Below are 55,556 nucleotides of genomic sequence, written 5' to 3'. Positions count from 1 at the left end.
GCGGCCACCGGCTCCGGCTCGCGGACCTGTACGGCGGCGACCGCGACCGGATCGCCCTCGCCCACAGCCTCCTCTTCTCGCTGCCGGGCTCCGTCGCGCTCCAGTCCGGCGACGAGATCGGGATGGGCGCGGACCTCTCCTTACCCGAGCGCGAGGCCGTCCGCACCCCGATGCAGTGGGACGACTCGCGGAACGCCGGCTTCTCGACGGCCGATCCGGAGGACTGCTACAACCCCGTGGTCGACGAGGGCGCGTCCGCCTACGACCGCGTGAACGTCGCCGCCCAGCGCGACGACCCCGACTCGCTGCTCTCGCGGGTCGAGGCGCTCGTGGCGGCCCGCGACGCCTGCCCGGAGATCGCTCGCGGCGGCTACCGCGCGCTCGACACCGACCACAAGGAGACGCGGGTCCATCGGTTCGACGGCGGCGGGGAGGGAGCCGACGGGAACGATACCGTCCTGCTCTGCGCGCACAACCTCGCAGACGGGTACCGCGAGGAGATCGTCGGCTTCGACGTCGACCCGGCCACCGTCGAGCACGTCGTCGGCGACGGCGAGCACTACGTGGCGAAGGGGGGCGTCACGTTCAAGCTCGACGCCTGCGACTACGCGTGGCTACGCGGCGAGAAGCGCTGAAAGCGGAGCACTCTGAGCGAGGGGCTCCTCGATCAGTCGTCCGCGAGCGATGCGGCGTCCGCGACCGACCCGTCCTCGGCGGCGGCCGAGAGCAGGCGGTCGAGCCCGTCGACCATCGCGACGACGCTGGCGCGGGTGATGTCCGCGTCGGTCGAGGAGACGGAGACCGACCGGTCGCCCCGCGAGAGGTCGACCTCGACGGTGACGACCGCGTCGGTGCCGCCCGTGATCGCGTCGACGTGGTAGGAGTCCAGGTCGAAGGAGACGCCGCCGGTGCCGTCGCTCTCGGCGCCGTCGCCGTCGCCCGCCAGCGCCGCCCGCACGGCCTCGAGCCCGGCGTCGACCGGGCCGGCGCCCGTGCCGGAGGCGACCCGCTCCTCGTCGCCGACGCGGAGTCGCACCGACGCGGTCGGGAGGTTCCCGCCGGAGGTGGCCGACAGGTCGACGAGCTCGACGCGGCGGTCGCGCTCGCGCCCCTGCACGTCCTCCGTGATCGCGAGCAGGTCGGCGTCGGTGACGCGCTTCCCCCGGTCGCCGAGCTCCTTCACGCGGCTCACGACCTCGCTCAGCTCGTCGGCGTCGACCGCGACGTCGTGCTCGGCGAGCGCGGCCTTGACGCCCGCGCGGCCGGCGTGTTTCCCGAGGACGAGCCGGCGCTCGCGGCCCACCGTCTCCGGCGGGTACGGCTCGTACATCGTCCCGTCCTTGAGCGTGCCGTCGGTGTGGATGCCGGACTCGTGGGCGAAGGCGTTGGCGCCGCAGACCGCCTTGTTCGGCGGGAGCGCGACGCCGGTCGCCTCCGAGACGGCCCGACAGAGCCGGTAGAGCCGCTCTAACTCGACGGTGTCGACGTCGTACGAGCGGGCGAGCGCGACGGCGACCTCCTCCAAGGCGACGTTGCCGGCGCGCTCGCCGACCCCCATCACGGTGCCGTGGACGGTGTCGGCGCCGGCCTTCAGCCCGGCGTGGACGTTCGCCACGCCGAGGCCGAGGTCGTCGTGGGTGTGGAGGCTCGTCGGGCCGAGCTCGGCGAGCCGGGAGACGACCTCGGCGGTGCGCTCCGGGTCGGCCGCGCCGACGGTGTCGCAGTAGCAGATCCGGTCGGCGCCCGCGTCGAGGCCCGCGCCGAGCAGGCGTTCGAGGTAGTCGAGGTCGGCGCGCGAGCCGTCCTCGCCGAGCACCTCGACCCAGAGGCCGTGGTCCGTGGCGTACTCGACGAGCTCGACGGTCGTCTCGACCACCTCCTCGCGGGTCGAGCCGACCTTCGTCTCGACGTGCTTGTCCGAGGCGGGGACGACGAGGTTGATCCCGTCGACGCCGCAGTCGAGCGCGTGGTCGACGTCGCGTTTCACGCCGCGGGCGAAGCTCGTCACGGTCGCGGAGAGCCCCTCTCCCGCGACCCGGCGGATGGCCTCGCGCTCGCCCTCGGAGGTGCACGCCGAGCCGGCCTCGATCAGGTGCATCCCCGCGGCGTCGAGCTCGCGGGCGACGTCGACCTTCTCGGCCGGCGTCAGCGAGACGCCGGGCATCTGCTCGCCGTCGCGCAGGGTGGTGTCTAACAGCTGTACCTCGTCGAGTTCGGTGAGTGGTGTTCGGGTCAAAAGGGGGTCCGTCGGCTCTGCGGTGGGTTCGGGGTCGGTGCCGCCGCGGGGCGGTCGTGCCCCGGAGTCGTTATCGCCGGAGAATTTCGCGGCCAGCCGCCGCGAGGCGACTTCCTCTATCCTCCGAACGACCACGATCGTCTCGTGTCATTCGTGTCCGTGCCGACGCGTCACACACGTATAAACGGACGGGTCGCGACAGGAATGACCGACGGATCGTCGGCGAGGGCGGCGGTTCGTCGAGGATCCGTCGATAGCGTGGTCACGCGTGCCAAAGACTCGGCGTGGTCACGCGTGCCAAGGGCGACAGGATTACACGCGCGGGCCGAGAGCGGCCCGCATGAAGCGAGTCGCGATCGACGACGTCGACGTCGTCACGAACCCGATGGAGGTCCACGACGTGCGCCGACCGGTCTCTCGGGCCCTCGGCACCGAACACGTCGCGATGAACTACTTCGAGCTCGCGCCCGGCGACGCCTTCTCCGGCGGGCTTCACACGCACGGCGACCAAGAGGAGGTGTTCTACGTGATGTCGGGGACCGCGACCTTCGAGGTCGGCCGGGAGCGCGAGCGCGTCGACGTCGGGGCGGGCGAGCTGATCCGGTTCGCGCCCGGCGAGTTCCAGTCCGGGTTCGTCCGCGAGGACGCCGACGAGGGGGTCGTCGCGTGGGCGTTCGGCGCGCCCGGCGCGCGCCACGACTGGGAGGCGATCGAGTCGCTGATCGAGTGCCGGACCTGCGGCGAGGAGCTCCCGCACGCGACGGAGCTGACCGACGAGGGCCGGTTCCGGTTCACCTGCACCGAGTGCGGAACGTCGTTCTCGCCGTAGCTCCCCGCCAGCGACCGAGTCCTCATCCCAGCAGCGACCGGAACGACCGGCGGCCGACGCCGCACTCCGCGCGGTAGTCGCAGGCGGAACACCGGTCGTCGTCGACGCGCGACGGCGGCCCGTCGATCGCGCGGGCGGCCCGCAGCGCCCGGCGGTAGGCGGCCTTCCTGCGGGTCGTGAGCCGGACCTCGCGCACGGCGCCGACGCTCGGGTACTCGACCAGCGCGCGCGGCACCTCGCGCTCGCGCTCCCACGCGACCGCCTTCGCGACGGCGACGGCCCTGACCGACTGCGGCGCCCACACACCGTTTTCGGGAGGCTCGCCCGGCGAGACGACAGTGGGGAGGGGCGGGTCGTCGTCGGTGGGGGCGGCGGTCTCGGCAGCGCCGGCGGTGTCGCGCGCGCCGGCCAGCACCTTGTGAACCGTTCCGTGACAGTCCTTCCCGGAGACGAAGGCGCTCTCGCGGGCGGGATCGGCGAGCCGATCGTAGTCGTCGCGGTCGCGGAGGCGATCGAGGTTCCGGCGGTACGCGGCGGGCGAGCGCCGGATCGGGAGCCGCCGGAGCGTCGCGTCCGGCGCGTCGACGAGCGTGGGGTAGCGATAGGCGAGGTCGATCCGGGCGCGGGCGTCCGGCGGGACCGCCCGGTCGTCCTCGCGGCGGGCGTAGTAGAGCTGTCGCGGGCAGTAGGCCGCGCGGGCCACGTCGCTGAAAGGGGTCACGAGGTGGATGGGCGCGGTTTCGCTGATAAGGGCACGGGCGGGACGCGAGCGGGGCGGCAGGCCGGCGTCGACGCGGGCGGCGCCTACAGCGAGACGTCCGTCTCGATGTCCTCGGTCGCCTCCCGCAGCCCGTCCTCGCGGGCGGTCTCGGCGTGGTTGCCCTCGATCTCGGCGTCGGTGAGGAGGTCGCGGAGCTCGTCGCGGAAGCGGTCGTTCGCCCGGGTGGAGGTGAGGTCGACGCGAGCGACGCGCGCGTACTTCGCGACGGCGTCGGGCTCGGCGCCGAGCGCCTCCGCGCAGTCGACGATGGACCGGCCCTCGGCGGTGAGCGACTTCAGGTCGGCGTAGTCGAACGGGGCGTCGTCGACCTCGCGGTCGGCGTCGCGCACGAGGTGGAGGTCGAAGCGGGCGTCGCGCACGGTGTCGGGGTCGACGTCGACCGGTTCGGGGGCGTCGCCGCCGTCTTCGTCCTCCTCGTCGCCGCCGAGGCCCGCGTCGCCCCTGGCGAGCGCGGCGGCGATCGCCGCGTCGTCCTCCAGCTCGAAGCGCCCGCGGGCGATCCGAGCGTAGGTCGCGTCGTCGAGGGCCCTCGAGAAGTCGTACCGCTCCCGCATCGCGGCGACCAGCTCGCGGACGCGCTCGGCGACGGCGGCCTCGTCGCGGTCGGTGAGGGTGCCGGGGGACTCCGCCTGCCGCTCGGTGACCGTGTCGGACCCGGTGGTCTCGACGAAGATGTCGCGGAGCTCGGCGGTCTTCTCGTCCATGGGCCCGCACGTACGCGCTCACGGTAGAAAAGCCTCGCGTCCGGTTTCGGACGTTTCGGGCGCGGTGTCACCGAATCGGCGGCGGGAGGCCGTCGGGCGCGACCCGCCACCGACGGCCGCGGGCTCGTCGTCAACCAGTATATTCAAGTCGGTTTACGAGCCTGTCGTTGACATGGCAACCAGCACGGAGTCGGTGGATCTCGTCGGCGACGAGACCGCGACGAACCTCGCCCGCGCGGCGCTGTTCGCGGCGCTCGTCGGCGCCTTCGCGTACGTCTCCTTCCCGTTCCCGGTGTCGCCCGCACCGGTCACGCTGCAGGTCCTCGGCGTCTTCCTCGCCGGGATCTTCCTCGGCCCGGTCTGGGGGGGCGCGGCGCTCGTCCTCTACCTCGCCGCGGGCGCGCTCGGCGCGCCGGTGTTCTCGGGCGGCTCCGCGGGCTTCGGAGAGCTCGTGGGGGGGACCGCCGGCTACCTCTGGTCGTACCCGATCGCGGCCGCGCTCGTCGGCGCGCTCGTCCACCGCGGCGGCGACCTCCGCGACCTCGACGCCGTCCCCGTTCCCGTCCTCGTGGCCGCGATGGCCGCCGGGACGACGGTCATCTACGCGATGGGCGTCGTCGGCCTCTACCTGGTCTTAGAGCTCACCCTCGCCGAGGCGTTCGTCCAGGGCGCGGCCGTGTTCCTCCCCGCGGAGGCCGCGAAGATCGCCGCCGCGGTCGGGATCGTGCGCTCGGACGCGATCGCGGCCGCGTGAGGTGACGGCGTGAGGAACCCGGAGGCGACGCCGTGATCGACGTCGACGGCGTCACCCGTCGGTACGGCGGGGCGCGATCCGGCGAGAGCGGTGGCGGCGACGGGGTGATCGCCGTCGACGACGTCTCCCTCTCGGTCCCCGACGGCGAGTTCCTGATCGTCGCGGGCGCGAACGGCTCCGGGAAGACGACGCTGGTCCGGACGTTCAACGGACTCGTGACGCCGGACTCCGGGACGGTGTCGGTCAACGGAACCCCGGTCGCCGACGACTTCGTCGCCGCCCGGACCGCGGTCGGCATGGTGTTCCAGGACCCCCGCGACCAGCTGGTCGCGGCGACCGTCGGTAGTGACGTCGCCTTCGGGCCGGAGAACCTCGGCCTGTCGCACGCCGAGATCGACCGCCGGGTCGCGGCCGCGCTGGACGCCGTCAACATGAGCGGGCGCGAGGAGGACCGGATCGCGTCGCTGTCGGGCGGCGAGCGCGAGCGCGTCGCGATCGCCGGTGCGCTGGCGATGGAGCCGGACCACCTCGTCCTCGACGAGCCGTTCACCGGGCTCGACGAGCCGGCACGGCGCTCGGTCGTTGACCGCCTCAGGGTCCTCCATCGCGAGGGGACGAGCGTGATCGTCGTCACCCACGACCTCCGCGACGTGCTCGGGCTCGCCGACCGCGTGATCGGGCTGGCGGACGGTCGGATCGCGGTCGACGCCGCCCCGGAGACGGCGATCGATGACCTGCCGGGACTGGACGTCCGGGTCCCCGAGAGCGCGCGCACCGACCCTCCGGCCGACGCCGCCGATCCGTGACCCTCTCGTACGTCCCCGACGACGCGCTCGCCCATCGCCTCGACCCGCGGTCGAAGCTCCTCGTGCAGGTCGGGTTCGCGGCCGCGGCGTACGCGTACACGACCCCGCGGGGGCTCGCGGCGCTGACGGTACTCGCCGTCGGCTGCCTGCGGCTGGCGGGCGGCGGCCCGCGCGACCTGTGGGCGTACCGGGTCGCGCTCCCGTTCCTCCTCGTCGCCCCGTTCGTGGCGGGCGCGACCCTCGGCGATCCCTGGTTCCGCGTCGACCGCGCGGCCGACACGGGGCTGGCGAGCTACCGGGTCCTCCTGGTGCTCGTCGTCGCCGCCGCCTACGTGCGGTCGACGCCCGTCCGCGACTCGCGGGCGGCGATCCAGCACGCGGTGCCCGGCAAGCCCGGCCAGTTCCTCGCGGCCGGCGTCGCGCTCGTGTTCCGGTTCCTCCCGCTGTTGAAACGCGACCTGCTGACCGCGCGCGGCGCGATGCGGGCGCGCCTGGGCGACGAGCTACCCGTGCGCGACCGGATGCGGATCGTCGCCGTCGCGGGGATCGACCGCGCGCTCGGCCGCGCCGACCGACTGGGGACCGCCCTCGCGGCCCGGTGTTTCGCGTGGAACCCGACGCTCCCGCGGCTCGCGTTCGGACGCGCGGACGCGGTCGCGCTGGCGGTCGGATGCGGCCTGCTCGCGGCCGCGCTGGCCGGAGCGGTCTGAGGCCGGGAGCGGCCTCGGACCGACCGCGGATCGACTCCGCGTGGCAAGTTTTAACCGGACCGTATCCGGCTGATCTACCATGACACCGCTGCAGGCGGCCACCCGGGAGACGTTCTGGACGATCGGCCCGGTGGGGAAGGCCGCGTTCTACTGGCTCGCCGCGGTCGCGATCCTCGTGTTCCTGTACGGCGTGTACGCCCGGTTCGCGGCGTACGCCCGCGGAAGCGCGGACCCCCGCGACCGGCTGTCGGACCTGCCGTCCCGAACCGTCTCCGCGACCCGGACCGTGCTCTCGAACGAGAACCAGTTCGACGGCGACGCGTACACCGGCGTGATGCACGCGTTCGTGCTGTGGGGGTTCCTCACCCTGCTCGTCGCGACGACGATCCTCGGGTTCGACATCGACGTCTACCGCCCGATCGCGGGCGAGTCGTTCTGGGTGGGCGACTTCTACCTGGCCTACCAGTTCACCGTCGACGCGTTCGGCCTGCTGTTCGTCGTCGGCGTCGGGATGGCCATGTACCGGCGGTACAGCGAGCGCGACGGGCGGCTGTGGGGGAAACACACCTCCCTCGAAGACGACGCGTTCGTCTGGACTCTCTTCCTGCTCGGCGTCGGCGGCTTCGTCGTGCAGGCGCTCGGCATCGTCGGCCAGCCGGCGCGCGCCGACGAGACGGTGAGCTTCATCGGGATGGCGATGGCCGCCGGGTTCCGGTGGGCCGGGCTGACGCCCGCGGGCGCCGAGGCGATATACGGCGTCGTCTGGTGGAGCCACTCGCTGCTCGCCTTCGCGTTCATCGCGTGGATCCCGTACGCGAAGCCGTTCCACATGATCTCCTCGTTCGCCAACGTCGTCGCTCGCGACGAGCAGGCCGGCGCGCGCCTCCCGAACGTCCCGGCCGACCTCGACCACACCAACGCCGAGTCGCTCGAGGACTTCACCTGGAAGGAGCTGATGGACGGCGACGCCTGTACGAAGTGCGGCCGCTGCACCGACGCCTGTCCGGCCGACACGGTCGGTCGGAACCTCGACCCCCGTGACGTGATCCTCGACCTGAAGGCGTACCGCGAGTCGGTGACGGACGACCCGGTTGCGGGGTCGGGCGGCAGCGGCGCGGTGGCGACCGACGGCGGAGTTGCGAGCGCGGACGGCGGCGTGGCGAACTCCGCCGCCGCCAGCGACGGAGGAACCGTCCCCATCGTCGCCGACGAGGGCGGCGTGATCGACAGCGAGTCGATGGAGTCCTGTATGTCCTGTATGGCCTGCATGGACGCCTGCCCGGTCGACATCGAGCACCTCACCTCGTTCACCAAGATGAACCGCCAGCTCGTCGACGAGGGCGCCGTGGACTCGAACCTCCAGGACGTGTTCCAGGACGTGATGCAGAAGGGGAACACCTTCGGCGAGTCGCAGTCGGCCCGCGGCGACTGGGCGGACGACCTCGAGGACGTCGAGGTCCCGGACGCCCGCGAGCGCGAGGTGGAGTACCTCTGGTACGTCGGCGACTACCCGAGCTTCGACGACCGGAACAAAGAGGTCGCTCGCGCGCTCGCACGCCTGTTCGACGAGGCGGGCGTCGAGTTCGGCATCCTGTTCGACGACGAGAAGAACGACGGCAACGACGTCCGCCGGATCGGCGAGGAGTTCCTCTACCTCGAGCTGGCGGGCCACCACGTCGAGACGTTCGCCGACTGCGAGTTCGAGAAGATCGTCTGCACGGACCCGCACTCGTACAACACCATCAAAAACGAGTACCCCGAGGTCGACTTCGCGGAGTTCGCCGACGACCCGATGATGCCGTTCGACCGCGAGGAGCCGTGGAACCCGGAGGGAGAGATCGACGTGTTCCACTGGACGCAGGTGGTCGAGGAGCTGGTCGAAGCGGGTCGGCTCGGACTCTCCGGAGACGAGCTCGACTACACCGTCACCTACCACGACCCCTGCCACCTCGGCCGGTACAACGACGAGTACGAGGCGCCACGCGAGCTAATCTCAGCGACCGGCGCCGACCTCCACGAGATGCCGCGCTCGCGCGACGACTCGTTCTGCTGCGGCGGCGGCGGCGGCGGCCTCTGGACCGAGCACGATGAGGAGGTCAAGCCGAGCGAGGAGCGCCTCCGAGAGGCGGTGGAAGACACCGACGCGGGCGGCGCGATAGAGAAGTTCGTCGTCGCCTGCCCGATGTGCACGACGATGTTCGAGGACGGGCGGAAGACGGGCGACTTCGAGGACGACGTGGAGATCGTCGACGTGGCGGAGCTGCTGATCGAGGCGGTAGAGGCGGAGTGACCGAGGCGGCGAAGCCGGAGTGACCGAGGCCGAGTCCCCCTCGCCGAGCGGGACCGCGCGGGCGACCCGCGGCTCCTCGCGGGAGAGCGGTCTCCTCCCGAATCTATATAGAGTACATATCTCACCCGAGCGGTACGACCCGAGCCGTACTACTCATAGCATACTACTTAACCGAAAGTCGATCATCTCCTGGTGATGGCACCAAGCCACGACGCGGAGACCGAGGGGATCACTCGTCGGCAATCGCTCGCGACTATCGCCGGGGCGGGGACGTTGGCGGTCGCCGGCTGTACCCAGAGCGCGGGCGGCGACGGGTCCGACGGCTCGGACGGGTCCGACGGCGGCGACGCCCTCTCCGGATCGATCAACATCGCCGGGTCGTCGACCGTCTTCCCGCTGATGAGCGCGATCGCGGAGGACTTCGCGGCCGAACACGACCAGGTCTCGGTCGACATCAGCTCGACCGGCTCCGGCGGCGGGTTCTCCAACTACTTCTGCGTCGGCGACACCGACTTCAACAACGCGAGCCGCGAGATCCAGCCCGCGGAGGAGGAGCTCTGCGAGGAGAACGGCGTCGAGTACGTCGAGCTCATCGCGGCGACGGACGCGCTCACGGTCGTCGTCAATCCCGAGGCCGACTGGATCGACCACCTCACCGTCGAGGAGCTCGCGCAGATCTGGGAGGAGGACCCCGCCCAGACGTGGGACGAGGTCCGCGACGAGTTCCCGAACGAGGAGATCGAGCGGTTCGGCGCCGCCGACACCTCCGGGACGTACGACTACTTCATCGAGACGATCTTAGAGGAGCGGGGCCACACCAGCGACTACCAGGCGACCGAGCAGGACAACTCGATCGCCCAGGGGGTCTCGGGGAGCGAGTACGCGATCGGCTACTTCGGCTTCGCGTACTACTTCCAGAACCCCGACCAGCTCAAGGCCCTCGGGATCGACTCCGGCGAGGGACCGGTCGAACCGAGCCTCGAGACGGCCGCCTCCGGCGAGTACAGCCCCCTCTCGCGGTCGCTGTACACGTACCCCTCGATCGAGTCGCTCGGCAAGGAGCACGTCGCCGAGTTCGCCCGGTACTTCGTCGGGCAGACGACGAACGAGGACCTCGTCGCCGGCGACGTCGGATACGTGCCCGCGACCGAGGAGACCCAGGAGGAGCAGATGGAGATCCTCGAAGACGCCATCGAGCAGGCGCAGGGCTGAGTCGGCGCCATGAACCGGTGTATTGATTTACGACAGCGTTCGATACCCGACCGGTTGTGACAGATAGTACCGAGAGCCCCGATCTCCAGCGTCGGAGCGGGCTCAGACGACTGAAGGAGGGAACCTACGGCGGCCTCTTCGCCGCGTGCGCGGCGGTCACCCTGCTCACGACGGTCGCGATCTTCGTGACGCTGCTGTCGGACGCAGTGGTGTTCTTCCAAGAGGTAGCGATCGCCGAGTTCCTGACCGGCACCAACTGGAGCCCGAACCCGGCCGGCGGCGGGCAGGCGTTCGGCATCATCCCCCTGCTGATCGGGACGATCGTCGTGACGGTCACGGCGGCGTTCATCGCGCTGCCCGTGGGGACGCTGACGGCGATCTACCTCAGCGAGTACGCGACGCCGAACGCGCGCTCGATACTGAAGCCGCTCCTCGAGATCCTCGCCGGCATCCCGACGGTCGTGTACGGCTACTTCGCGCTGGTGTACGTCACGCCGGCGCTGAAAGCGACGCTGTTCCCGGAGATAAGCACGTTCAACGCCCTCTCGGCGTCGATCATGGTCGGCATCATGACGATCCCGATGGTGTCGTCGATCTCGGAGGACGCGATGAGCGCGGTCCCCGACGACCTCCGGCAGGCCGGCTACGGTCTCGGCGCGACGAAGTTCGAGGTGTCGACCGGGATCGTGGTCCCCGCCTCCATCTCGGGGATCGCCTCCTCGTACATCCTCGCGGTGTCCCGCGCCATCGGCGAGACGATGATCGTCGTCGTCGCGATGGGCGCGCAGGCGCGGATGCCGGCGGTCCGGGAGGCCGCCTTCGGAATCCCGTTCATCAACCCCGCCGACGTCCTCCTGGACTCCGGGATGACGATCACCGTCGCGATGGTGCAGATCGCCGGCGGCGACCTGACGGGCGGATCGATCCCGTACGACTCGATGTTCGCGCTCGGACTCACGCTGTTCGTGGTGACGCTCGCAATGAACGTGATCAGTGACATCATCGCGCAACGCTACCGGGAGGAGTACTGATGGCGACGGACAACGCGACCTCGGGCGGGTTCGGCGAGGTGAGTCGGGTCCGAGGGGTCCTCTTCGAGTACCTCTCGCTCGGCGCGAGCGTGATCGGACTCGTCGCGCTCGGCGTGCTGCTCGTGTACGTCACGATCGACGCCTTCAACCTGGCGAACGCCAGCCCGGAGTGGCTGCTGACGTACTTCCTCACCCTCGTCGCTCCGTTCCTCGCGTTCTGCCTGTACAGCGCGAACGACTCGACGGTGACCCGGCGGTCCCTCGCCGCCCTCGGCGGGGGGCTCGTCGCCGTCGCGGTGCTTTTCACCGCGGTCGAAGCGCTCATTACACCGATCCCGCGACTCAGCTGGCAGCTCGCGTACCTCTTCGTCGTCGCCGTGCCGGTCACGGCGTACCTCGCGTACGTCGGGAGCCGCGGACGGGTCGGCGCGGTCGGCTTCGGGCTCCTCGGTCGGCTCGTCGGCGGGGTCGCGATCGGGCTCGCCGTGGGAACGCTGTTCTTAGTGTTCGACCCGCTGTTGTGGTTCCTCGCGTACACCCTCGGCGTCCTACCGGGCGTCGCGCTGTACGCGTACGGCCGGTGGCGGTCCGCGGACCGGGCGGCGGGCGCGGCGGTTCCGGTCGGGGCCCTCGGGCTCTTCGCCGCGGTGTTCCTCCGCGACGTGATCACCGTGTTCCCGTCGGACCTCATCATCTACCTCTGGACGATCGCGGTCCCGGTCGCGGCCGCCGGCGCGTACCTCGTCGCCGACCGGAGCGGCCGGACCGTCGGGGCCGTCGCCGCCGGCCTCCCGCTCGCCGTCGCCGCCGCCGGGGGCTTCCTGGCCGCCGGCGCCGGGCTTCCGGCGTCGATCGTCCTCCTCGTGCTCGCCCTGACCGGCGTGCCGACGGCGGTGTACGTCTCCCGCGTGGTCGAGGTCGGCGACGGGGTCGTCGGACTGGCCCTGCCGCTCCTCCTCGCCGCGGGCGTGGTCGCCGGGGCGCTGATCGTCGAGGCGTGGGGCGTTCCGGCCCCGGACCCGTGGCTCGACGCCAGCTACGTCACGGAGGCGCCCTCCCGAACGCCGGAGGACGCCGGGCTCTACCCGGCGATCGTCGGCTCCGTCATCATCATCGCGCTGGTCGCGGTGCTGTCGTTCGTGCTCGGCGTGGGGACCTCCGTCTTCCTGGAGGAGTACACGGCCGGGAGCGGCCTCGTCGGGTCGCTGACGCGGCTGCTTCAGGTGAACATCGCGAACCTCGCCGCCATCCCGTCGGTCGTGTACGGCCTGCTGGGGCTGGGGCTGTTCGCGAACCTGCTCGGGTTCGGGCTCGGGACCGCGGTGACCGCGTCGCTGACGCTGTCGCTGCTCATCCTCCCGATCACGATCATCTCGGCGCAGGAGGCGATCCGCTCGGTGCCGGACGACCTGCGCCGGGGGTCGGACGCGATGGGCGCGACCCGGTGGCAGACGACCAAGAACGTCGTGCTGCCGGAGGCCCTGCCCGGTATCCTGACCGGGACGATCCTCGCGCTCGGGCGGGCGATCGGCGAGACCGCGCCGCTCATCATGATCGGCGCGGCGACGACGGTGTTCAGCGCGCCGAGCAGCCTCTTCAGCCGGTTCAGCGCGATGCCGATGCAGATCTACGCGTGGGCGAACTTCCCGCAGGCGGAGTTCCGCTACGGCGTCGTCGCGGCCGGCGTGATCACCCTGCTGATCATCCTCATCGGCATGAACGGAACGGCGATACTGCTGCGGAACCGCGCGGAGCGGGGGACCTAACATGAGTAACACACGATCGAGCGACTCGCTCATCACGACGGACGTAGAGACCGAATCGAACGACCGGACGGCGGGCGCGGAGCGGACCGCGGTGGCCGCGCGCGACCTGAACGTCTTCTACGGGGACGAGCAGGCGATCGACGACGTGTCGATCGAGATCCCCGAGAAGCGCGTGACGGCGCTCATCGGCCCCTCGGGCTGCGGCAAGTCGACGTTCCTCCGGTGTATCAACCGGATGAACGACATGATCGAGGTCTGTCGCGTCGAGGGCAACGTGGAGTTCGGCGGGAAGAACGTGTACGACGACGACGTCGACCCCGTCGCGCTGCGTCGGAAGATCGGGATGGTGTTCCAGAAGCCGAACCCGTTCCCGAAGTCGATCCGCGACAACGTCGCGTACGGCCTGAAGATCCAGGGGTACGAGGGCGACGTCGACGAGCGCGTCGAGGAGTCGCTGAAGGCCGCCGCGCTGTGGGACGAGGTGAAAGACCAGCTCGACTCCTCGGGGCTCGACCTCTCCGGCGGGCAACAGCAGCGGCTCTGTATCGCCCGCGCCATCGCGCCCGACCCGGAGGTCGTCCTGATGGACGAGCCGACGTCGGCGCTCGACCCCGTCGCGGCGTCGAAGATCGAGGACCTCATCGACGACCTCGCGGAGGAGTACACCGTCATCATCGTCACCCACAACATGCAGCAGGCGGCGCGCATCTCCGACCGGACCGCCGTCTTCCTCACCGGCGGCCGCCTCGTCGAGTACGACGACACGACCAAGATCTTCGAGGACCCCGAAGAACAGCGCGTCGAGGACTACATCACGGGGAAGTTCGGGTAGATGCCCCGCGAGAACTACCAGGAGCGGCTCGAGGGGCTCCGGGCCGACGTGGTCGCGATGGGCGAGCTCGTCGGCGAGCGGTACGACGCCGCGATCGAGGCCGCCGCGACCGGCGACGACGCCCTCGCGCGGGAGGTGATCGAGGGCGACCACGAGGTGAACGAGACGTACCTCGGCTTGGAGGACGACTGCACGGAGCTGCTCGCGCTCCAGCAGCCCGTCGCCGGCGACCTCCGGCTCGTCGCGGCCTCGTTCAAGGTGATCACCGACCTCGAACGCGTGGCCGACCTCGCGACCAACCTCGCCGGCTACGGCGGCCCGGACGGGGGCGTCCACCCGGCCGTCGAGTTCCGCGAGCTCGGCTCGCGGGCGGGCGAGATGGTCGCCGACGCGGTCGCCGCCTACGAGGCGGGCGACGCCGAGGCGTGCCGGGAGATCGCGGCCCGGGACGACGAGTTCGACGAGCGGTGTCGCGAGGCGAGCGAGGCGGTCGTCCGAGAGCTGCTGGAGGCCGACCGCGCCCGCGCCGAGGCGGCCGCTGAGGACGGGAGCGACGGGACCAGCGACGCCGCCGACGCCGAGGCGCTGGAGGCCTCCCTCGACGAGGTGTCGCGCGCGCTGCTCGCGGTGCGCGACCTCGAGCGCGTCGCCGACCACGCGGTCAACGTGGCGGCGCGCACCCTGTACATGGTCGAGAACGACGACGAGCTGATCTACTGACGAGAGCGCGACCGTCGCGGCCTCGGCGGCGCGGTCGAACTCGCGCGCGAAGGCCGCCGGGCTCGACGTCGACGGTGGTTCACCCGTGAACCGGCGGGCGTTCGCCCCGCCGCCGCGGTGTCGCCGCACCGATCCTGCATTATCGATATCGAGGGTTAGAGGGGCTGAAAGCCAACATTTAACGGAGCAGAGCCCCTACCAGATCCCAGATGAACGAGACGTTAGAGCGTCGCATTCGACGCCACAACACGAGCTTCGATCGCGACACCGGACATATCATTCTGCCTAGTGAACGACTCGCCGCCCGCTGGTTCCACGGCGTCGCGGACGCCGCGGAACGGAACGACGACCTGAAACCGCTCGCCGAGCTCCGCATCGGGATCGATCCCGACAGGGACCGAGCCACCGTCATCAACGAGCGGGCGACCGACGGGGTCCGGGCCGCGCTCCCGCCGAGCGGCGAGGCGCTGCGAGCCGGAGAGGCCGAAACGCTCGAACGGTACGGGTTCGACGACGACGAGGCGACGCTGCGGGCGGACGTCGAGGCGCTGACCGACGTGCGGCTCGGGAGCGACCCGGAGCCGGCCCTCGCGTAACGGCGTCCCCTTCCGCGGGGTGCCGATCTTCGACGAAGTGACGACTCCGTTCGCGGGAGTCCGACCGCCGATCTTCTCCGCTCCGTTCGGACGCGGCCTCCAGAAGTCATAATCGCCTCCGAACCTACGGGGTACGCGTGACGATACTGCAGGAGCTCATCGGGGATCAGTCGCTCGCCGTCTGGGTCGCGCTCGGCGCGATCGGGTTCCTCCTGACCTGGAAGGGGGCCAACGTCATCGAGTCGACGACCTCGAAGATCAGCGACCACTTCGGGGTCTCGCAGGCGATCCAAGGCGGGCTCATCGTCGCGGCCGCGACGTCGTTCCCCGAGCTCGCGATCATCGTCATCTCCGTGCTCGTGCTCGGCGAGTTCGGCGTCGGCGCGGGGGCGCTCATCGGGACGGCCGTGTTCAACATCCTGGTCATTCCGAGCGCCGTCGCCATTACGAGCGGCGACACGTCGACGACGCAGGGGATCGTCTACCGCGACGCCATCTTCTACATGGTGGCCGTTCTCGCCCTCTTCGGCGTGATCGCGATCGGCGTCCTCGGGACGGACGGCCGGGAGCTCGCGCGGATCACCCCGCAGATGGGCGTCGGGCTTCTGGTGCTGTACGGCGTGTACGTCATCTTGCTCGTCGGCGAGAAGAGCGGCGCGTCGGATTTGAAGCGGACGGAGTCGACGAACGTCCCGAAGCAGGCCGGGCTGTTCGCGGCCGGGCTGGGCGTCGTGCTCGTCGGCGTCGAGTCGATGGTCGGCATGACGATGGAGCTCTCGGCCGCGCTCGGCGCGCCGCCGTTCCTCGTCTCCGTGACGGTGCTGTCGGCGATGAGCTCGTTCCCCGACCTGCTCGTCGGCGTGAAGATGGGCAAGGCGGGCGACAAGCGGGCGGCGGTCGCGAACGTCTTCGGGACGAACACGTTCAACCTCGTCGCGGCGCTGCCGATCGGCGTCGTCCTCGCCGGCGGCGTCTCGATCGGCTTCCTCACCTCCGTGCCGCTGATGATATTCCTGTTCTACACCACCCTCGTCGTCGTGGTGCTCGCCGCGACGGACTTCGAGATCACCACAGAAGAGGGATACGTCTTCCTCGCGATGTACGTCGCCTTCATCGGGTGGATGACGAGCGAGGCGCTCGGGGTCACCGCGCTGCTTACCGAGGAGACGCTCCGGACGATCGTCGGGTGACCGAACCCGACCGACGCGCCGGCGGACTCCGCGGCCGTCGGCGTCCGGCTACGGCGTCCGGACCCGAACCTCGATGCCGTCGGCGTCGGTGACGGCGATCCCGCGGTCGCGCTCGTCGACCGCGATCTCGGCGTCACTGGCGGCCGCGACCGCGTCGAGTCGGGTCCGCACCGCGTCCAGCGCGTCGGCGTCGGGAACGACCACCTCGAACCACGCGAGGCCGAGCCCCGACGCGGGCGTCGTCCGCCCGCGCCACGTGTTCGCGGCGAGGTGGTGGTGGTAGCCGCCCGCCGCGACGAACCTGACGTTCGGCCCCGTCATGCCGACCTCGAAGCCGATCCCGTCGACGTAGGTCGACTCGAACGCCGACAGCGACGTCGCCTCGAGGTGGACGTGGCCGACGTCGGTGCCGGGCGGGGCGCGGTCGACGGGCGAGGAGCCCGCGGAAGCGTCCGACTCGCCCGCCGCGGCGGCGACGCCTTCGACGTCGAGCGGGTCGGTCGCCATCCGCACCGTCCCGTCGCCGTCGGTGGGCCACTCCTCGCGGGGGCGGTCGCGGTAGATCTCCACCCCGTTCCCCTCCGGGTCGTCGAGGTACAGCGCCTCGCTGACGAGGTGGTCGGAAGCGCCGTCGAGCCGCCAGCGCTCGCGCACCCGGCCCAGCGCCTCGCCGAGCGCCGCCCGGGAGGGGACCCGGAACGCGGTGTGAAAGAGACCGGCCTCGGTGCGCCCGCGTTCGGGGCGGTCCGGGTCGCGCCGCAGGACGAGCAGGGGCTCGGCGTCGACGCCGAGGACGGCCTCGTCGCCGTCGCGGTCGAGGACCGCGAGGCCGACGACGTCGCGGTAGAAGGCGGTCGTCTCGTCGAGGTCGGCGACGCGGAGCGCGGCGCGGCCGATCCGCGTTCCGGCCGGGAGGCGGTCGTCGGAGTGAGCGTCGGTCATGTCGAGCGGTAGGGACGGCCGCGCGTTCAACGCGTCGATCGCGGACGTCGCGTCTGGAGCGGAGCGGGCGAAAGCCGCGACGAGAGCGGCACGACCGACCGCGACGGCCTCGGCGACACGGACTCTCCCGATCGTCCGTTAGAGTCAAGCGGGGGGCCGACGCAGTACCCGACATGAGCGTCGAACAGGAAGAGCGGGCCATCCGGTGTCTGGTCGCGAAGGTCGGCCTCGACGGCCACGACCGGGGCGCACACGTGATCGCGCGGGCGTTCCGCGACGCCGGCTTCGAGGTCGTCTACTCCGGGCTCCACCGCGCGCCGGAGGACATCGTGCAGGCGGCGGTCCAGGAGGACGTCGACGTGCTCGGGATCTCGATCCTCTCGGGCGCCCACAACACCCTCGTCCCGAAGGTGATCGAGGGGCTGAAGGAGTACGACGCGTTCGAGGACACCCTGATCCTCGTGGGCGGGATCATCCCCGACGACGACGAGGCGGAGCTCAAGGAGCTCGGCGTCGCCGAGGTGTTCGGTCCCGGCACGCCGATGGAGGAGACGATCGAGTTCATCCGGAACAACGTGCCGGAGCGGGCGTAGATGGACGGGCCGCAACGCGACGGGTCGGCGGCGGAGCGGACCCCGGAGCTGAGCGACCGTGACGCCGAGCTCGTCGAGGAGCTGCTCGCCGGGAGCCACCGGGCGCTCGCCCGCGTCATCACGCGGATCGAAGACCGGGCGGCGGGCCACCGGGCGATCGTCTCCGCGCTCCACGGGCACACCGGCGGCGCGGACGTGATCGGGATCACGGGCTCGCCGGGGGCCGGGAAGTCGACGCTCGTCGACAAGCTGGCGGCCGCCTACCGCGAGCGCGGGGACACCGTCGGCGTCGTCGCCGTCGACCCCTCCTCGCCGTACACCGGGGGCGCCGTGCTCGGCGACCGGATCCGGATGGGGTCGAACGTCGGCGACATGGACGTGTTCTTCCGGTCGATGAGCGCGCGGGGCCAGCTCGGCGGGCTCTCGATGGCGACCGCGGACGCCGTGAAGGCGCTCGACGCCTTCGGGAAGGACGTCGTGATCATCGAGACGGTCGGCGCGGGGCAGAACGAGGTCGACGTGGTGCGCACCGCCGACACGGTGGCGGTGCTCGTCCAGCCCGGCTCCGGCGACGACGTGCAGACCCTGAAGGCCGGTATCTTAGAGATCGGCGACGTATTCGTCGTCAACAAGGCCGACATGGACGGCGCGGAGCGCACCCTCGCCGAGTTAGAGGAGATGGTCCACCTGCGCGAGGGGCCGACGAAGGGGCTCGACACGGGCCACCACGGGTTCGACGCGCCCGAACACCCGGACGATCCGGAGCACCCGGACGACCCGGGGGGCTCCGAGGACGACGGCGACGACGCTCCCGAGTGGACCCCCGAGGTGCTCCGCACCGTCGCGAACACGGGCGAGGGCGTCGACGAGCTGATCGCGGCGTTCGACGCGCACGCCGCGCACCTCCGCGAGTCGGGCGAGATCGAGGCGACGAAGCGCCGACGCTACGCCGAGGAGATCCGGACGCTCGTGCGCTCGGACGTGGGCGCGCTCGCGGCCGACGAGATCGATCGCCGCGGCGGGATCGACCGGCTCGCCGAGGCGGTCCGGCGGCGCGAGACCGACCCCTACAGCGTCGCCGCCGAGGTCGTCGCCCCCATCGTCGACTGCGTGGAGACGGACCGGGAGTGACCGACCGCGGGGCGACGGACGGGCCGGCGGCGTGACCGCCTTGCCGGGCCACGAGGTATAAGTCGCCAGCGGACCAACAGGTTTCCATGAAGCTCAGGCACCTCGCAGGGACCGCCCTCCTCGGCGTCGGCGCGCTCGCCGCGGTCAACACCGGACTCCGGTACGAGGGCGAGCTGGAGGCCCCGCTCGACGGCGACGACGGCGTCTTCCGCTGGCGCGGGATGGACGTCGCGTTCACCGAGGCGGGCGACCCCGACGACCCGGACCTCGCGCTGCTCCACGGGATCAACGCCGCCGCCTCCTCCGGCGAGTGGCGCGCGGTGTTCGACGACCTGGCCGCCGACTACCACGTGATCGCGCCGGACTTCCCGGGGTACGGCCGCTCCGACCGGCCGCCGCTCCGGTACTCCGCCGCGCTGTACGAGGACTTCGTCCGCGACTTCCTCGCCGACCTCCACGAGCCGGCCGTCGTCGCCTCGTCGCTGTCGGCCGCGTACGCCGCCGGGGCGGCGACCGGGGACGGGTCGGGGAACGACGCGGTCGACGTGAGCGGCTTCGTCGGCGTCTGTCCGACGAGCACCGCGGGGCCGAGCCAGCCGAAGTCGTGGCTCCGCGAGCTGATCCGGTCGCCGCTGATCGGGGACGCGTTGTTCAACGTGATCGCCTCGAAGCCGTCGATCCGCTACTTCAACGCCGACCACGGCTACGACGACCCGACGAACCCGGGCGAGGAGTGGACCGACTACGAGTGGCGGACGACCCACGTCGAGAACGCTCGGTTCGCGCCGGCCTCCTTCGTCTCCGGCTACCTCAACAGCGACGTCGACCTGGCGGCCGCGCTCGCCGACCTCGACGTGCCGCCGACGGTCGTCTGGGGGCGCGAGGCCGAGGTGAGCCCCCTCTCCGACGGCCGCGAGCTCGCCGACGAGGCCGACGCGCGCCTCGTCGTCTTCGACCGCGCGCGACTGCTCCCGCACGTCGAACACCCGGAGCGGTTCGTCGAGACGGTCCGGGAGAGCCTCGTCGCGGGTGCGACCGCCTGAGACGGGAGCGACGCCGCCCCGGTTCGCCTCGGCGAATCCGAGTATCACGCCTGAACATCGGAGAGCAACCGGTTTAGGTGGGGGTCGCCGAGGCGGGGACATGAGCGACCCATCCCTTCGAGTGCTCTGCGTCGACGACGAGCCGGGGCTCGCGGCCCTCGTCGCGGCGTACCTCGAACGCGACGACGGGATCGACTGCGAGGCCGTCGCCGAGACGGACCCGGACGCGGCGCTGGAGCGCATCGAGCGTGAGGCGTTCGACTGCGTCGTGAGCGACTACGACATGCCCGGCCGCACCGGGGTCGAGCTCCTCTCGGCCGCGCGGGAGACCGAGCCGGACCTCCCGTTCCTCCTCTTCTCCGCGACGGAGCCGGACGCCATCGCGGCCGAGATGGTCCGCGCGGGCGTCAGCGACTACGTCGGGAAGCGCGGGGGCGCCGACGGCTACACCGCGCTCCTGCGCCGCGTCGAGCACGCGGTCGACGGCGGGGCCGGGAGCTTCGAGGCGGGCGGCGAGAGCGAGTCGGCCCCGGCCGTCGACCCCGCGGCCGACGTCGCGCTCGACGGAGTCTGCACGGTCGCGCCCGACGGGACCTTCGAGTTCGTCGGCGAGGAGTACGGGCGGCTGTACGGCTACGAGCCAGAGGAGCTCGTCGGCGAGCGCTGGCAGCGCCTCCACCCGGACGAGGAGGTCGAGCACATCCGGACCAACGTCATCCCGGCGGTGACGGCCGGCGAGCGGTGGACGGGGACGAGCGAGGGGCTCCGCGCCGACGGGACGACGTTCGCGGAGTCGAAGATGGTGAGCACGGCCAGCGACGACCGGCTCGTCATCTCGGTGTCGCCGGTCGAGGCGGTCGGCGGCGGGGCGGCCGCGAGCGACTGAGGCGGTCGCTCGCTCGGCGCTTTCCCCGGCTGCGAGGCGAGCGTCACCGGCGGACTACCGCTCGTCTCGCCGGACGTACAGCGTCTTCTCGCAGACCGCGTGGACGACTCCCTCGTCGTCGACGAGCGAGACGAGGTAGTCGCGGTCGGTCGACTCGCCGGTCGCGAGCGCGTCGCGGATCGCCGTTGTCTCGGCGGCGGGGAGCTCGCACTCGGCGTACAGCGTGTCGCGGCCGGGCTCGAGGAACTCGACCGCGGCCGACTTGTCCCAGACGGTGAAGCCGTCGCCGAGGATCCGGCGGAGCATCGTCATGTACACCGGGTCGATCGCGCCGTAGAGGCTCCCGCCGAAGATCGTTCCGACCGCGTTCCGGGTGCGCCAGTTGAACGGGACGCGAACCCGCACGTAGCGCCAGTCGGCACCGATGTGGTCGACGCGGGCGCCGGTCCCGCGGTAGGCCGGAAGGAGGTTGAAGCCGTGCCGCCAGAGGCGGGTCCGGAGGCTCTCCGCCGGCGGGTCCTCACGGAGGGGGCGGGGATCGGGGTCGCGGTCGACGCCGGTCGGCGAGTCGGTCACGTCCGAGAGGGACGCCGCCGGCGACAAACCCGTGTCGGAACCGGCGACAACGCGCGGGCGGTTGTCGGCGGCGGACGCTCATTTATATACACGGCGGCGGCACGCGCGAGGGAGTCAGGCGCCGGAGCGAAGCGGAGGCGACTGACGAGGCTGGGGAGGTGTGAGGTGCGGTGCTGTGCGTGGCGGGACTCAAAGGGGCAGTCGCCGGCGGCTTCGCCGCCGGCTGCCAGAGGCGCGAAGCGCCTCGCTGTCGCGAGGACTCGCGCTGCTCGCTGCGGTGCTTCCGTCGCCGTGCTTCGCCCTCGCGACTGGGGCTTTGGAGGTGTTCACCGTCGAGCCGCGCTCGACTGTTTATAAGTGATCGACTGGGACTTCGGAAGCGCCTCCGTTGGCTTCGCTTCCACCCGATCTCGCTTCCGCTCTCACGTAGGCGGCCCGAAACGGGTATCCGCGCGCGTCGGTAACCCGACACCGATGGAGTGCGACAAGTGCGGGGCCGACGCCGTCCACCACGCCGCCTACTCCGGGGCGCACCTCTGCGGCCAGCACCTCCGCCGGTCGGTCGAGAAGCGCGTGAAACGCCGGATCCGCGAGGATAATCTCCTCGACCCGGAGGCGACGCCCGAGGACCCCGACCGCTGGGTGATCGGCCTCTCCGGCGGGAAAGACAGCGTCGCGCTGACCCGAATTCTGGACGACGTGTTCGGCGAGGACCCTCGCGTCGAGATGCTCGCCTTAACGATCCACGAGGGGATCGAGGGGTACCGCGACGAGAGCCTCGACGCCTGCGTCGAGCTGGCCGAGGAGCTCTCGCTCCGCCACGAGGTCGTCTCCTACGAGGAGGAGTTCGACGTGCGGATGGACGACGTCGTCGAGAGCGACCCGGAGAACATGGCCGCCTGCGCGTACTGCGGCGTGTTCCGGCGCGACCTCCTCGAGGAGTACGCCGCCGAGTTCGACGCCGACAAGCTGCTCACCGGTCACAACCTCGACGACGAGGCGCAGACGGCGATGATGAACTTCCTCGAGGGCGACGTGCGACAGGTGGCGAAACACTTCGACGCCTCGCTCGGCCCCTTCGACGAGCGCGAGGAGACCGACGCGTTCGTCCCGCGCGCGAAGCCCCTCCGCGACGTGCCCGAGAAGGAGATCGCGCTCTACTGCCACGTGCGCGACCTCCCGACCCACATGGCCGAGTGCCCCCACTCCGCGGAGGCGTACCGCGGCGAGATCCAGTCGACGATCCACGAGTTAGAGGAGAACCACCCCGGCGCCCGCCACTCGATCATGGCCGGCTACGAGGAGCTCTCCGCGCTCGCGGCCGAGGCGTACCGCGAGGGGGGCGACGCCGCCGACGGCTCCCCCGACCTCGGCGAGTGCGAGCGCTGCGGCTCGAAGACGAGCCGCGACGTCTGCCGGAAGTGCCGGCTGCTCGACTCGATCGAGGCGGCGAGCTGATCGGTCTGTCGACGGCGCCGACCTGACCGCGCCGCCAGCCGAGGCGGCGAGCCGAGTCTTCCGTCGATCAGGCGTCGCCGTCGACCCCGCCGAGCAGGTCGAGCTGGTGGGTGAGGTAGACGAGGTCGCCGGCGTCCAGCTGTCGCCGCCGCTCGGCGAGCCACGCGTCGAGGTCGGCGGACGAGAGCGATCCGTCTCCCCCGTCGGCGGCGATCACCTCCCCGACCGCCTCCTCCACGGTGTAGAGGATGTGCCGGAGGAAGAACGCCTCGTCGTCCGGATAGCCGGCCCCGTCGCCCGAAGGGTCGCCCTCGCCGTCGACCGGGCGCACGATCCAGTCCGAGCCGGCGGCCCCGAGGAGCGACGCGCCATCGGTCCCTCGGAGCCGCGCGAGCGCGTCGCCGCCGGCGCGGCTGTTCCCGCCTGGCTTCTCGTCCATGTGTCGGTGGTAGAGCCGCTCGACCGCCCGATCGTCGGGGTACGCCGGGCGGAACCGGGTGCCGCCGTCGAAGGTGATCGGGAAGTAGTACGTTCCGCCGGACGCGAGCGCGCCGAGCAGGGTCTCAAGCCCGTCGAGGTCGAGCACGTCGAGCAGCGCCATCCCGATCAGGGCGTCCGACGCGCCGGCGTGCTCGCCCGCGTACGCGACCGCGTCGGCGGCGACGGGCTCGACCCTGACCGTGCGCGCGTCGGTTTCGACGACGAGCGCGTTCGCCTCGTCGCCCCCGGCGCGCTCGCCGGCGTCGGAGACGTAGACCGACCCCTCCCGCTCCGCCGCCCACTCGCGGAGGAACGGACCGAGCCCGGCGAGCGCCTCCGCGTCGCGGTCGACGGCGACGTACCGGGCCTCGCCGGGCGGGAGCACCTCCCAGTCGATCAGGCGCGCGACCATCGTCCCGATCCCGGCCCCGACCTCCAGCACGCGGAGCGGCCCCTCCCGCTCGGCGGCGCGGTCGGCGAGCCGTTCGCGGAGGAGTCCGACGAGCCGCCGGTCGAGCGCCCGGTCGTCGACGGACCGCTTCGCCCGGAGGTAGCGCCGGAACGCGGCGGTGTCCGCGGCGAGGGCGTCGGCGGCGTCGTCCCCCGTCGAGGGGCCGTCGCGATCGCCCGTCACGTCGCCACCTCCGGATCGGTGGCGTCGGGCGCGTCCGCGACGTCGGCCACGTCGGCGAGGAGCCGCCGGACGCGCGCCGTCGACTCCGCCCAACTCGGGTGGCGCTCGTACCGTCGCCTGGCGGCGCGGCCCATCTCGGCGAGCCGGTCGGGGTCTCCCGCGAACTCCGTTAGCGCGCGGGCGACGGCGGCCGGGTCGTCCGGGTCCACGAGGACGCCCGTCTCGCCGTCCGTGACCGTCTCGTTCGCGCCGCCCGCGAGAGAGGCGATCGCCGGCAGGCCGAAGCTCATCCCCTCCAGGTAGACGATCCCGAACCCCTCGTACCGGGAGGGGACCGCGAGGACGTGGCTCTCGCGGAGGACGTCGGCCAGTTCGGCGTCCGACAGCCGGCCGGCGAAGCTGACGCGGTCGCCGAGTCCGCGCTCGCCGACCAGTCGCCGGACGTCGGCGACGTGTCCCTCGTCGACAGCCCGGCCGACGACGGTGAGATCGACCGCGGCGTCGGCCCGCGCTATCCCCTCGACGAGCGTGTCCAGCCCCTTCCGCGGCTCGATGTTCCCGACGAAGGCGACCCGGAGAGGGACGGGGCCGGGGTCGTCGCCGGACCCGTCGGCAGCGCCGCCGAGGGAGGCGGCCCGCGACGCGATGTCGACGTCGTCGATCGCGGGGTCGAACCGGTCGCCGGCGGGCGGGGCGACGACGGTCGCCTCGGGGTCGACGCCGAGGGCGGCGACGGCGTCGCGGGTCGCCGCACTGTTGCAGACGACGCCGTCGACGGTCGCGAGGTAGCGGCGCTCGACGGCGCGGTACAGCGGTGAGAGCCGCCGGGGTTCGCTCGCGCGCAGGTGGTGGACGACGCTCACGACCGGGTACGGGAGGCCGCGGTTGGCGAGGACCAGCGAGGGGTGCGCGAGCTCGTCTTGGAGCATCACGTCGACGTCGACGCGGAGGCGATCGCGGAGTGACGGGCTGGCGTTGTCCAGCAGCCCGCGGGGGTACGCCCGCCACGGGAGCTCGACGACCTCGACGGCGTCGCCGGCGGCCCGGAGCCCCTCGACCAGCTTCCGGTCGTAGCGGAACCCCCCCGACCGCTCGTCGAGGCTCCCGTACAGCGTGAGCCCGACTCTCATACCTGAGCGTCGTACGTCGCGGCGGCCGCGTCGTCCTCCCAGACGGTCACGGCCAGTTCGGTCACGGTCTCGTCGGTCAACGCGTCGGTCACGCGCTCGAAGATCGCTCGGGCGAAGCGCTCGACGCTCGGATTGCGACCCTCGAACTCGGGGAGGTCGTTGAGCAGCTCGTCGCGGTAGCGGTCGGCGAGGTCGGCGAGCGCCGCCTCGGCGTCGTCGATGTCGACGAGGTAGTCGTGCTCGTTCAGCTCCGGCCCGCGGAACGTCAGCTCCACCTCGAAGCGGTGGGAGTGCGGGACCCCCTCGGGCCCGGGGTCGGGGACCGTGAGGTAGTGCTGAGCCACGAACTCCGTCAGCACCGTCGTCGCGTACATGGACCGATCCACGGACGCGACGCACCTAAATCCGGAGGGCGGCGGTAGGGAGGCGGGGGAATCGCCTCGCGGTTCGCGTCTCCCTCACAGGTAGCCGAGCGCCTCGAGCCGGGCGCGCTCGCCCGTCTCGCCGTGGACCCGGCTCACCGGCAGCGGCTCGGGCGGTTCGAGCGCGGGGTCGAGGGTCCCGCGGTCGACGCCCGTCGCCTCGGCCCACGGGACGGCGAGGAGCGCCGGAACGGGGGTGTGCATGGGGTGGCCGTACAATCCCCACTCGCCGAAGAGGTTGCCGTGGTCGGCGGTGACCGCGACCCGGCCGTCGACGTTGTCGACGAGCGTCGCCACCTCGGCGAGGACGTGCCGGAGGTTCGCCTCGTAGGCGTCCCACACGCGCTCGACCGAGACCTCGCCGCGCCGGAGGAGCACCCACGGGTTCCCCTCGTTGCTGTGGTTCCCGGTCCGAGCCAGCCCGTCGTCGCCGTCGAGGGGATCCGGGACGAACGGGTGGTGCGGCTGCATGTAGTGGACGACGAGCCGATCCGGGTCGCGCTCGCGGGCCAGCGCGACCGCCCGGTCGGTCACGGCCGCCGCCGGCACGGTGCCGAGGGCGTCGTCCCACGCGTACTTCCACACCTCGTCGAGCGCGGCGAACGCGTCGACGTCGAGGTAGCGGTCGGTCCACGTGTTGCCCGTGACCATGACCGTCCGCGCCGTTTCGGGACGGCCGACGAACGTGTTCTCCAACCACTCCGAGGAGGAGCTCCCGACCGACCGGACCGTCTCGACCTCGCCGAGGAAGCCGAAGTCGGGCGCGACCGAGCGGAACAGGTCGGCCCGGCAGGCGTCGAGGACGACGAGGACGTCCCACTCGCGGTCGAAGGCGTTCGTCCCGTAGTCGAGCCGCCGACCGATCGCCTGCAGCCCGCGCAGGTAGGCGGTCCCGAGGCGGCTCATGCCCGGCTCCGTCACGACCGCCAGTTGGCGCGAGGCGACTAAACCGCTCCGGCGGGACACCTATACGTCTCCCCGCCTCGGTACGACCGTGAACTGTCTGTTCGTGGGGGCCGGGTCGATCTCGCCGGAGTACGCCGCCGGGCTGTCCGGGAGTTCTCTGTCGCTCGCCGGCGTCGTCGACCTCGACGGGGACCGCGCCGCCGCCCTCGCCGAGGACCACGGCTGCCCGTCGTTCGCCGATTTAGAGACGGCGCTTTCGGCGGTCGACGCGCCGCTCGTCGTGAACCTGACGAGCCACGCCGCCCACGCGCCGGTGACGCGGACCGCGCTGAAGGCCGACCGCCACGTCTACTCGCAGAAGCCGCTCGCGCTCGACGCCGACGAGGCGCGTGAGCTGGTGGCGCTCGCCCGCGACCGCGGGCTCGCGCTCGGCTGCGCGCCCGGGACGCCGCGGGCGCCCTCGCAGCGACGCGCGGGCCGGCTCCTCGCCGACGGCAGGCTCGGCCCGGTGGGACTCGGATACGCCCACGCCCACGTCGGTCGCGTGACCGACTGGCACGACCGCCCCGAGTCGTTCCTGGAGATCGGCCCGCTGTACGACGGGGCCGTGTATCCCCTCGAGCTGCTGGTGTTGTGGTTCGGCCCGGTCGAGCGCGTCCGAGTCGCCGACGCCCTCGACGTGTGGCCCGACCGGGAGGCCCGCCGCCCCTCGACGCCGAGCCACGTGGAGGCGACGCTGGCGTTCGCGGCGGGCCCGACCGTCAGGCTCACGGCCAGCTTCTACGCGCCCCACCGGAGCCGGGAGTTCTACGGGTTAGAACTCCACGGCGACGACGGCTCGCTGTACCTGAAGGGGACCGGCGCGATGGACGACGACCGCGACGCCGTCCGGTTCGGCCGGGTCGGGCGGGAGTACGTGAGCGCGCCGCCGGCGGCTCCCGAGGAGCCATACGAGTACGTCGACGCGGTGGAGCGCTTCGCCGCGTCGGTCGAGACCGGGTCCCCCTCGCGGGCCGGAGGGCGCCGGGGCGCCCACGTCGTCGCCGTCTGCAACGCGATCGAGGCGGCCGCCGAGGGCGACGGCCCGGTCGCGGTCGACGACTGCGGCGCGACGGCCGACCCCCCGCCGGCGCCGATGGTGCGGCCGGCGGCGTCGGAGGGATGTAATACGAACGAGGAGGGCGAGGAGACGTCGGGGCCCGCAGCGGTCCGCCTCCCCGCGGTCGGCTTCGGCTGCTCGCGCTACCGCGACGGGGAGTACGTCGAGCGCACCGACTCGATCGCGACCGCGCTCGATTCCGGCTACCGCCTCCTCGACTCCGCGGAGCTGTACGGCAACGAACATCGGATCGGGGAGCTGCTCGCCGCGCCGGGCGCGCCGGACCGCGAGCGCGTGTTCCTCCTCGGGAAGGCGTGGCGCACCAACCACCGCCGCGAGCACCTGCTCGCCGCCTGCGCGGGCAGCCGCGAGGAGCTCGGGATCGACGCGTTCGACTGCTACGCGCTCCACTGGCCGTCGGCGCTCGAACACCGGGGAGAACTGCGACGGCTCGCAGAGAAGCCGGTCGAGCGACAGGAAACGCTCACCTTCCCCGAGGACGCGGACGGCGGGCTCGCGACCGCCGACGTGTCGCTCGCGACCGCGTGGGAGAACCTGGAGGCCGTGTACGACAGAGGTTGGGCACGGACGCTCGGGGTCTGCAACGTCTCGCGGACGCAGCTGGAGACGGTGCTGGAGGCGGGCGAGGTCGACCCGGCCTTGGTGCAGGTGGAGCGACACCCCTACCGTCCCCGTGACGAACTCGTCGCGTTCTGCCACGAACGCGGGATCCGGGTCGTCGCGCACTCGCCGCTGTCGGCGCCCGGGCTCCTCGACGAGCCCATACTCGGCGAGATCGCCGACGACCGAGGGCTCTCGCCCGCCGAGGTCGTCGTCGCGTGGAACGCCTCCCGGGGAGTCGTCCCCATCCCGTCCAGCACCGCCGAGTCGCACGTCGTCTCGAACCTGGCCGCCGGGGGCGAGCGACTGACCGACGGCGAGGTCGCTCGGATCGACGCCCTGCGCGACCCCGACTTCGAGCGGTAAGGGGATCGCCTCCGACCCGACTCCGCCGGTCGGGGCGGTATTCCTATGTGACAGAAGTCCGTGTGTGTGGTATGGCAACGACCGAATCACGACAGTCCGCGATCGACGTCGGCTCGCTCACCGGCCTCCACTGGGTAGGGATCGTCGCGGCGTTAGTCACCGCCGCCGTCCACCTCCGTCTCGGCGTCGGGGGGCTCGCGTTGCCGCTGCGGATCGGCTTCCTCCTCGCCGGACTCGGCTTCGTCGGCGCGGTCGTGCTGGTGCTGCTCGACTATCGCCGTCGCACGGTGTACGCCGTCGGGATCCCCTTCACGCTCGTCCAGATCGTCTTGTGGTACGGCATCAACTTCGCGGGCGGGACGAAGTCGTTCCCGGCCGACGTCGGGACGCTCGGCGCCGTCGACAAGGTCGCGCAGGTCGTGTTGATCGCCGTCCTCGTCGCCCTCCTGCGCCGGTAGCCGTGCCGGACCGGGAGCGCCGACGGCGACGCTGGCGCACCGCCCCGGCGGCCGGAGCGAGCGTAAACGCGCCTCGAACCGCCGTAAACGCCGCCGTTTCGGACGGGGCAGGAGGCCGCGGGTAGATGGCCGAGGCCCGCCGACGACGGCCCCTCCGCGTCGGGATCGGCGTCGGGCTCCCGCTCGTCGCCGCGGTCGCGCTCGCCGCGCTCCTGTTGCGGCTGTTCCCCGCGGACGCGACGGGGCGGTGGGGGCTCTCCCCCGCCGTCGTCGCCGGCGTCTGCTGGGCCGGACAGCTCTGGTATGTCGGCTACGGCCTCGATCCGGAGGGGATAACCGACGGGTTCTGGCGGCGGCTGCTCGGGCTGGCGAACGCGGTCACGCTCGTGCGGGGCGCGCTGTACGCCGTCGTCGCCGGATTCGTCGTCGCGCCGCCGGAGACGACGCTCGCGTGGGTCCCGGCGCTGTGTTACGGGACCGGCGTCGCCCTCGACAACCTCGACGGGACCGTCGCCCGGACGGTCGGTCGGGAGACGGAGATCGGCCGCCGGCTCGACATGGCGTTCGACACGTTCGGGTTCGTCGCCGCGCCGCTCGTCGCCGTGGCGTGGGGGCTGCTCCCGGTCTGGTACCTCTCGGTCTCCGCCGCGCGCTACGTCTTCCGCGGGGCCGTGTGGCTGCGGCGCGCCCGCGGGCTCCCCGTCGGCGACCTCCCCGACAGCGACCTCGGAAAGTACCTCGCGGGCGTTCAGATGGTCTTCGTGACGGTCGCGCTCGTCCCGCCGGCGCCGACGGATCTCGTGTGGGCCCTCGCGCCCGTCGTCCTCGCCCCGTCGCTCGCGGTGTTTACGCGGGATTACCTCGCCGTCAGCGGGCGGCTTCCGGGCCGCGAGTGACCGCGGCGGGCGCTCACGAGTACTCCAGGACCACCTGGACCGTCGCGTCGGGCTCCGAGTCGAGCAGCTCGTACGCCTCCGGCGCGCGCTCGAAGGGGATCCGGTGAGTGATCAGCTCGTCGGCGGGGATCCGATCGAGCCGGTCGAGGGCCGCGTCCATGCGTCGGTCGCGGTCCCAGCGCCCTCGGAGTTCGGGGCTGATCGTCGACACCTGACTGGAGACGATGTCGATGCGGTCCCGGTGGAACCGCCCGCCGAGGTCGATCGGTTCGCGCTTGGTCCCGTACCACGAGCCGACGACGATCCGCGCGTCGTAGCCGACGACCCCGATCGCGTCGTCGAGCGCGCTCGGCTGGCCGGACAGCTCGATCGCGAGGTCGGCGCCGTCGACGGCGGAGCCCTCGTCGGCGAGGCCCGAACCGGCGGCGGCGCCGAGCTCGGCCGGCGTCGTCGTTCGGTCGGCGCCGAACTCCGCGGCGAGCGCCCGGCGGCGCTCGATCGGGTCGACCACGACGAGCGACTCCAGCGGGAACGCGGCCAGCAGTCGGGTGACGCAGAGCCCGATCACGCCGGCGCCGAACACCACGACCCGCTCTCCGAGTCTGGGCGCGGCGTCGAGGACGATGTTCGTCGCGGTCTCGACGGAGGGAAGGAGCGAGCCGGCCGCCAGCGTCGTTCCCGGCGGAAGCGCGACCACCGAGTCGGGGGTCGCGCGGAAGCGCGTCCGGTGGGGCACGAACGCGAACACCGACCGGCCGACCCAGTCCGGGTCGACGTCGGCGCCGACCTCTCGGACGACGCCGCTCGCGGCGTAGCCGTACTGAAGCGGGTACGAGAGGTCGCCGTCGAGCGCGTCGAGCGTCTCGTCGGCCGGGAAGTCGGCCGGCGTCTGGTCCCGGTACACGAGAAGCTCCGTGCCGGCGCTTATCGCCGACGTTCGGGTCTCGACGAGCAGTTCGCCGGCGGCCGGCGGGCCGACGGCCGTCTCCCGCACCTCGACGGTCTCCGGGCCCGTGAAGTAGAGCGCGGCGTCGGTCATCGGGTCGGGAACCCGGTCCGGTCGCGGGCGTCGCCCGAGCGAGGCACCGGGCTTCGGCTCGGCTGGTGGCGTGACACGTGGATCCCCACGGACCGTGCGATGTTAAGTCCTCGCGCCGTCCGGCGGGCCGGAGCGGTGTCGGAAAAAACGGAAGCGACGGCGGGCGTCGTCGGTCGGCCGCGCGGCGCCTAGCGGATGACGTCGAGGCCGTTGTTCTTCTCGGTCGGCTCGGTGCCGCCGTCGGACTCCCAGCCGCGGTCGGCGCCGCCCGAGGCCGTCGCGCCGGCGGTGCCGTTCGCCTCGGCGGCGCGCGAGCGCGAGTCGCCGAGGTCCTCGCCGTCGACCGCGGCGCGGGACTTGTCGGCCTGCTTCTGCGTCGAGGGGCCGAGCACCTGCGCGCTCTGGACGCCCGTCATGATCGCCATGACGCGGACCTTCCCCTTGTACTCGTCCTGGATGCGGGCGCCCCAGATCACGTTGGCGCTCGCTTCCAGCCGCTCGGTGATGTTGTTCGCGATCCCCTCGGCCTCCTTCAGCGTGAGGTCCGGGCCGCCCGTGATGTGGACGAGCCCGCCGGAGGCGCCGCGGTAGTCGACGTCCAAGAGCGGGTGGTTCATCGCGTCGTTGACCACCTCCTGAGTCTTGTTCTTGTCCTGGGTCTCGCCGACCAGCATGACTGCCACGCCGCCCTGGTTCATGATCGTGGACATGTCGGCGTAGTCCAGGTTGATGAGGCTCGGCTGGGTGATCGTCTCGGAGATCCCCTTCACCGTCTCCGCGATGATCTGGTCCATCACGGAGAACGCCTTCCCGATCGGCAGATTCGGCACGTAGTCGAGCAGCCGGTTGTTGTCGAGGACGATGATCGAGTCGGCCTCGTTGCGGAGGTCCTCTAACCCCTCCTCGGCTTTCACGGTACGGGCGCGCTCGACGTTGAACGGCGTCGAGACCATCCCGACGACGATGGCGCCCTGATCTTTGGCGATCTTCGAGACGACCGGCGCCGCACCGGTGCCGGTGCCGCCGCCCATCCCGGCGGTGACGAAGACGAGGTCGGCGTCGCCGAGCACCTCCTTGATCGTCCCCTGGGCCATCTCGGTTGCGCGCTCGCCCATCTTGGGGTCGCCGCCGGCGCCGAGCCCCTGCGTGAGCGACTTGCCCACGAGGATCTTGGTGTCGGCCTCGACCATCTTGAGGTGCTGTTTGTCCGTGTTGATCGCGACGGTGTCGGCGCCGTCGACGCCGATGTTGTACAGCCGGTTGATCGTGTTGTTCCCGGCGCCGCCGGCACCGACGATGACGATCCGGGGGTCCCCGAACTCGTCGTCGTCCATGTCGACGGAGTCCATGTCGCGCTTCTCCGCTTCCGCGTTGTCGAGGGCGTCCTGAACGAGATCTTGCATCAGTTTACACCTTCGCCCAGTTGCGGTTGCGGCCGCGCTCGTCGCGCTCGCCGTCCTGTTCGTTCAACATGTCGCGGACGGCCGACCGGATCGCCTCGCTCCGGTTCGGGAACTCGCCCGTCTCGACCATCTGTTCGACCTCGTCGATCTGCTGTTTCGGGATTCGTAGTGTCACACGCTCCATTGGTATTCCCCCGGTAAGACGGCGAACACGCGACGCGTGTGTCTTACAGCGACGGATCGCCCGCCTGCGGGGTCATCCCCGCCGCGGACGGCCGCTGTAAGACGACCGTCTTACGCAACTCAAAACACCGAGGCTACCATTATAAAACTATCGGCGGTTGTAAGACAACCACCGGAGGCGCCGTATTCCTGTCCCTACGGGACCGAGACCGGATTATCTGTCGTTTAATACGTCTGCGGCGGGCGTCCGCCGGCCGCAGCCGGGGCAGAACGCCCAGTCGGTCCGAAGCTCGTCACCGCACTCGCAGAACGCCCGGTGAGACTGCTTTTCACCGCAGTTCGGGCAGTACACGTGGTCTTCCGGGACGTTCTCTCCGCAGCCGCCGCAGGCGTTTTCGCCCGCACTCACCTTCGGCGGCGTCTTACGCGACTCCGTCTCGGCGTCCGCCGACGTCTCACGCGTCACACGGGCGTCGGCGGCGTCGGCGTCAGGAGCGTCGAGAGAGACGTTCACGTTGATCTCGGCCGGGCCTCCGGACGCATACGCCGCGTCGGACGGGACGGACCGCCCCCCGAGGCGGTCGGCTAACGCGGCGTCGAGCCGATCCGCGATGAGGTCGTCGACGCGGTCGGCTAACGCGGCGTCGACCGTCTCGTCGGCGGTCGACCCCGCGTCGGGGGCTGTCGCCTCCTCGGCGTCGTCGAGGTGGGTGCGGAGGGCCTCCCGCATCACCTCGCTCTTGGAGGCGTCACACGCTTCCAGCCGCTCGACCAGATCGTCGTCGGCCCGGAAGGTGATCTTACTCATACGAACGCCATATCGACCGCACTACAAGTATCTTCCCCCCGATATCGGACGATCGCTCCGAGACGTTTCAGCCCCCGGAAACGAGCGCACCGAGCCGCCGCGGTCGGCGAAAATCATGCGACACGGTCACACGTGTGTCTGACGCAGATTTATACGGCCCGCGTGGGCATACGTTTGTATAATGAGTAACCGCGTCGAGGACCTCGAACGACAGGTCGCGGAGCTGCAGGCGGCGGTCAACGGGCTCACGGAGGAGCTGGTCGAAATGAAGGAGCGCGTCCGACAGGTCGAGGACGCCCAGGAGGTGTCCGTGCGGGCGGACGCCGCGGACGAGGAAGCGCGAGAGGCCGCCGACGCCGCGGCGGAGTCGACCGCGGACGAGCCGGCCGAGTCGTCCGACGGCGAGCGGCGGACGCACTCCGACGACCACGTCGAGGTCGTCGAGCGGACCGGCAGCGAGGACGCGGAGACGAACGCGAACGCTGACGCCGAAGCCGAGAGCGGCGACGACATGGTCGTCCCCGAGCAGGAGGCGACGACGCCGGACGCGGAGGCCGGCGGGTCGGAGGCGGAGAGCGACGACGAGGAGTCGGACAGCGACATCATCGTCGCGTAATTCGCCTCCACATCCCCGCGTCACATGCACATCACTGAAGTCGTTCTGGACGGGTTCAAGAGCTTCGGGCGGACGACGAGGATCCCCTTTTACGACGACTTCACGGTCGTCACGGGACCGAACGGCTCCGGCAAGTCGAACATCATCGACGGGGTCCTCTTCGCGCTCGGGCTGGCTCGCACCCGCGGGATCAGAGCGAAGAAGCTCACCGACCTGATCTACAACCCCGGCCACGACGACGGCGAGGGCTCCGGCGGCCCGAACGAAGCCTCGGTGACGGTGGTGCTCTCGAACGAGGACGGGACGCTCGACCGGTCGCAGGTCGTCTCCGCGGCCGGCACGGAGAACGTCGGCGACGTCTCCGAGATCACGATCAAGCGCCGCGTGAAGGAGACCGAGGACAACTACTACTCGTACTACTACCTCAACGGGCGCTCGGTGAACCTCTCGGACGTGCAGGACCTGCTCGCGGCCGCCGGCGTGACGCCGGAGGGGTACAACGTCGTGATGCAGGGCGACGTCACCGAGATCATCAACATGACCCCGTACCAGCGGCGGGGGATCATCGACGAGATCGCCGGCGTCGCCGAGTTCGACGAGAAGAAGGAGGCCGCCTACGAGGAGCTCGACACGGTCGAAGACCGGATCGGCGAGGCCGACCTCCGGATCGGCGAGAAGCGGGACCGGCTCGACCGGCTGTCCGACGAGCGGGAGACCGCCCTGCAGTACCAGGAGTACCGCGAGGAGTTAGAGGAGTACCGCGGCTTCCTCAAGGCCTCCGAGTTAGAGGAGAAGCGCGAGGCGCTCGACGGCGTCGAGGACGACATCGACGAGGCGGAGGCCGAGCTCGCGGAGCTCCGCGAGGAGCTCGACGCGAGACAGGGGAAGCTCACCCGCTTAGAGGAGGATCTGGCCGACCTCAACCACGAGATCGAGACGAAAGGCGAGGACGAGCAGATCCGGATCCGGTCGGAGATCGAGGAGGTGAAAGGCGAGATCTCGCGGCTGGAGGACAAGATCGAGGCGGCCGAGGAGCGCGCCGCGGAGGCGGAGACGGAGCGGCGCGACGCCTTCGTCCAGATCGACCGGAAGGAGGAGACGATCGAGGAGCTCGAATCGGAGATCCGCGAGGTGAAAGTCGAGAAGGCGTCCGTCAAGTCCGAGATCGCGACGAAGCGGTCGGAGCTGGCTGACGTCGAGGCCGAGATCGAGGGCGCCGACACCGAGTTCGACGAGCTGAAAGCCGAGCTCGCCGAGAAGAAGGAGGCGATCGAGTCGCTGCGCGAGACGAGAAACGAGAAGCAGCGCGAGAAGGACCGCCTGCTCGACGAGGCGCGCCGGCGCTCGAACGCGGTGAGCGAGGCCCGGACCGAGCTGGAGGAGGCCCGCGAGTCGCTGCCGGAGCACAAGGCGCGGATCTCGGAGCTCCACAGCGAGCTCGACAAGGCCGAGAAGAACGAGGAGACGATCGAGGAGGCGGTCGCGGACCTCTTCGCGGAGAAGGCGGAGAAGAGCGAGGACCTGGAGGCGGTCGAGGAGGAGCTCCGCGAGAAGCAGAACGAGTACGCCAAGCTGGAGGCGGCCGCCGACCAGCGCGGCGACACCTCCTGGCCGCGCGCGGTGACGGAGGTGAAGAACGGCGGCATCGACGGGGTCCACGGCGCGGTCGGCGAGCTGGGCTCGGTCGAGGCCGAGTACGCGGAGGCGTGTGAGACGGCCGCCGGCGGCCGGCTCGCGAACGTCGTCGTCGACGACGACGGCGTCGGCTCGACGTGTATCGACTACCTCAAGCGGCGGAACGCGGGGCGGGCCACGTTCCTCCCGATCACGGAGATGGACGACCGGAGCCTCCCGCGGAAGCCCTCGCTGCCGGGCGTCGTCGACTTCGCGCGGAACCTCGTCGACTACGACGCCGCGTACGCCTCGGTGTTCTCGTACGTGCTCGGCTCGACGCTCGTCGTCGAGGACATGGACACCGCCCGCGAGCTGATGGGGGACTACCGGATGGTCACCCTCGACGGCGACCTCGTCGAGAAGTCCGGCGCGATGACGGGGGGCTCCGGCGGCGGTTCGCGGTACGCGTTCACGAAGTCCGGCGGCGGGAAGCTCGAACGGCTCGCGACGGAGATATCGGGGCTGGAAGACGAGCGCCAGTCGCTGCAGGCGGAGATCGACGACCTCGCGGACGACATCGACGACGCGCGCGACCGGAAGGCCGACGCCGCCGAGCGCGTCCGGTCGCTGGAGGCCGACGTCGAGCGCGCCGAGGACGACCTGTCCGACGCCGAAGACCGCATCGACGAGCTGGAGACCGAGCTCGAAGAGCTGGAGGCCGAACGCGAGTCCGTCGACGAGGAGATGAGCGATCTGGACGGGGAGCTCGACGAGCTCGATTCGGAGATCGCGGAGTTAGAGGGCGAGATCGAGGAGATCGAGGCGGAGCTCGCCGACTCGAAGATCCCGGAGCTCTCCGAGCGCGCCGACGAGATCCGCGCCGAGATCGCGGACCTGGAAGACCGGATGAGCTCGCTCGACGGGCGACGGAACGAGCTGGAGTTGGAGAAGGGGTACGCCGAGGACGCCGTCGACGAGCTCCACGACGCCGTCGAGGAGGCGCAGAACCGGAAGGCCGAGGCGGAGGAGGCGGTCGCCGAGCACGAGGCCGCGATCGAGGAGCGGGAGGCCGACCTCGCGGAGAAGAAGGAGGCGATCGCCGACTTAGAGGAGGAGCTCACGGAGCTGAAGGCCGACCGCGAGGACCTCCGCGAGGAGATCAAGGCGGCGACCCGCGAGCGCGACGAGCAGCGCTCGCTCGTCGCCGAGGCGGAGTCCGACCTCGAGGACCTGACCGACCGCCGCGACCGACTGGACTGGGAGATCGACGAGCTGGAGTCGCAGGTCGGCGAGTACGACGCCGACGAGATCCCGGACCTCGACGAGGTCGAGTCCCGGATCGAGGAGCTGGAGGCCGAGATGGAGGCGTTAGAGCCCGTCAACATGCTCGCGATCGACGAGTACGACGAGGTGCAGGAGGCGCTCGATCAGCTCCAGGAGCGCCGGGACGTGCTCGTCGAGGAGCGCGACGCCATCGAGGAGCGCATCGAGGGGTACGAGGCGGCGAAGAAGGAGACGTTCATGGCGACGTTCGAGTCGATCAACGACCACTTCGAGGAGATCTTCGCGCGCCTCTCGGCCGGCAGCGGCGAGCTCCTCTTAGAGAACCCCGCGGACCCGTTCGAGGAGGGGTTGACGATGAAGGCGCAGCCCGCGGACAAGCCGGTCCAGCGGCTCGACGCGATGAGCGGCGGCGAGAAGTCGCTGACCGCCCTCTCCTTCATCTTCGCCATCCAGCGGCACAACCCGGCGCCGTTCTACGCGCTCGACGAGATCGACGCGTTCCTCGACGCGGTCAACGCCGAGCGCGTCGGCGAAATGATCGAGGAGCTGGCCGCGGACGCGCAGTTCGTCGTCGTCGGCCACCGCTCCGCGCTGTTGGAGCGCTCCGACCGCGCCATCGGCGTCACGATGCAGGGCGACAACCTCTCCGCGGTCACCGGGATGCAGTTCGGCGACGACGGCGACGAGGAGGTGACCGCGGATGACTGAGCCGCCGGAGTCGGCGGGAGGCGTCCCCGACCTCGACCTGACGAGCGAGCGCGACGGGGGGTCGCGGGGCGGAGCGATGCCGGAATCGCCCGGGAGCGGTGAGACGGCCGCGAGCGACTCGGAACGGGACGTTGGAGACGGTACCGATAGGACCGAGTCAGAGGGAGGGGAGTCCGAAGCGCCCGGCGAGGACGGCGAGGTCGAGCCCGTCGAGCTCCTCGTCCAGCTCGCCGAGGAGGGCGAGATCGAGCCGTGGGACATCGACATCGTGCAGGTGACGGACGCCTTCTTGGAGCGGCTCGACGAGACGGACCTCCGGACGACGGGGCGCGCGCTGTTCTACGCCAGCGTCCTGTTGCGGATGAAGAGCGACGGAATGTTAGCCGACGACGACGATGACGACGAGGAGCCCGAGCCGGAGCCGTGGGAGGTCGCCATGGAGGGCGGCGCGCCGGATCCCGCCGACGGCGACTTCGACCCGGTAAACGAATTGGAGGCGGAGATGGACCGACGGCTCGACCGGAAGAGCACCCGGGGGTCGCCGGAGACGCTCGACGAGCTGGTCCGGGAGCTCCGCGAGGCCGAGCGCGGATCGTGGTGGAAGGACTCGCGCGAGTACGACACCTCCGAGTCGCCGCACGGGTACGACCGCGGCACGCAGACGCTCGACTACCACACGGGCGACGAGTTCCGGCGCGACGGGGAGCCGACCGCGGGCGAGGCGACCGACCGCACCCACGACGAGGACATCGAGGAGGTGATAGTGGAGATCGACAACGCCCTCCGGACCCACTTCGACCGCGGGCGCACGGAGGTGCTGTTCGGGGAGATCGAGAGCGCGGGCGGGCGCCCCTTCATGACGTACCTCGCGCTGCTGTTCATGGCCCACCGCGGCTCGGTGCGGCTCCAGCAGGACGACCTGTTCGGCGATCTGTGGGTGAAAGACCCCGCGGCGATGACCGGAGAGTCGGAAGCGATAGCGGACTAGTACGTTTTCGAGGTCGTACCCTGTCGTTTAGAGATGAATACTGACAGACCGGCGGAGAACGCCTCCAAAGCCCCAGCCGCGCTCGGCTCCCACAGCTCGCTGCGGTCCTCAGTCGGTCGCTAACGCTCCCTCCTTGCGGTCCTTACGTCGCTGGGGTTCGCCGAGCGCGGCTGCCCCTTTGAATCCCACCCGACCGCGCCGCAACCGCAGCCTCACACCTCCCCAGCCTCGTCGCCGGACTACGTCCGGCTGCCAGAGGCGCGAAGCGCCTCGCTGCGGCTCCCTTCGGTCGCCGCGTCCCGCGCACGCGCTGTTCGCGCCCGATGGGCGCTCACAGGCGCGCGCCACCGCACCAGCGGAGTTGTTTATAAGTAGTCGCCCAGCAGCGGCTCGACGCGCTCGCGGGTGTCCTCCGGGATCGCCTCGGTCGGGGTGTTGACGGTGCCCGCCAGCGACGTGTGCGCGTCGCACTCCAGGTCGTCCGGGAGCGTTCGGACCGCCTCCTCGACGGCGGCCTTGATCGCCTTTTGATTCTTCTCGGCGTTCTCCAGCACCTCTTCGAGCGTCACCTCGCTGTCCTCCTTCCAGACGTCGTAGTCGGTGACGCCGGCGATCGTCGCGTAGGCGATCTCGGCCTCGCGGGCGAGCTTCGCCTCCGGGATCGCGGTCATGCCGACGAGGTCCCACCCCTGCGACTTGTAGAACTCCGACTCCGCGCGCGTCGAGTACTGCGGGCCCTCGATGCAGACGTACGTGCCGCCCTCCACGACGTCGGTGTCGGCGGGCGCGGCCGACTCGGCGGCCTCGGTGAGGTGGTCGACGAGTTCGGGGCTGTACGGGTCCGCGAACGGCTGGTGGACGACGACGCCGTCGCCGTAGAAGGAGAGGTCGCGGCGCTTGGTCCGGTCGTAGATCTGGTCGGGGACGACGAGCGTGCCGGGCGCTAACTCCTCTTTCAGGCTCCCCACCGCGTTCGACGCGAAGACGTGGGTGACGCCGGCCTTCTTCAGCGCGTACATGTTCGCGCGGTACGGGAGGTCGGTGGGCGAGACGCCGTGCTCGGAGCCGTGTCGCGGGAGGAAGGCGACCTCCTTGCCGGTGTCGGCGAACTCCCCGATCGTGATCGCGTCGCTCGGTTCGCCGTAAGGGGTGTCGTACGCCACCTCGCGCACGTCGTTCAGCGGGAGCGCCTCGTAGATGCCGCTGCCGCCGATGAAGCCGATGGTGCTCATACCCGGACTCCGACCGCTCGCTACTTATAAGAAGTGAACGCGGGCGGAGAAGGAGTGAACGCGGGCGGGGACCGTCGCGAAGAAGGAACCGAATCAGGCCGGGCTCGCCGTCTCCGCTTCGATCTCGGCCTCGATGAGGTCCCTCGTGTTCTCCAGATGGGTCCTGAGCTGGCGCTCGTTGTACCGCCTCGCGACCGGTTCGAGGAGGCGGTCGCGCAGCGAGTCGCCCATCTCGTACTCGGTCCGATGGAGGATCCGGGTCCCGTCGCCGCTCGCGACGTAGCGGTTGCGCGTTTCGCCGCGCATCCCGTCGCTGTCGATCGCGACCGCGATCTCCGCGTTCGGTTCGACGACGGTCAGCTCCATCTCCATCTCGGTCGCGATCCCGAGCAGCTTGTACGTCGCGCGCATCTCGGCCCCGGTCTCGGTCTCGCTCAGCACCTCGAAGTCGCGCAGACCGGCCATCGTTCGCGGCCAGTTCTCGGGGGTACTGTCGAACGCGAAGACGCGTTCGACGGGCGCTGCGATCTCGATCTCGTACTCGAATGTTGTCATATTACTCAACTCGGTCGTCGAACCGAACGGTGCGGTCGCTGCCGTCTCGAAGCGGTCGCCTCGGTCGACTCGCATATGTAGGATCTCTGAGGTATTAAACGGGCGCTCACCGCGTAGAGACGGTCTGCTCGCGGAGAACGTTCGAGACGGCGGTCACAGCAGCCACCGCACCGCCGCCAGCGCGAGCGCGCTCACGACGAGCAGGTGGACGAGGACCGCGCCGACGGCGGCCCCGCCGACCTCGCGCATCTCGCGGACCCGTATCGAGAGCCCGAGGCCGACGAACGCCAGCGTGAACAGCGCGTCCGACACGCGTCCGATCGACTCCAACACGGCCGGCGAGAGGAGCCCGCTGTTCGCGATCGCGGCGACCGCGAGGAAGCCGAGGAGGAACTTCGGGAACTCCGCCCACAGCCGGCGCACGCCCGGTTCGGTCGCCGACCGCGCCGTGTACGCCAGCGAGTAGGCGACGGCGACGCCGCCCAACAGGGAGTTGCGCGCGAGCTTCGTCACGGTCGCCCACTGGCCCGCTTCCGGCGAGTGGGCGAACCCCGCGGCCGCGACGGGACCGGTCGAGAACATGCTCACGCCGGCCCAGACGCCGAACTGGCGGCCGGTGAGTCCGAGCCACTCGCCGGCGATCGGGAACGCGACGAGCGTGACGGCGTCGAAGAGGAGCACGGTCGCCGCCGCGAACGTGATCGCCGACCCGCGCGCGTCGAGCACGCGCCCGATCGCGACGACCGCGGAGACCCCGCAGATGCTCGCGCCCGCCGCCAGCAGCGAGGGCGTGGTCCCGTCGAGCCGGAAGAGCGCGCGCGCGATCAGTTCGGCCAGCAGGAGCCCGCCGCCGACCGCGACGACGACCATGCCGAGCACGGTCGGTCCCGCGACGAGGAACTCCTCGACGACGACGGCGGCGCCGAGCAGGACGATCCCGGTCTCTAAGAACAGCTTGTCGACGCCGACGCCCGGTTTCGCGAGATCGGGCGTCCCGACCGCGTTGCCGACGAGCGCGCCGAGCGCGACCGCGACGACGAGCGGCTGGAGCCCGTCGACCGCGCCGGCGACGACGTGGGCGAGAAGCGCCCCGACGGCCAGCAGCGCGAGCCCGGGGACGTACGGTCGAGCGGCGGCGACGACGCGCATCAGAAGAGGCCCGCGGCCTGTCCCGCGAGGTGAGCGGCGACGATCCCCAGCCCGAGCGCGAGCGCCTGCCACCCTCGGTCGAGCGCGGTCCATCGGTCGACGATCGGCGATCCGGTGCCGCGAGCGTCGTCCGTGTCGGTGGTCCCACTCCCGGCGTCGCCCGCGCCCTCGCCGGCGGCGCGCGGTCCGTCGGCGGCGTCCCCTGTCATGCCAGCGGGTCGGCGCGCTCGGTATTTATAAGAACGGACTCGGGCAGCGCGGGCGCCCGGCCCGGGACCGAAAGAGGCAGGTTCCGGGCGGTCGTCTCACGGACGCGCGGATGCCGACCACACAGATCAAGGACCCGGTGCACGGCTACGTGGAGCTGCCGGACGCGCTCGTCGACGGGGTCGTCGACACCCGCCCGTTCCAGCGGCTGCGGTACGTCCGCCAGCTCTCGGCGACGCACCTCGTCTACCCCGGGGCGAACCACACGCGGTTCGAGCACTCGCTCGGCGTCTACCACCTCGGCCGCACCGTCTTCGAGAACCTCCGCCGGCAGTCGTACTTCGCGCGGGGCGCGACGACCGACGAGCTAGAGGAGATCCAGCGCACGCTGGAGTGCGCCTGCCTGCTCCACGACGTCGGCCACCCGCCCTTCTCGCACCTCTCCGAGGGGTTCCTCGACGAGGGAATCTTGCGGGAGCGGATCGTCGACACCGGGCTCGTGGACGCCTTCGACCGGGCGGGCGTCGGCGGCGCGCCGCTCCGGTCGGCGAGCCCGCACGAGCTGCTCGGCTGCGTCCTCATCGTCGAGGAGTACGGCGACGCGCTGCGCTCGTTCGACGTCGACCCGTTCGAGGTGTGCGCGTACGTCCTCGGCTACAGCCTCGCGTACGAGCGCGGCGCGCCCTGGCAGTACGGGGTCGGCGCGCAGCTGCTCCACTCCCCCATCGACGTCGACCGGCTCGACTACATCACCCGCGACAACCGCATGACCGGCGCGGGCGTGTTGAGCTTCGACGTCGACCGCATGGTCGACGCCTACACCGCCCACCCCGAGGCGGGGCTGGCGCTCACCGAGAAGGCGCTCTCGACCATCGGCAACTACCTCGAGGGCCGGATCGCGCTGTACATGTGGGTCACCCAACACCACAAGGCCGTCTACGCCAACCGCCTCCTCCAGGAGCTGCTCGGCGAGTACGAAGCCGTGGTCGGCGAGAGCCCGGTGACCGTCGACGGCGTGCTCTCCCGGGAACTGGACGACAACGCGGTGCTCGAACGGCTCCGGACCGCCGCCCGCGACCACCCCGACTCGACGCTCGCGTCGATGTACGACCGGTTCCGCGGGCGGCGATTCCCGGCCACCTGCTGGAAGCACCGGATCGCGCTCGCCGACCGGATCGGCGGCGACCTCGGCGGCGGTCGGGGCGCCGGGGGCGACGGCGGGGGACGCGCCCCCGACCTCGACGAGTTCACGGCGTGGCTCACCGAGGGCGACGACCGGCTGGAGCGGCTCCTCGCCGACGCGCTCGACGTGCCGGTCCACGAGGTGTGGATCGATCGCTCGTACGTGCCCGCGTACGACCCCGACGAGCTGGAGGACATCCCCATCGCCTACGGCGGAACGACGCGCTCGGTGGGCGACTGGGGGTTGTACGGCGACCGCGCGTTCGACGTGCCGATCCCCTTCGTGTTCGTCCCCGACGGGACGAAGCGACGGGCGATCCGCGTCCTCCGGGAGGCGTTCGAGCGGGAGGTCGGCGAAGCGACGCGAGCGTGACCCGGTCCGGAGCCGTCGATCTCCCGGGTTAAATAATCGCTCGAACGACGGGGAGGGAACGTCGCGACCGGCGCGAGGGCGAGTCGGTAAACGGTGTCAACGGGGGGAAGGCCGAACGAGGTCAACGGGGGGAAGGCCGAACGGTGTCAACGGGGGGAAGGCCGAACGAGGTCAACGGGGGGAGCGGTGTCAGTGAGGAGGAACCCGAACGGTCAGGAAAGCGGCCGTTATCGACCGGGGGCGTTCCCCGCGGCAGCGCCGGCGGCCTCGCCCGCGCCCTCGGCCGCGTCGCTTCCGCCGGGGGTCAGGCCGCTGATCGTCTCGCCGATGCCGCCGGCCGCGTCGCCGGCGGCGGAGCCGACCTCGGCGAGGATCTCCTGCACGAACGCGGGGGCCTGCGAGGCGGCGTCCGCCGGCGGACCGGCCTGCAGGGCCACCTGCGCCGCGTCGGTTGCGAGCGTTGCCGTCGTGAGCGGGTCTGTTTCGAACATCGCGACTCGTCGTAGCGGGTGATTGGATAAAAGGGAGGCAGGCCCTGCAGCCGATTTTAGCCCGATTTCGACCCATTTTAGCCGGTCACATCCGGCTCAATTCGGATAGCGACCTCGCGTCTCGTCGGAGGCCGGTGTCGGACCGAGATCCGACCGGTTTCGCGCGGCGCGCGCTCTCGTCCGGAGTCAGTCGTCGGCTTCGGCGGGGACGCGGTCGGCGTCGGCCACCCCGGAGTCGTCGGTCGCGGCGCCCTCGTCGCCGACGCGCGGGAAGTTCTCGATCGTCGCCTCGCGGAACGCCGCCTCGTCGAACTCGTGGTCGGCGTCGAAGAAGTCGAGGACGGTCCGCACGTCGGTCATCGCGTTCTTCAGCGCGGTCGAGGCGCCGGGCGAGGGTGTGATGTTGAACAGGACCCCGTCGCCGGTGATCTTCGCCTCGCCCATGTCGAGCTCCTTGCGCTCCGTGTCGACGATCTGGGGGCGCACGCCGCCGTACCCCTTCGCGCGCTCGATGTCGCCGGCGTCGACGCTCGGCACGACCTTCTGGACGTCGGGCAGGAAGGCGCGCTTGCCGATCTCGGGGATGTCGTACACGAGGTTGCGCACGACGTAGGGGAACAGGATGCGGTCCGAGAGGATGTTGACGTAGCTCAAGACCGACGCGGGGGAGAAGCCGAACACGTCGGCGAAGTCGCTCACGGTGGAGAGCTCGCCGCGTTCGAGCGCCGGGACGAGCTTCGCCGTGGGGCCGAACCGGGTGACCCCCTGGTCGTGGACGTCGGCGTCGCCGTGGACCGCCGCGAACGGGAGCTTCTTCATCTGGAGGGTGTACACCTTCCCGTTCAGCAGGTCGTCGGCGAGGAAGAAGCTCCCCGCGACCGGCAGCAGCGACAGGTCCTCGCCGTACCCCATCTCCTTGGCGAACTGGAGGCTGTGGGAGCCGGCGGCGACGACGACCGCGTCGGCCGCGAAGTCGCCGTCGTCGGTCTCGACGGTGAACTCGTCAGGGCCCTCGTCGACGTTCTCGACCGCGGTGCCGAGGTGGACGGAGACGCCGTCCTCGGCGCGGGCGTCCTCGACGAACGACTTCGCGACCGCGCCGTAGTCGACGACGTAGCCGTCGGGCGTCTGGAGCGCCTTGAGCCCGACGTCCGGGTCGCGGCCCTCGACGACCTTCGGCTCCAGCTCCGCGATCTCCTCGCGGCCGATCTCCCGGAGCTTCGGGAAGAGGTCGCCGAACCCGTTCTCGTGGTAGCGCTCCTCCAGCTTCTCGGCCTCCTCCTCGCCGACGCCGAGCACCATCTTGCTCCGCTTGCTGTGCATCTCGCGGTCGGGGTCGGTCCCCTCGAGGTAGCCCGCGAGCAGCTCCGCGCCCTCCTTGACCTCCTCGGCCTTCTCCAAGGTGTAGTTCGTCTCGATGTCCCCGAAGTGGAGCGTCTGGGAGTTGTTCGTGCGGTGAGAGTTCACCGCCGCGATCTCCCGCTCCTTCTCGATCAGCGTGACGTCGTCGACGTCGGTGAACTTCGCGACCGCGTATAAAAGCGACGCCCCGCTGATACCCCCGCCGACGATGACAAGATCAGTGTGTTCGGACATGCGTGATGATAGCTCACTCCTCGAAACGATTTCACCCGTTAACGGTCTTGCTATCTCAGTCGGCTAATCGGCCGATAGCAGGCCTACGGTCGTCGTTTTAGAGGTTCGACGAACGTCGAATTTTCCGTCGGTCGGAGAGAGACCGCCGCCGAGCTAGTCCTGCGCGGTCGGTCCGGCCGGCGGCTCCGAGGCGGGGGCGGGCGGCTCGTGGGTCCCGAACTCGGGGTGGGTCTCCTCCATCCAGGCGTACACGACCGCGCCGGAGAGGAACATCAGGACGGCGGTGAGATAGAACGCGGCCTCGGCGCTGACGAACTCCATCGAGAGCCCGATCAGGACCGCGCCGACGGCGTAACCCGAGTCGCGCCACATCCGGTAGACCCCCATCCCGGCCGACCGCCAGGTCGGGTGGGCCGCGTCGCTCGGGACGGTCATCAGGTTCGGATACAGCAGCGCCATTCCCAAGCCGGAGACGGCGGCCAGAGCGGCCCACGGGAGGAACCCCTCGACGAGGACCATCCCGAGCACGCCCGCGCCGGCGAGGAACATCCCGGCGATAACCGGCGGCCGGCGGCCGATCCGGTCCGCGAGCCCGCCGGTGCCGATCTGCAGGAAGTACATCGCGCTGTGGACGCCGACCACCGCCCCGACCGCCGCGATACCGAGCCCCTGATTCAGCAGGTACAGCGGGACGGCGATCCAGAACAGCGTGTCGACGAAGTTCTCGATGTGACCGGCCTGCGCCGCCGCGAACAGCGTCCGGTCGCCGTAGGTCGCCCGCTTTACCACCTCCTTGAACGGGAGGTTCGCGTCGCGAGCGTCGTCGTCGCCCTCGGCCTCCGCGTACTGGACGGTCTCCTTGATCAGGAAGACCGAGATGAGGAACGCCAGTACCACGACGACCGCGAGGAAGTAGAACGGCTCCGGCCGGAGGCTCCACCGGCTGGCGATGACGCCCGTGATCCAGGCGCCGACGGCCACGCCGGTGTAGCCGAACGACTCGTCGATACCGACCGCGAGGCCGCGCTGGTCGGGGCCCGCGAGGTCGATCTTGGCGTTGATCGCCATGCTCCACGTCAGCGCTTGGTTGACGCCCAGCAGGACGTTCCCGACGGTGATCCAGCCCCAGCTCGGGGCGAAGATGAGGATGACCGGTAGGGGGAGCGCCGTGACCCATCCGGCGACGAGCACGGGCTTGCGGCCGTACTCCTCGCCCCACTTCCCGGCGTAGAGGTTGAGGATCGACTTCACGATCCCGAAGGAGACGACGAACGAGCCGATCACGAGGAACGACTCGACGCCGAGGACGTCCTCACCAAGCGCGGGGACGACGGTGCGTTCGGACCCGATAGTCAGCCCGGTCGCGAAGACGAGCAGGACGTGGAGGGAGAACTGACCGAGGTGTTCGCGGATTCCATGTTTGATATCGGTTGCCGTGCTCATGGGTCACTCGGCCGCGCAGTTGTTCGGCCCCAGCTCCAGCTCGGCCAGTTCGTCTACCGGAACCGACTCCTGGCCCACGTTCGCGCGCTTGACGCGCTCGAAGTTCGGCGGGTGGTCCGGGACGTCCGACGCGAGCTCCGCGACGAACGCCTCGCGGTCGCGACCGAGGTCCGCGTTCCGGCTCTTGACCTCGCCGAGCGTCGCGGCTACCGGCGGCTCCGGCGAACCGGGGTCGTGCGCCGGGAGCACGACCGCGTCGTCCGGTCGGTCCAGCAGCCGCCGGAGGCTCTCGTACAGCGTCGCGGCGTTCCCCTCGACGTCGGAGTCCTCGATGCCGGCCTCGACGCCGAGCTCGACGCGGCCGACACTGTCGTGGAACAGGGTGTCTCCCGTGAGCAGCGCCGCGCCGCCGACGTCGAACGAGACGCTTCCCTCGCTGTGTCCGGGCGTGTGGATGACCTCGACGGCGAGCCCGCCGACGGTCACGACCTGGCCGTCCTCGATCGGCGTCGCGTCGAGAGCGAGCGCGTCCTTCGGGTGGAGGGAGTAGGGGACGCCGTGGCGGTCGGCGAGCGCCGCGGCGCCCGAGACGTGGTCGGCGTGGGCGTGCGTGTCGAAGACGCCGACGAGCTCCGCGTCGTACTCGTCGAGGACCGCGTCGTACTCGTCGAGGTAGTGCGACGGGTCGAAGACGGCGGCCTCGCCGTCCGAGACGAGGACCTGCGAGAGACAGCCCTTTCCCGGGCGCGCGATCTGAACGAGCGCGCCGTCGAGGTCGACCGGCACCTCGGCGTGCCGGTGGACGCGGCTCCACCCGCTCATCCCGTCGGCGAGCGTCACCGCGTCGTAGCCCAGTTCGCGGAGGACGTCCGTCGCGGTCTGCGAGACGACGCCCTCGGCGCAGACGGTGACGATCTCCGAGCCCTCGGGGAGCTCCGAGAGCGCCGGCTTGGCGCGGTCGGGGTCGCCGGTCAGCTCGTCGTACACGTCGACGTTGACGCTGCCCGGGACGTGCCACTCCTCGAACTCCGCCTCGTGGCGGATGTCGAGGACGAGCGGGCCCTCCTCGTCGTTTCGCAGCTGTTCACCGAGCGCATCCGGCGATAGCTCCTGCATCGTACTCTTGAATAGCGCGGACGGGGGGATACGGCCGCTGCCGGACATGACCGGCACTATTAATTCGGGGCGGGCCCAAATCCGCTCGATGAGTCTGTACGAGGCCTCCGTCCGGGTCAAACACGAGTGTCCGTACCGGGAGATATCGGAGCGGCACCCGGATCTCACGATACGCGAGTGGCCGCTGAGCGACTGCCAGGTGCTCGAGATCACGACGGAGACGACCCCGACGGACGCGCTGCTCGACGACATCGACCGGCTCGGGACCGTCCTCCACGAGTCCGAGGACGGCGACGGGTACCACGTCGTCACGCAGTCCTGCCTCTGTTCGCTCGAGGAGTCCGTCATCGACCGCTTCGAGGCGCACAACTGCCTGTATCAGTCGCCGACGATCTACCGGCAGGGCTGGGAGCACTACACGGTGGTCGCGTTCGACGACGCGGACGTCCGGGAGCTGCTCGACGACCTGCGGGCCGACAGGGAGATCGAACTGCTCTCGAAGACCTCGATCTCGGAACAGCAGGTCCCGCACAGCATGCTGGCGCCGGCCAACCAGCTGTTCGAGGGTATCACCGACCGACAGTTGGCGGCGCTCCAGTTGGCGCTGGAGCGCGGCTACTACACCCAGCCGCGGAAGACCTCGCTGCGGGAGCTCGCCGACCAGACGGCCGTCGCTCGCTCGACGTACGAGGAACACCTCCGGAAGGCGGAGAACAAGCTGCTCACGAGCGCGGGACAGTACCTGCGACTGGTCACCGCGACGTCGACGGGCGACCCGCTGGAGGTAGAGGAGACCCGTCGGGCCGATCGCGCCGCCGATTAGTCCGCCGTTAGCACACCGAGACCTCCGAGACACGGAGCCTCAAGACACGATGACTACGAGAACCACACCGGAGCGCGGTCTCGCGACCGCTCGGCGCATCGAAGGTCGACGAACGCGCGTCTCCGAGGGGGCCGCGCCGTGAGCGACGTCGAGAGCTTCGTCCGGTTCTGCGACAGCGAGTTCGGGAGCGCCGTCATGGACCGCGAGGCGGCGTACGTGCGCCGACACGTCGCCGCGGGCGACCGGGCGCTGGACGTCGGGTGCGGCATCGGGTCGCTCGAGGAGCGAGTCCCCGACCGCGATATGATCGGACTCGACCGGTCGGCGGCGATGGTCCGGACGGCGCGGGACCGGGTCGACGCGCCGTTCGTCCTCGGTGACGCGACCGCGCTGCCGATCGCGACCGGATCGGTCGACGCCGTGGTCTTCGTCTCGACGCTCGAGTTCCTCCCCGACGCCGAGGCGGCGCTGAGCGAGGCGACCCGCGTCCTCGCGTCGGACGGGACCCTCGTCGCGCTCGTGTTGAACACGCGCTCCGAGTACGTCCGGTCGAACCTGCGGCGAGAGGGCTCGTACTTCCGGCGGATGGTCCACCGCGACTCGGCGGCCCTGACGGAGCGGATACTGGAACGCGTCGACGGCGAGCGGGAGTACTTCCTGGGGGTCTCCGGCGAAGAGGTGTTCGAGAGCAGCGACCCGGAGACCGCGGCGATCGCGGCGGTCGTCGGCGAGCCGGTCGACTGACCGCAACACCCTTTCGTCGGTTCCGCGAACGCCGGTACATGACCGACCCGTCCGACTCGGACGCGTCCCCGCTCTTCGAGGCGAAGGCGTTCGACGAGCCGTCCGTCTTCGCACCGGAGGCCCTCATGGAGAACGCCCGACGGCAGAAGGACCTCCCTGAACGACCGGTCCCGGAGATCTGCGTGCTCGACCCGGACGGGGACGTCGTCCGCCAGTTGGCGGCCACGGGCGCGGCGCGGGAGGACGAGACGTGGCCCGGCTACCACACCGATCTCTATCGGTTCGAACGGGGCGGCGAGGAGTTCGGGATCGTGGGGCGCGCCGTTGGGGCCTCGTTCGCCGTCCTCGTCGCGGAGCAGCTGTTCGCCGCCGGCTGCGAGCTCCTCGTGAGCGTCACCTCCTCGGGGCGGATCGTCCCGAGGGAGGACCCGCCCTACTTCGTGCTCATCGAGCGCGCGCTCCGGGACGAGGGGACGAGCCATCACTACCGGTCGTCGGGTCGGTACGCGCGCCTCGGTCCCGACCTCCGAGACTCGGTCGAGCGGGCGTGCGAATCGGTGTCGCGGCCGGTGTACGCGGGCGCGACGTGGACGACGGACGCCCCCTTCCGGGAGACGGAGACCGCGATCGAACGCGCCCGATCCGAGGGGGTCCTCGCGGTGGAGATGGAGGCGGCGGCGCTATACGCGTTCGCGGAGGCTCGGGACCGGCCGGTCGTCTGCTTCGCGCACGTGACCAACCAGATGGGGCAGACCGAGGAGGACTTCGAGAAGGGGGAGGCGGACGGCAGCCGAGACGCCCTGGAGGTGATCGACGCGGCCGCGGCCGCCTGGCGCGCCTCGGACTGAGCGCTCCGGTTCAGCCGCGAGCGGCCCGGTACCGTTCGCGGAGCCGGGCGAACAGCGTCCGCCCGGTGTCGGTCCGCAGCCGGGGTTCGGTCGTCGCGAAGAACTCGTCGAGGTCGTCGTACTCGCGGAAGGCGTCCGGCTCGCCGGCAGCGGGGTCGTACCGGGCGTCGCACTCGTAGATCACCGCCTGCAGGCAGACGTCGAGGAGGTCGCACTCCTTGACGAGCACGGCCTCCGGCGAGTCGCGGGCCTCGTACGCCTCCCACGCGTCGCGGACGCGGTCGGGGAGCGGTCCGGCGAGGTCGGCCATCGCTTCGCGCTCCGCGGCCTCCTTCGCGACCCGGTCCACCGGGTCCGCGGTCGAGTCGGCGCGCGTCGCGACGTCGCCCGTCTCCGCCTCGGCGACGTCGTGGACCACGGCGAGCCGGAGCGCGCGGTCGAGGTCGAGCCCGGGGAGGTCCTCGCGGAACCGGTCGCCGAGCGCTAAGACGAGGTAGGCGACCCCCCACGCGTGCGCGGCGACCGACTCGGGGTCGTCGACGCCGCGGAGCTGCCAGCCCGTGCGCCGCTCGTCTTTGAGCGCGTAGGCGTCGAGGAGGGCGTCGATCGCGGGGTCGGGATCGGATTTCGGGTCGTCTCCCGGCATCGCTGGCGGCTACTCGGCGAGTCGCCAGGCGTCGTCCCCGGCGGCGACGGCCACGTCGCGGCGGACCATCTCGTCGAGCACCTCGTCGAGGCGGCCGGGCTGGGCGACCTCCATCTCGATGCGGCCGATGCTGTGGTACTCCTCGAGGTAGTGGCGGACATCCTCGCGGTCGAAGGCGTCTTGATCGGCGCGCTCCATCGCCCCCTCGGTGAGGTCGATCATGTCCTCGAGGAAGTTCCACGGGTAGACGACCCACGTCCACTGCTCGAGCCGCTCGCCGACGAAGTCCGGCTGGAACTCGGAGGTGCCGAGCAGCTGGAGCGTCGCGGTGCGGATCTCGGCGGCGTCGCGGTCCCGAACGTACTCCTCGGCGCGGCGGATCGAGCCGCCGGTGTCCGCGATGTCGTCGATGATCAGGACGTTCTTCCCCTCGACGCTCCCCTCCGGCATCGGGTAGCGGATCTGGGGCTCGCCGCTCTTCTCGGCGGTCCCGACGTAGTGTTCCATCTTGAGGCTCGTCAGGTCGTTGAGCCCGAGGAAGTCGCAGACGCACCGCCCCGCGAACCAGCCCCCGCGGGCCAGCGCGACGACCATGTCCGGCTCGAAGTCGGCCCGTTTCACCGCGTTCGAGACGTTGCGGCAGAGCCCGTAGATGTACTCCCAGTTGGTGAGGGTGCAGTCGAAGTCGTCCGGGAGGTTGCTCATACGCCCGTTCTTCCCACCCGCGCGCTCATAAGGGTTTAGCAACGCTGCCGACGGGGAGAGCGAGGCGAGCACCGCGGCGGGGTTCACTCGGAAAACGCTGCGGTGGCGCGTGCCGCCGAGTGGCCGCCCTCGGCGGCCGCGAGGAGCACGCGCGAGGGAGTCGCGAGGGAGCGGGCGACCGGCGGGAGCCCCGACCGAGCGACAGCGAGGCGCTTCGCGCCTCTGGCAGCCGGCGCATAGCCCGGCGACGAGGCTGGGGAGGCGTGAGGTGCGGTGCCGTGCGGAGCGGTGCGGGTGGGACTCAAAGGGGCAGCAGGGAGGCGGGCGCACGCTCGCTGTCGTTCGAAAGGCGCGAAGCGCCTTTCGTGATGACGAGACGCCTTCGGCGTCTCGAACCACGCGCTTCAGTCGCTCGCGGTGCTCGCTCCTTCCAGTGCTTACGTCGCCTGCGCCCGCCTCCCGGCTGGGGCTTTGAAACCGGTCACCGCCTCAGCGGCAGTTACGACACACAGTCGAGAACCACACGAACGAGCCTCCGAATCGACGTCGTATCGGTCCCGACACGATTTAGGTGACCCGCCCGCAACGGGACGGTAATGAGCACTCAGGCCGCGACGGAGGAGCGGACGGTCGTGATCGGGCTGGAGGTCCACGTCCAGCTCGAGACCGACACGAAGATCTTCTGCGGCTGTTCGACGGAGCCCGAGGAGGACGAGGAGCCGAACACGCGCACGTGTCCGACCTGCCTCGGCCTTCCGGGCGCGCTGCCGGTCCTCAACGAGGGCGCCGTCGAGGCCGCCGTGAAGGTAGGGAAGGCGATCGACGCCGACATCCCCGAGACGACGACGTTCCACCGGAAGAACTACTACTACCCCGACCTGCCGAAGAACTTCCAGCTCACCCAGTACGACGCCCCGATCTGCCAGTCGGGGGAGCTCGAGGTGCGCGTCGACAGCGAGCCCCGGACCATCGGGATCACTCGGGCGCACTTAGAGGAGGACCCCGGAAGCCTCCAGCACGCCGGCGGCTCCATCGAGAGCGCCACGCACACCCTCGTGAACTACAACCGCGCCGGGACGCCCCTGATGGAGATCGTCACCGAGCCGGACTTCCGGTCGCCCGCGGAGACCCGAGCGTTCCTCGCGAAGCTGGAGGAGGTCCTCGAGTACCTCGGCGTCTTCGATCCGACCCGCGACGGGAGCCTGCGCGTCGACGCCAACGTCTCCCTCGTCCCGGAGGGACAGGTCGCCGACGACGGGGCGATCACCGACGACGCCCTCGCGGAGGTGAACCGCGCGGAGGTGAAGAACATCTCCAGCCACAAGGGCGCCGAGCAGGCGCTCGCGTACGAGGTCACCCGCCAGGAGAACGTGCTCCGGCGCGGCCGCGAGATCGAACAGGAGACCCGCCACTGGGACGAGGCGCGCGGGGTCACCGTCTCGATGCGCTCGAAGGAGGCCGAGAAGGACTACCGCTACTTCCGAGAGGCGGACCTCCCCGCGCTGGAGGTGTCGGACTGGAAGGCGCGGATTCCGATCCCGGAGCTGCCGGACGCCCGCCGCGAGCGCTTCCGCGAGGAGTACGGGCTCGACCGCGAGTCCGCCTCGAAGCTCACCTCGACGAAGGCGGTCGCCGACTTCTTCGAGGACGTCGCCGAGTCGTTCGACCCCGACCTCGCCGCGACGTGGGTCGCCGACAACCTGCTCGGCGAGCTCAACTACCGCGAGATGCAGATCACGGACGTCGAGGACCGCCTCGACGAGTTCAAGCGCCTGATCGAGCTGGTCGACGCCGAGGAGCTCACCGTGAAGAACGCCGAGGAGGTCGTCCTGCGCGAGATGCTCGACGCGGGCGAGGACCCCGAGACGGTCATCGAACGCGAGGGGCTCGGCGTCGCCGAATCGGGAGAGGTCGAGACCGCCGTCGACGCCGCGATCGACGACAACCCGGACGCGGTCGCCGACTACCACGACGGTGACGAGGGCGCGATCAACTTCCTCGTCGGTCAGGTGATGCAGGAGACGGGCGGCAGCGCCGACCCCGGCGAGGTGAACGGGCTGCTCCGCGAGCGGCTGGACGGGTGAGACGCGTGACCGGTACCGCCGAGGCGCTCCGTCGATGAACGCCCCTCTCGAGCGTCCTCGTCGATGAACGTCGCCGTCGAGGTCGTCGGCGAGGGGACCCGCGAGGTCGTCCTCGCCGACGACGCGACCTACGACGACCTCATCCGCGAGGCGGGCTACCACCCGCAGGAGGCGTCGGTCCTCGTCGACGGCTCGCCGGTCCCGGGCGACCGCGTCGTCGACGCCGACGAGGTCCGACTGCTCCGACTCATAAAGGGCGGCGCGACGGACGGCGGCGCGTGAGCGGGGAGCGCGACCCGTGCGGTGCGGACGACCCGGGCGACGCCGCGTCGACGGCCCCCGACGGGTTCGCGATCGAGCCCGCCGACCCCGACGACCGGCTCGACGTCCTCCGCGTGCTCGACGCCGCGATGCTGGAGACGGAGGCCGAGACGGTCGACGCCGCGATCGACGCCGACGACGCGCTGGTCGCCAGATTCGAACGGACGGGCGCGGTCGTCGGCGCGCTGGTCGCGACGCGTCCCGAGCCGGGGCGGCTCCACGTCGACGCCGTGGCCGTCCGGCGGGCGCGTCGCGGTCGGGGGGTCGGCTCCGCACTCGTCGCCGCGGCGGTTCGGCGCGCCGAGCGCGACGCCGAGGCGTCGGCCGTCACGGCGGCGTTCGAGGCCGGTCTCCGGGATTTCTACGAGGGGCTCGGATTCGCGGTCCGGCCCGTCGACGCCGCGGGCGACGCCGCGGACCGGGGATCGGACCGCCTCGCGGGGCGGGTGTCGGTGAACGGGATCGAACCGACGTGAACCGCCCGCAAGCGGTGCGTCCGACTCCCGGCTGACTGACCTTTTTCTACGTGGTATGTGTACACATCTCTTGCTCAAATGCCCTCTACATCCGGCGCATCCGAGACGTCCGGTGGGACCGACGTCGAGGGGTTCGACCCCGAAGACGGTCGTCAGCCCCGCGCGAGCGCGTCCGCGGGCGCTCGCTCGGAGAGCGACCCCAGGCCCGGCTATCACCACCGCGTCCGCATCGCCGCGCTCGCGGCCGAGCGCGAAGCGCTCGACGAGCAGGTGGAGGCGCTCACGGCCGAGATGGAGGCGCTCGAGGCGGAGGTGGAAGCGCTCGAACGCGCCGTCGAGTCGGAGGAACGGCAGCGGCAGCAGGTCATCGACAGCTACGAGACGATCGTCGCGGACCGATCGGAGCCCGGTCGCTCGCCCGACACGGAGTCTGCCGCGTCGGCGGAGCCCGCCGGACGGCGACCGCTGGCCGCGGTCGCGTCCCGCGTTCGACGGGCGGTGTCGTGGCTGCGACGCTCGAACGAGTGACCGGACCCCTCGTCCGTCGGCGGGAGACCCGGCATCCGATGTCCATTTCCGAGTCGGTCCCCTCGGTCCGGGTATGAGCGCCGATTCGTCCGCGAGTTCGACGGCGGTTCAGCAGCGAGCCGCGGTGAGTGACAGATGAGCGGAAAAGACGAGTACTACAACCGGTCGAAACAGCAGGGGTATCGCGCCCGGTCTGCCTACAAGCTGAAACAGCTCGACGAGGAGGCGGACCTGTTCGAGCGCGGCGACACCGTCGTCGACCTCGGGGCCGCCCCGGGCGGGTGGCTCCAGGTCGC

General features: G+C 70.9%; 56 protein-coding genes (2 of these 56 running past the window's edge). 33 read left to right on the top strand and 23 right to left on the bottom strand.

Annotated features, from left to right (window positions below):
• Positions 1-635, top strand: the end of a protein-coding gene (locus B4V04_RS07145; RefSeq protein ID WP_498230406.1) for an alpha-amylase family protein. 1,033 nt of this gene lie to the left of the window's left edge; only the last 635 of its 1,668 coding nucleotides appear in the window; the start codon falls outside the window, past its left edge; the stop codon is at positions 633-635.
• A 32-nt stretch (positions 636-667) separates the two neighbouring features.
• Here the strand turns inward: B4V04_RS07145 and B4V04_RS07140 are convergent, their stop codons facing one another.
• Positions 668-2,236 carry a (R)-citramalate synthase gene (locus B4V04_RS07140; RefSeq protein WP_498230404.1) on the bottom strand — a complete coding sequence of 523 codons (1,569 nt, stop codon included), beginning with the start codon at positions 2,234-2,236 and terminating at the stop codon, positions 668-670.
• A 340-nt stretch (positions 2,237-2,576) separates the two neighbouring features.
• On the opposite strand from B4V04_RS07140, the gene B4V04_RS07135 reads away from it, so the two are divergent.
• Positions 2,577-3,065, top strand: coding sequence for a cupin domain-containing protein (locus tag B4V04_RS07135; protein ID WP_498230402.1), 489 nt, complete (start codon positions 2,577-2,579; stop codon positions 3,063-3,065).
• Between the two features lie 22 nt (positions 3,066-3,087).
• Here the strand turns inward: B4V04_RS07135 and B4V04_RS07130 are convergent, their stop codons facing one another.
• Positions 3,088-3,786 (bottom strand): hypothetical protein, encoded by a 699-nt coding sequence (locus B4V04_RS07130; protein WP_498230400.1) that lies wholly within the window; start codon positions 3,784-3,786, stop codon positions 3,088-3,090.
• Between the two features lie 83 nt (positions 3,787-3,869).
• Positions 3,870-4,550 (bottom strand): hypothetical protein, encoded by a 681-nt coding sequence (locus tag B4V04_RS07125; protein WP_498230399.1) that lies wholly within the window; start codon positions 4,548-4,550, stop codon positions 3,870-3,872.
• Between the two features lie 172 nt (positions 4,551-4,722).
• Between B4V04_RS07125 and B4V04_RS07120 the strand changes: the two genes are divergently transcribed.
• The 11 genes from B4V04_RS07120 to B4V04_RS07070 all read left to right on the top strand — a co-directional run bounded on the left by B4V04_RS07120 (position 4,723) and on the right by B4V04_RS07070 (position 16,457).
• Positions 4,723-5,304 (top strand): biotin transporter BioY, encoded by a 582-nt coding sequence (locus B4V04_RS07120; protein ID WP_498230398.1) that lies wholly within the window; start codon positions 4,723-4,725, stop codon positions 5,302-5,304.
• 32 nt (positions 5,305-5,336) lie between these two features.
• Positions 5,337-6,110, top strand: coding sequence for an energy-coupling factor ABC transporter ATP-binding protein (locus B4V04_RS07115; protein ID WP_498230396.1), 774 nt, complete (start codon positions 5,337-5,339; stop codon positions 6,108-6,110).
• Positions 6,107-6,820, top strand: a complete 714-nt coding sequence (locus B4V04_RS07110; protein ID WP_498230395.1) for an energy-coupling factor transporter transmembrane component T family protein — start codon at positions 6,107-6,109, stop codon at positions 6,818-6,820. Before B4V04_RS07115 ends, B4V04_RS07110 begins: the two co-directional genes overlap by 4 nt.
• A gap of 79 nt (positions 6,821-6,899) precedes the next feature.
• Positions 6,900-9,110, top strand: a complete 2,211-nt coding sequence (locus B4V04_RS07105; RefSeq protein ID WP_498230394.1) for a heterodisulfide reductase-related iron-sulfur binding cluster — start codon at positions 6,900-6,902, stop codon at positions 9,108-9,110.
• Between the two features lie 195 nt (positions 9,111-9,305).
• The gene (locus tag B4V04_RS07100; RefSeq protein WP_498230392.1) at positions 9,306-10,322 is read left to right on the top strand and encodes a PstS family phosphate ABC transporter substrate-binding protein; all 1,017 of its coding nucleotides are present in this window, start codon (positions 9,306-9,308) and stop codon (positions 10,320-10,322) included.
• Between the two features lie 56 nt (positions 10,323-10,378).
• On the top strand, positions 10,379-11,353 hold the full coding sequence (gene pstC, locus B4V04_RS07095; RefSeq protein ID WP_498230390.1) for a phosphate ABC transporter permease subunit PstC: 975 nt from the start codon (positions 10,379-10,381) through the stop codon (positions 11,351-11,353).
• Positions 11,353-13,119, top strand: a complete 1,767-nt coding sequence (gene pstA, locus B4V04_RS07090; RefSeq protein WP_498230389.1) for a phosphate ABC transporter permease PstA — start codon at positions 11,353-11,355, stop codon at positions 13,117-13,119. Before pstC ends, pstA begins: the two co-directional genes overlap by 1 nt.
• A 1-nt stretch (position 13,120) precedes the next feature.
• Positions 13,121-13,951, top strand: coding sequence for a phosphate ABC transporter ATP-binding protein PstB (gene pstB, locus B4V04_RS07085; RefSeq protein WP_498230388.1), 831 nt, complete (start codon positions 13,121-13,123; stop codon positions 13,949-13,951).
• Positions 13,952-14,671 (top strand): phosphate signaling complex PhoU family protein, encoded by a 720-nt coding sequence (locus B4V04_RS07080; protein ID WP_498230386.1) that lies wholly within the window; start codon positions 13,952-13,954, stop codon positions 14,669-14,671.
• 209 nt (positions 14,672-14,880) lie between these two features.
• Positions 14,881-15,267, top strand: a complete 387-nt coding sequence (locus tag B4V04_RS07075; protein WP_498230384.1) for a hypothetical protein — start codon at positions 14,881-14,883, stop codon at positions 15,265-15,267.
• 137 nt (positions 15,268-15,404) lie between these two features.
• Positions 15,405-16,457 (top strand): sodium:calcium antiporter, encoded by a 1,053-nt coding sequence (locus tag B4V04_RS07070; protein ID WP_498230382.1) that lies wholly within the window; start codon positions 15,405-15,407, stop codon positions 16,455-16,457.
• A 48-nt stretch (positions 16,458-16,505) separates the two neighbouring features.
• Here the strand turns inward: B4V04_RS07070 and B4V04_RS07065 are convergent, their stop codons facing one another.
• Entirely contained in the window at positions 16,506-17,399 is an 894-nt protein-coding gene (locus B4V04_RS07065; RefSeq protein ID WP_498230380.1) for a VOC family protein, read from the bottom strand.
• A 173-nt stretch (positions 17,400-17,572) separates the two neighbouring features.
• Here B4V04_RS07065 and B4V04_RS07060 point away from each other — a divergent pair, with 173 nt between their 5' ends.
• The 4 genes from B4V04_RS07060 (at position 17,573) to B4V04_RS07045 (ending at position 21,052) form a co-directional block, all read left to right on the top strand.
• Positions 17,573-17,992, top strand: a complete 420-nt coding sequence (locus tag B4V04_RS07060) for a cobalamin B12-binding domain-containing protein (RefSeq protein WP_144799645.1) — start codon at positions 17,573-17,575, stop codon at positions 17,990-17,992.
• Positions 17,993-19,123, top strand: coding sequence for a methylmalonyl Co-A mutase-associated GTPase MeaB (gene meaB, locus B4V04_RS07055; RefSeq protein ID WP_498230378.1), 1,131 nt, complete (start codon positions 17,993-17,995; stop codon positions 19,121-19,123).
• Between the two features lie 86 nt (positions 19,124-19,209).
• The gene (locus B4V04_RS07050) at positions 19,210-20,166 is read left to right on the top strand and encodes an alpha/beta fold hydrolase (protein WP_498230376.1); all 957 of its coding nucleotides are present in this window, start codon (positions 19,210-19,212) and stop codon (positions 20,164-20,166) included.
• Between the two features lie 100 nt (positions 20,167-20,266).
• A complete protein-coding gene (locus tag B4V04_RS07045) occupies positions 20,267-21,052 on the top strand; it encodes a response regulator (RefSeq protein WP_498230375.1) in 786 nt (261 codons plus the stop codon).
• A 54-nt stretch (positions 21,053-21,106) separates the two neighbouring features.
• Here B4V04_RS07045 and B4V04_RS07040 read toward each other — a convergent pair whose 3' ends face one another.
• Entirely contained in the window at positions 21,107-21,628 is a 522-nt protein-coding gene (locus B4V04_RS07040) for a DUF4442 domain-containing protein (RefSeq protein ID WP_498230373.1), read from the bottom strand.
• A 474-nt stretch (positions 21,629-22,102) separates the two neighbouring features.
• On the opposite strand from B4V04_RS07040, the gene ncsA reads away from it, so the two are divergent.
• A complete protein-coding gene (gene ncsA, locus B4V04_RS07035) occupies positions 22,103-23,086 on the top strand; it encodes a tRNA 2-thiolation protein NcsA (protein ID WP_498230372.1) in 984 nt (327 codons plus the stop codon).
• A 67-nt stretch (positions 23,087-23,153) separates the two neighbouring features.
• On the opposite strand, the gene B4V04_RS07030 is transcribed toward ncsA, so the two are convergent.
• The 4 genes from B4V04_RS07030 to B4V04_RS07015 form a co-directional block, all read right to left on the bottom strand.
• The gene (locus B4V04_RS07030) at positions 23,154-24,200 is read right to left on the bottom strand and encodes a class I SAM-dependent methyltransferase (protein ID WP_498230371.1); all 1,047 of its coding nucleotides are present in this window, start codon (positions 24,198-24,200) and stop codon (positions 23,154-23,156) included.
• Positions 24,197-25,330 carry a glycosyltransferase family 4 protein gene (locus tag B4V04_RS07025; RefSeq protein WP_498230369.1) on the bottom strand — a complete coding sequence of 378 codons (1,134 nt, stop codon included), beginning with the start codon at positions 25,328-25,330 and terminating at the stop codon, positions 24,197-24,199. Before B4V04_RS07025 ends, B4V04_RS07030 begins: the two co-directional genes overlap by 4 nt.
• The gene (locus tag B4V04_RS07020) at positions 25,327-25,704 is read right to left on the bottom strand and encodes a 6-pyruvoyl trahydropterin synthase family protein (RefSeq protein WP_498230367.1); all 378 of its coding nucleotides are present in this window, start codon (positions 25,702-25,704) and stop codon (positions 25,327-25,329) included. Before B4V04_RS07020 ends, B4V04_RS07025 begins: the two co-directional genes overlap by 4 nt.
• 84 nt (positions 25,705-25,788) lie before the next feature.
• Entirely contained in the window at positions 25,789-26,658 is an 870-nt protein-coding gene (locus B4V04_RS07015; protein WP_498230837.1) for an alkaline phosphatase family protein, read from the bottom strand.
• Positions 26,659-26,746: 88 nt separating this feature from the next.
• Here B4V04_RS07015 and B4V04_RS07010 point away from each other — a divergent pair, with 88 nt between their 5' ends.
• The 3 genes from B4V04_RS07010 (at position 26,747) to B4V04_RS07000 (ending at position 30,098) form a co-directional block, all read left to right on the top strand.
• On the top strand, positions 26,747-28,744 hold the full coding sequence (locus B4V04_RS07010; protein WP_498230365.1) for an aldo/keto reductase: 1,998 nt from the start codon (positions 26,747-26,749) through the stop codon (positions 28,742-28,744).
• A gap of 71 nt (positions 28,745-28,815) precedes the next feature.
• Positions 28,816-29,202: a DUF7475 family protein gene (locus B4V04_RS07005; protein WP_498230363.1), complete on the top strand. Its 387-nt coding sequence runs from the start codon at positions 28,816-28,818 to the stop codon at positions 29,200-29,202.
• 125 nt (positions 29,203-29,327) lie between these two features.
• A complete protein-coding gene (locus B4V04_RS07000) occupies positions 29,328-30,098 on the top strand; it encodes a CDP-alcohol phosphatidyltransferase family protein (protein WP_498230361.1) in 771 nt (256 codons plus the stop codon).
• A 13-nt stretch (positions 30,099-30,111) separates the two neighbouring features.
• On the opposite strand, the gene B4V04_RS06995 is transcribed toward B4V04_RS07000, so the two are convergent.
• The 4 genes from B4V04_RS06995 to B4V04_RS06980 all read right to left on the bottom strand — a co-directional run bounded on the left by B4V04_RS06995 (position 30,112) and on the right by B4V04_RS06980 (position 33,531).
• Positions 30,112-31,137, bottom strand: a complete 1,026-nt coding sequence (locus B4V04_RS06995) for a zinc-dependent alcohol dehydrogenase (protein WP_498230360.1) — start codon at positions 31,135-31,137, stop codon at positions 30,112-30,114.
• 188 nt (positions 31,138-31,325) lie between these two features.
• A complete protein-coding gene (gene ftsZ / locus B4V04_RS06990) occupies positions 31,326-32,540 on the bottom strand; it encodes a cell division protein FtsZ (protein ID WP_498230358.1) in 1,215 nt (404 codons plus the stop codon).
• 4 nt (positions 32,541-32,544) lie between these two features.
• The gene (gene cdrS, locus B4V04_RS06985; RefSeq protein ID WP_004595187.1) at positions 32,545-32,724 is read right to left on the bottom strand and encodes a transcriptional regulator CdrS; all 180 of its coding nucleotides are present in this window, start codon (positions 32,722-32,724) and stop codon (positions 32,545-32,547) included.
• A 213-nt stretch (positions 32,725-32,937) separates the two neighbouring features.
• Positions 32,938-33,531 carry a double zinc ribbon domain-containing protein gene (locus B4V04_RS06980; protein WP_498230356.1) on the bottom strand — a complete coding sequence of 198 codons (594 nt, stop codon included), beginning with the start codon at positions 33,529-33,531 and terminating at the stop codon, positions 32,938-32,940.
• 181 nt (positions 33,532-33,712) lie between these two features.
• Here B4V04_RS06980 and B4V04_RS06975 point away from each other — a divergent pair, with 181 nt between their 5' ends.
• The 3 genes from B4V04_RS06975 to B4V04_RS06965 are packed head-to-tail and all read left to right on the top strand — an operon-like array spanning position 33,713 to position 38,741.
• Complete coding sequence (locus B4V04_RS06975) at positions 33,713-34,147, top strand: DUF7518 family protein (RefSeq protein WP_498230355.1); 435 nt, start codon at positions 33,713-33,715, stop codon at positions 34,145-34,147.
• A 24-nt stretch (positions 34,148-34,171) separates the two neighbouring features.
• Positions 34,172-37,753, top strand: coding sequence for a chromosome segregation protein SMC (gene smc / locus B4V04_RS06970; RefSeq protein WP_498230354.1), 3,582 nt, complete (start codon positions 34,172-34,174; stop codon positions 37,751-37,753).
• On the top strand, positions 37,746-38,741 hold the full coding sequence (locus B4V04_RS06965) for a segregation/condensation protein A (protein WP_498230353.1): 996 nt from the start codon (positions 37,746-37,748) through the stop codon (positions 38,739-38,741). Before smc ends, B4V04_RS06965 begins: the two co-directional genes overlap by 8 nt.
• Before the next feature lie 365 nt (positions 38,742-39,106).
• On the opposite strand, the gene mtnP is transcribed toward B4V04_RS06965, so the two are convergent.
• The 4 genes from mtnP to B4V04_RS06945 form a co-directional block, all read right to left on the bottom strand.
• Positions 39,107-39,973, bottom strand: coding sequence for an S-methyl-5'-thioadenosine phosphorylase (gene mtnP / locus B4V04_RS06960; protein ID WP_498230351.1), 867 nt, complete (start codon positions 39,971-39,973; stop codon positions 39,107-39,109).
• A 93-nt stretch (positions 39,974-40,066) separates the two neighbouring features.
• Complete coding sequence (locus B4V04_RS06955) at positions 40,067-40,528, bottom strand: SRPBCC family protein (protein ID WP_498230350.1); 462 nt, start codon at positions 40,526-40,528, stop codon at positions 40,067-40,069.
• A gap of 153 nt (positions 40,529-40,681) precedes the next feature.
• On the bottom strand, positions 40,682-41,677 hold the full coding sequence (locus B4V04_RS06950) for a YeiH family protein (protein WP_498230348.1): 996 nt from the start codon (positions 41,675-41,677) through the stop codon (positions 40,682-40,684).
• Positions 41,677-41,886, bottom strand: a complete 210-nt coding sequence (locus B4V04_RS06945; protein ID WP_498230346.1) for a hypothetical protein — start codon at positions 41,884-41,886, stop codon at positions 41,677-41,679. The genes B4V04_RS06950 and B4V04_RS06945 overlap by 1 nt, the downstream gene beginning before the upstream one ends.
• A gap of 110 nt (positions 41,887-41,996) precedes the next feature.
• Between B4V04_RS06945 and B4V04_RS06940 the strand changes: the two genes are divergently transcribed.
• Entirely contained in the window at positions 41,997-43,439 is a 1,443-nt protein-coding gene (locus B4V04_RS06940) for an HD domain-containing protein (protein ID WP_498230344.1), read from the top strand.
• Positions 43,440-43,666: 227 nt separating this feature from the next.
• Here the strand turns inward: B4V04_RS06940 and B4V04_RS06935 are convergent, their stop codons facing one another.
• From B4V04_RS06935 to B4V04_RS06920, 4 genes are all read right to left on the bottom strand, one after another.
• Positions 43,667-43,930, bottom strand: a complete 264-nt coding sequence (locus B4V04_RS06935) for a hypothetical protein (RefSeq protein ID WP_144799668.1) — start codon at positions 43,928-43,930, stop codon at positions 43,667-43,669.
• Between the two features lie 186 nt (positions 43,931-44,116).
• Positions 44,117-45,526, bottom strand: coding sequence for an FAD-dependent oxidoreductase (locus B4V04_RS06930; RefSeq protein ID WP_498230342.1), 1,410 nt, complete (start codon positions 45,524-45,526; stop codon positions 44,117-44,119).
• 153 nt (positions 45,527-45,679) lie between these two features.
• Positions 45,680-46,969 carry an MFS transporter gene (locus B4V04_RS06925; RefSeq protein WP_498230341.1) on the bottom strand — a complete coding sequence of 430 codons (1,290 nt, stop codon included), beginning with the start codon at positions 46,967-46,969 and terminating at the stop codon, positions 45,680-45,682.
• A gap of 3 nt (positions 46,970-46,972) precedes the next feature.
• Complete coding sequence (locus tag B4V04_RS06920) at positions 46,973-48,085, bottom strand: MBL fold metallo-hydrolase (RefSeq protein WP_498230340.1); 1,113 nt, start codon at positions 48,083-48,085, stop codon at positions 46,973-46,975.
• A gap of 88 nt (positions 48,086-48,173) precedes the next feature.
• On the opposite strand from B4V04_RS06920, the gene B4V04_RS06915 reads away from it, so the two are divergent.
• From B4V04_RS06915 to B4V04_RS06905, 3 genes are all read left to right on the top strand, one after another.
• On the top strand, positions 48,174-48,908 hold the full coding sequence (locus B4V04_RS06915; RefSeq protein WP_498230339.1) for a helix-turn-helix domain-containing protein: 735 nt from the start codon (positions 48,174-48,176) through the stop codon (positions 48,906-48,908).
• A gap of 138 nt (positions 48,909-49,046) precedes the next feature.
• Positions 49,047-49,652 (top strand): class I SAM-dependent methyltransferase, encoded by a 606-nt coding sequence (locus B4V04_RS06910; protein ID WP_498230338.1) that lies wholly within the window; start codon positions 49,047-49,049, stop codon positions 49,650-49,652.
• Between the two features lie 38 nt (positions 49,653-49,690).
• A complete protein-coding gene (locus tag B4V04_RS06905) occupies positions 49,691-50,500 on the top strand; it encodes a nucleoside phosphorylase (RefSeq protein WP_498230336.1) in 810 nt (269 codons plus the stop codon).
• 10 nt (positions 50,501-50,510) lie between these two features.
• Here B4V04_RS06905 and B4V04_RS06900 read toward each other — a convergent pair whose 3' ends face one another.
• Together B4V04_RS06900 and B4V04_RS06895 are read right to left on the bottom strand one after the other, a co-directional pair.
• Entirely contained in the window at positions 50,511-51,146 is a 636-nt protein-coding gene (locus B4V04_RS06900; protein WP_498230334.1) for an HD domain-containing protein, read from the bottom strand.
• A 9-nt stretch (positions 51,147-51,155) separates the two neighbouring features.
• Entirely contained in the window at positions 51,156-51,851 is a 696-nt protein-coding gene (locus B4V04_RS06895) for a phosphoribosyltransferase (protein WP_498230332.1), read from the bottom strand.
• Between the two features lie 596 nt (positions 51,852-52,447).
• On the opposite strand from B4V04_RS06895, the gene gatB reads away from it, so the two are divergent.
• The 5 genes from gatB to B4V04_RS06870 form a co-directional block, all read left to right on the top strand.
• Entirely contained in the window at positions 52,448-53,935 is a 1,488-nt protein-coding gene (gene gatB, locus B4V04_RS06890; protein ID WP_498230330.1) for an Asp-tRNA(Asn)/Glu-tRNA(Gln) amidotransferase subunit GatB, read from the top strand.
• A gap of 63 nt (positions 53,936-53,998) precedes the next feature.
• On the top strand, positions 53,999-54,217 hold the full coding sequence (gene samp2 / locus B4V04_RS06885; RefSeq protein ID WP_498230328.1) for a ubiquitin-like small modifier protein SAMP2: 219 nt from the start codon (positions 53,999-54,001) through the stop codon (positions 54,215-54,217).
• Entirely contained in the window at positions 54,214-54,732 is a 519-nt protein-coding gene (locus B4V04_RS06880; RefSeq protein WP_498230326.1) for a GNAT family N-acetyltransferase, read from the top strand. Before samp2 ends, B4V04_RS06880 begins: the two co-directional genes overlap by 4 nt.
• A 78-nt stretch (positions 54,733-54,810) precedes the next feature.
• The gene (locus B4V04_RS06875; protein ID WP_498230325.1) at positions 54,811-55,260 is read left to right on the top strand and encodes a hypothetical protein; all 450 of its coding nucleotides are present in this window, start codon (positions 54,811-54,813) and stop codon (positions 55,258-55,260) included.
• Positions 55,261-55,395: 135 nt separating this feature from the next.
• Positions 55,396-55,556, top strand: the beginning of a protein-coding gene (locus tag B4V04_RS06870; RefSeq protein WP_498230323.1) for an RlmE family RNA methyltransferase. Its footprint extends 622 nt past the window's final position; 161 of the gene's 783 nt are visible here — the first part of the coding sequence; its start codon is at positions 55,396-55,398; its stop codon lies off the right edge, out of view.

It is taken from the genome of Halorubrum sp. B52 (assembly GCF_059752555.1).
The sequence above is the reverse complement of the archived record's forward strand: the minus strand, read 5'-3'. Positions and strand labels throughout refer to the sequence as shown.

Bases quoted from the DNA above. Each gene is read 5' to 3' on its own strand.
- B4V04_RS07135 (WP_498230402.1), top strand. From the start codon at position 2,577: ATGAAGCGAGTCGCGATCGACGACGTCGACGTCGTCACGAACCCGATG.
- B4V04_RS07125 (WP_498230399.1), bottom strand. From the start codon at position 4,550: ATGGACGAGAAGACCGCCGAGCTCCGCGACATCTTCGTCGAGACCACC.
- B4V04_RS07120 (WP_498230398.1), top strand. From the start codon at position 4,723: ATGGCAACCAGCACGGAGTCGGTGGATCTCGTCGGCGACGAGACCGCG.
- B4V04_RS07105 (WP_498230394.1), top strand. From the start codon at position 6,900: ATGACACCGCTGCAGGCGGCCACCCGGGAGACGTTCTGGACGATCGGC.
- B4V04_RS07100 (WP_498230392.1), top strand. From the start codon at position 9,306: ATGGCACCAAGCCACGACGCGGAGACCGAGGGGATCACTCGTCGGCAA.
- pstA (WP_498230389.1), top strand. From the start codon at position 11,353: ATGGCGACGGACAACGCGACCTCGGGCGGGTTCGGCGAGGTGAGTCGG.
- pstB (WP_498230388.1), top strand. From the start codon at position 13,121: ATGAGTAACACACGATCGAGCGACTCGCTCATCACGACGGACGTAGAG.
- B4V04_RS07080 (WP_498230386.1), top strand. From the start codon at position 13,952: ATGCCCCGCGAGAACTACCAGGAGCGGCTCGAGGGGCTCCGGGCCGAC.
- B4V04_RS07075 (WP_498230384.1), top strand. From the start codon at position 14,881: ATGAACGAGACGTTAGAGCGTCGCATTCGACGCCACAACACGAGCTTC.
- B4V04_RS07065 (WP_498230380.1), bottom strand. From the start codon at position 17,399: ATGACCGACGCTCACTCCGACGACCGCCTCCCGGCCGGAACGCGGATC.
- B4V04_RS07060 (WP_144799645.1), top strand. From the start codon at position 17,573: ATGAGCGTCGAACAGGAAGAGCGGGCCATCCGGTGTCTGGTCGCGAAG.
- meaB (WP_498230378.1), top strand. From the start codon at position 17,993: ATGGACGGGCCGCAACGCGACGGGTCGGCGGCGGAGCGGACCCCGGAG.
- B4V04_RS07050 (WP_498230376.1), top strand. From the start codon at position 19,210: ATGAAGCTCAGGCACCTCGCAGGGACCGCCCTCCTCGGCGTCGGCGCG.
- B4V04_RS07045 (WP_498230375.1), top strand. From the start codon at position 20,267: ATGAGCGACCCATCCCTTCGAGTGCTCTGCGTCGACGACGAGCCGGGG.
- ncsA (WP_498230372.1), top strand. From the start codon at position 22,103: ATGGAGTGCGACAAGTGCGGGGCCGACGCCGTCCACCACGCCGCCTAC.
- B4V04_RS07025 (WP_498230369.1), bottom strand. From the start codon at position 25,330: ATGAGAGTCGGGCTCACGCTGTACGGGAGCCTCGACGAGCGGTCGGGG.
- B4V04_RS07020 (WP_498230367.1), bottom strand. From the start codon at position 25,704: ATGTACGCGACGACGGTGCTGACGGAGTTCGTGGCTCAGCACTACCTC.
- B4V04_RS07015 (WP_498230837.1), bottom strand. From the start codon at position 26,658: ATGAGCCGCCTCGGGACCGCCTACCTGCGCGGGCTGCAGGCGATCGGT.
- B4V04_RS07005 (WP_498230363.1), top strand. From the start codon at position 28,816: ATGGCAACGACCGAATCACGACAGTCCGCGATCGACGTCGGCTCGCTC.
- B4V04_RS07000 (WP_498230361.1), top strand. From the start codon at position 29,328: ATGGCCGAGGCCCGCCGACGACGGCCCCTCCGCGTCGGGATCGGCGTC.
- B4V04_RS06995 (WP_498230360.1), bottom strand. From the start codon at position 31,137: ATGACCGACGCCGCGCTCTACTTCACGGGCCCGGAGACCGTCGAGGTG.
- ftsZ (WP_498230358.1), bottom strand. From the start codon at position 32,540: ATGCAAGATCTCGTTCAGGACGCCCTCGACAACGCGGAAGCGGAGAAG.
- cdrS (WP_004595187.1), bottom strand. From the start codon at position 32,724: ATGGAGCGTGTGACACTACGAATCCCGAAACAGCAGATCGACGAGGTC.
- B4V04_RS06980 (WP_498230356.1), bottom strand. From the start codon at position 33,531: ATGAGTAAGATCACCTTCCGGGCCGACGACGATCTGGTCGAGCGGCTG.
- B4V04_RS06975 (WP_498230355.1), top strand. From the start codon at position 33,713: ATGAGTAACCGCGTCGAGGACCTCGAACGACAGGTCGCGGAGCTGCAG.
- smc (WP_498230354.1), top strand. From the start codon at position 34,172: ATGCACATCACTGAAGTCGTTCTGGACGGGTTCAAGAGCTTCGGGCGG.
- B4V04_RS06965 (WP_498230353.1), top strand. From the start codon at position 37,746: ATGACTGAGCCGCCGGAGTCGGCGGGAGGCGTCCCCGACCTCGACCTG.
- mtnP (WP_498230351.1), bottom strand. From the start codon at position 39,973: ATGAGCACCATCGGCTTCATCGGCGGCAGCGGCATCTACGAGGCGCTC.
- B4V04_RS06955 (WP_498230350.1), bottom strand. From the start codon at position 40,528: ATGACAACATTCGAGTACGAGATCGAGATCGCAGCGCCCGTCGAACGC.
- B4V04_RS06950 (WP_498230348.1), bottom strand. From the start codon at position 41,677: ATGCGCGTCGTCGCCGCCGCTCGACCGTACGTCCCCGGGCTCGCGCTG.
- B4V04_RS06945 (WP_498230346.1), bottom strand. From the start codon at position 41,886: ATGACAGGGGACGCCGCCGACGGACCGCGCGCCGCCGGCGAGGGCGCG.
- B4V04_RS06940 (WP_498230344.1), top strand. From the start codon at position 41,997: ATGCCGACCACACAGATCAAGGACCCGGTGCACGGCTACGTGGAGCTG.
- B4V04_RS06935 (WP_144799668.1), bottom strand. From the start codon at position 43,930: ATGTTCGAAACAGACCCGCTCACGACGGCAACGCTCGCAACCGACGCG.
- B4V04_RS06930 (WP_498230342.1), bottom strand. From the start codon at position 45,526: ATGTCCGAACACACTGATCTTGTCATCGTCGGCGGGGGTATCAGCGGG.
- B4V04_RS06925 (WP_498230341.1), bottom strand. From the start codon at position 46,969: ATGAGCACGGCAACCGATATCAAACATGGAATCCGCGAACACCTCGGT.
- B4V04_RS06920 (WP_498230340.1), bottom strand. From the start codon at position 48,085: ATGCAGGAGCTATCGCCGGATGCGCTCGGTGAACAGCTGCGAAACGAC.
- B4V04_RS06915 (WP_498230339.1), top strand. From the start codon at position 48,174: ATGAGTCTGTACGAGGCCTCCGTCCGGGTCAAACACGAGTGTCCGTAC.
- B4V04_RS06905 (WP_498230336.1), top strand. From the start codon at position 49,691: ATGACCGACCCGTCCGACTCGGACGCGTCCCCGCTCTTCGAGGCGAAG.
- B4V04_RS06900 (WP_498230334.1), bottom strand. From the start codon at position 51,146: ATGCCGGGAGACGACCCGAAATCCGATCCCGACCCCGCGATCGACGCC.
- B4V04_RS06895 (WP_498230332.1), bottom strand. From the start codon at position 51,851: ATGAGCAACCTCCCGGACGACTTCGACTGCACCCTCACCAACTGGGAG.
- gatB (WP_498230330.1), top strand. From the start codon at position 52,448: ATGAGCACTCAGGCCGCGACGGAGGAGCGGACGGTCGTGATCGGGCTG.
- samp2 (WP_498230328.1), top strand. From the start codon at position 53,999: ATGAACGTCGCCGTCGAGGTCGTCGGCGAGGGGACCCGCGAGGTCGTC.
- B4V04_RS06875 (WP_498230325.1), top strand. From the start codon at position 54,811: ATGCCCTCTACATCCGGCGCATCCGAGACGTCCGGTGGGACCGACGTC.